Genomic DNA, 55,162 nt, shown 5'->3' with positions numbered 1-55,162 from the left:
CTCGGTCAGTGCCACCTCGGCCCGCAGCCAGTCCGCGTCCGGGTCGCAGGCCAGGCCGCCGAGCCGGGCCGCCATCGGATGGATCCGATTCCCGGTCAACCGCCGGGTCTGCTCGCGCAGCGCCTCGCGCGCCCGGCGGAGGCGATCCAGCAGGGCGGGGTCGTCGCGGACCGGCCAGCCGAGGAAGCCGAGGTGGCTCAGGGCGCGGGTGTGCTCGGCGAGCAGGGTGCGCAGCCAGGTCGCCCGGGGGGCGGGTTCCAACCGCAGCAGCTCCTCGAAGCAGAGCACCGCGGCCAGCTCCCCGAAGAAGGGGGCCTGCCAGTCGTGCCGGTCGGCGAGCATCAGGATCTGACGCGGATCGCGGACCTCGAACAGCTTCTCCACCCCGCGATGCATCGCCCCCGGTGCGATCCGGGCCCGGGTGATCACGCCGTCGGCGGTCTCCAGCCGCAGCTCCAGCAGCCCCGCGCGGGTGGGGTGGTCGACCCCCAGATCGAGCAGCACGGTGTGCGCATCCACCGGTACCCCGGCGGCCAGGGCTCCGATCAGGACGCGCTGCTGGGGATGGCTCACCCGCTCATTCTGGCAGGTGGTGGGCGACCAACCAGAAGTCGCCGAAGCGGGCCGGGTCGGCGAGCACCGCGTACTGGCTGCGCAGTGCCAACCCGGCCAACCCGGTCGATGGTTCGGTGGGCCGGGCCAGCTCGCGCAGCCGGGTCAGCTCCAGCCGGCGGGCCCCGGTCGCCTCGACCGCGGCGGCCAGCGAATCGACCGCCACCGCGGCGGTCCAGTTGGTGTCGGCGGTGTGCCCGGGTTCGGGGCGTACCGACCGCCCGTCCCGGAAACCGGTGAAGCTGCCGGTGTCGGGTCGGGTGCTGCGGGTGTGTCCGTAGTCGAGGCAGATCATCGTGCTGCCCGCGGGCAGTCGCTCGGCCCACCAGGCCCAGGCGCGATCGCGGGTCCGCCCGATCTCGCGGGCCGCACCGTGCGGCCACCAGCGCGCCAGCCAGTCCCGGTCGGCGGGGGCCAGCGTCGCGGGGTCGGTCAGCTCGTCCAGCACCGGGCAGGGCAGATCGTCCAGCCATTCGACCGCCAGGAGCAGGCCGGGACCGACCAGTTCGGCGAGCAGGTCCGCCAGGCCCGGGTCCCAGTCCTCGGCACCGGTGTCCCAGAACGACTGCCAACCGCGGACCCCGGGCAGTTCCAGCGGCCGGGTCTCGACGGCGTGCCGCGCGGCACCCGGAAGGCGCCGGCCGAGTGCGGACAGCAGCACACCGTCACCGGCGCCGACCTCGACGACCCACCGGGGCGGGTCCACGGTGCGGGTCAGCAGATCGGCCAGGGCATCGGGGCACAGGCTGCTGGGGGTGTCGAAGTGGGTTTTCGGTCGGTTTCGCAGCCAGAAATCGGATTGCCGCCATTCTGCGTACCAATTCCCGAACAATGTTCTCATTTCGTCGTGGTCAGGTTGCGACGATGACACCACCGCAATAGGCTTCTGTATACATCATCTTCCTCTTCCCTAATCAAAGAATCAGTGAGGGCCACAATGGCGCAGCGAGTCCAGGTCGTGTTCGAGGACGACGTCGACGGTTCGGTTGCCGATGAGACCATCCGTTTCGCGGTCGACGGCGTGGAGTACGAGATCGACCTTTCCGAGAAGAATGCCACCAAGCTGCGCAATGCGTTCGCGCCCTGGGTCGGCAACGCCCGCCGGGTCGCGGGTCGTCGGCGCACCGGTGCCAGGCCGCAGCGCGGGTCGGCCAGCGAGATCCGTGCCTGGGCTGCCGAGAACGGCTTCGACGTGTCCGCCCGCGGCCGGGTGCCGGCGGAGGTCCGCGAGGCCTACGAGCGCGCCCACAAGTGATCGGCCGGGCCCGGTGAACTGAGCCGGCAATGGCCGAACCCACATTGCCGGAGCCCTATTCGGACGCGGTCCGCGCACTCTATTCGGGAAATCTCGACGACTTCGTCGCGACGCGAACCGCCCTTGCCCGGACCGCGACCCAATCCGATGACCGGGCCGTGGCCGCGCAGATCAAGAAGCTGCGTAAACCCACCCGGGGCGGTTGGTTGCTGAATCTGCTGGCCGCCGACGATGGTGAACTCGTGCAGCAGGTGCGGCAGTTGGGTGCGGAATTGGCTGCGGCGCATCGCGATTCCGATGCGGCGGCACTGCGCCGGCTGACCGCGGAGCGGGGCCGGTTGCTGCGCACTGCCGGGGCCCGGTTGGCCGAGCTCGGCGCCGCGCATGGCTGGCAACCGACCCAGAGCGCCCTCGCCGAGGCGACCGAGACCCTGCAGGCGGCGCTCGCCGACCCGGAGCTGGGGGAGCGGATCGCCGCCGGTGCGATGGCGGCCACCGTCCGGGCGGCCGGTTTCGGGCCGGTCGACCTGTTCGCCCCGCTCGCCTGTGGGTTTTGGCGGTGCTTGGCGGCTTTTTGTTGTCGCTATGTGTCGTGACTGTCTACCAGCTGACCGCTGACAGCAGTCCGTTCGGGAAGAGTCATTCGGGGGTGACATGTCGGGCCACGGCCCAGTTTTTACCCGGTTATGTGGTCGTTGCCGCGCATGCGCACGGCGACGACTAGGCCGGAAGCGGCGGTGAGTGCAGCGACGGTCGAAATGGCATCGGGAATCCCGTACAGGTCTGCGAGGAGGCCCGACAGGAGTGCCCCTACGGCGAAGCCGCCGTCACGCCAGAGCCGGTAGATCCCGACGGAGCGGGCCCGCCAAGCGGGGTGGGCGACGTCGCCGATTGCGGCCAGGAGGGCGGGGTAGACCATGGCCGTTCCGAGCCCGAGGAGGACTGCGGCGATGAGCCAGGGCCCGAAACTGTGGGAGGCGGCGACTATGGCGAGTCCCGCGGCTTGGACGATCATGCCGGTCACGATGAACCATTTGCGTCCCCATCGGTCTGAAGCGGCACCGGTGAAGAGCTGCCCGGCGCCCCAGACCGCGGGGTAGGCGGCGGCCAGGATCCCTACCTGGTTCAGGTTTAGTCCGGAGCTGACGAAGAGGACCGGGAAGAGTCCCCAGGCGAGGCCGTCGTTGAGGTTGTTCACCAGTCCTGCCTGGCTGGCTGCGGAGAGTGAGCTGTCTTTGAAGCTGGTGAGGGTGAAAATCTGGCCCGTGGTGAGGCCGGCGTCGGCACTGTTGTGTGTACTGACGTGCTGGGAGGCTTCGGCCTTGGCATGGTGGTGGGTCTCGCGAACGGTCAAAACTGACAGGCCTAACCCGAGGGCGATGTAGGCGGCTCCGAGGAGGAACGGGCCGGGCCGGAGCCCGTATGCGGAGGCGATATACCCGGTCGCCAGGGCAGTGACGGCTACGCCGAGGTACCCTGCTGCTTCGTTCAGACCCATGGCGAGACCGCGCTGTTTCGGACCGGTCAGGTCCATCTTCATGATCACGGCCGTGGACCAGGTTAGACCTTGGCTAATGCCGAGGAATACGTTCGCCGCGACGATCCATCCCCACGACGGGCCGAAGATGAGCATGAGCGGAACAGGGATCGCTACCAGCCAGCCCGCGACGATGACGGGTTTGCGGCCGTACCGGTCTGAGAGGGTTCCGGCGAAGTAGTTGGTGGCGGCTTTGGACAGTCCGAAGGCGAGGATGTACGTCAGCGCGCTTGTGTACAGGTCCAAGTGGAAGACCTGCTCTGCCAGCAGCGGAAGCACGGTGCGCTCCTGGCCCAGCGTCCCGCCCACCAGGGCGTTCACTGTCACCAGCAGCATGAACTGCGCCAGGTTCTGTCGCAGGCCCAGAGCGAGACCGGCGGAGTCGAGGGTCCTTCCCGCCTTTGTTCTGGCCATTCCGGTGTGCTCGCTTTCTTGCCGGACATAAAGGTGCCCGGACGCGTGGGGGAACGCGTCCGGGCGGTCTTAGGGGTTTACGTTGCTGAGACGGCGTTCTGTCGGGTCTGCTGGAAGGCGTCCCAGGCGGCGTAGCTGCCGTCGAGTTCGACGACGTCGTACCCGGCCCGCCGCAGGGCGCTGGCCGCTACGGAGTTCCGCACGCCGGACTGGCAATAGGTCACGATGGTGCCCTCGGCGGGAAGCTTGTCCAGGTGCCACATGACACGGCCACCGCTGAGCTGGTACGAGCCGGGGATGTTCCCGGCGATGTGTTCGCTGCGGTTGCGAACGTCCACGACCATAGCGGCGTCAAAACCCTGCAGCTCTTCTGGCTGGATCAGCTTCGGCGTAGTCATGGGGAGCCCTTCGATGCTGGTGACGTAACCAGCGACGTTATCGATGCCGACCCGTACCAGGTGGTCCCACATGTCCATGGCCTGTTCCTGGTCTGCCGCGAGCAGTACCAGCGGGTTCTTGTCGGTCTCGGGGTTCACTACCCAGGCGCCGTAGCTGGCCACGGACTTCCCGGCCGGCACGTTCAGGGAACGGGCTACCGTGCCTTCATGGACCTCGCTGTTGGGGCGGGTATCGATGAACGTGGCTTTGTCCGCCGCCAGGTCCTTTGCGACGTCAGCGGTGTCCAGTTCCTCGAGGGGAGCGCGTTCTCCCATGACGGCGGGGCCTTCACGGTTCTCGCGCTTCATCCGGCCGAAGTAGGCGTGCGCGTCGGGCTGGCCGTCGAGGAGTTCGTCGATGAAGCCCTGCTCGTCGTTGGCGGCGAGGTAGGGGCCCCACCAGGAGTAGAGCCGCTCGTAACCCACGGTGGAGGACGGGATGGCACCGAGGGCCTTGCCGCAGGCGCTGCCGGCGCCGTGAGCCGGGTGGACCTGGACGTAGTCCGGCAGGGTCAGGAACTTGTCCCGCAGGCTGGCGAAGAGCTGCTTGGCGCCTTCGAAGCGGGTATCGATTCCGCCAGCTGCCTCGTCCAGAAGATCCGGGCGGCCGAGGTCGCCGGAGAAGACGAAGTCACCCGAGAGCAGGTAGCCGGGCTGGTCGCTGAACGCACCGTCGGTGACCAGGAAAGACAGGTGCTCGGGGGTGTGGCCCGGGGTGTGCACGGCTTGGATGGTGATGTTGCCGATGGTGATCTTGTCGCCGTCGTAGAGGCGTTCGCCGTCGAATTCGTACTGCCAGTCCGGTCCGCCCTCACCGGAGACGTAGATCTTCGCGCCGGTGGCGGCGGCCAGCTCGCGGGTGCCGGAGAGGTAGTCGGCGTGGATGTGGGTTTCGGTGACGGCGACGATCTTCATGCCGTTCTTCTCAGCCAGGTCCTGGTAGACGGCGATGTCGCGGCGGCCGTCAACGACAATGGCTGTGCCGTTGGCCTGGCAGCCGATCAGGTAGCTGGCCTGGGCGAGGTCTTCATCGTAAATGCGCTCGATAAGCATCTGGTGTTCTCCTTCATGGAGTGGGTGTCTTGGGGGATTGATTAAAGTGTAATACCCCGGGGGGGATGTCGCAATGAGGGATGTGCGCCGGGCAAACGGTACGCGTGCTAGGCCTGCTGGTGGTTTTCGGAAGGCTGGAGTTTGTTCATGTCCAGGTTTTTGACGGCCTGGATGACCTCCTCCAGGCCGGTGGCGTTGAGCGCTCCGGGCTGGGAGAAAACCAGCCTTTTGTCCTTGAAGGCCATGAGGGTGGGGATGGAGGTGATGTTCGCTGCGGCGGAAAGGGCCTGTTCGGCTTCGGTGTCCACCTTGGCGAAGGTGATGTCCGGGTGGCGCTCGGCGGCGGCACCGTAAGTGGGGGCGAACATGCGGCAGGGGCCGCACCAGGCTGCCCAGAAGTCGACGAAGACGATGTCGTTGTCCTCCAGGGTCTGGGCGAATGATTGGTCGGTGATGTCGATGGTTGCCATGATCTGTTGTGTCCTTTCGGGCGGGTGGGGTGGGTGCCCTGCAGTGGGTGCCTAGGTGGTGGGGAGTCCGGCGCGGGTCCAGGCAGCCATGCCGCCGGCCATGGTGTCCGCGGTGTAGCCGGCGCCGTTGAGGGCGTCGGCGACGGCGGCGCTGCGGTTGCCGCTGCGGCAGACCGCGATGACGGGCACGGCCGGGTCCAGTTCGCCCAGGCGGGCCTGCAGCTGGCCCATGGGGATGTGCAGGGCGCCGGGGATCATGCCTTCGGCGACTTCGAAGTCCTCGCGGACGTCGAGGATCCGGGCGGTGGAGCGGCGCTGTTCGGCTTCGGTGATGGTGATTTCAGCCATGGTGTTTCTCCTTCGAACTGGTGTCGGGCTGTTGCGGATGCGGAGCGGTTGTTCAGCGGACGGGTTCGCCGGCCTGGCGCCAGGCGGCCATGCCGCCGCGCACCGAGTAGGCGTCGTACCCCATGGCGGCGAGGAGCCGGGCTGCCGAGGCGGACCGGACGCCGGAGGCGCAGACGGTTATCACGGGACGGGTTTTTTGGATGCCGGCGGTGCTGGACTGCAGCCGGTCCAAGGGGACATGCTTGGCCTGAGGCGCCCGGCCGGTCCGCCATTCCTGGGCTGACCTGACGTCGATGAGCGTGGCCCCGGAGCCCAGGAGGTCCTTGGCCTGGGCTACGGAGATGGTCTTGTAGGGCTTGCTGAAGGCCTTCTTGAGGGCGTCGATCAGTCCCATGGTGTTCTCCTCTATGGATGGGTCAGGCGGTGATGGTGCCGGCGGTGACCCACGCCGCGACGGCGAAGATGAGTACCGCGAATGAGATGCGGATGTGTTTGTCCTTCAGGTGGCGGGCAAACCGTGCGGCGAGGACGGATCCCAGGATGGCCGGGATGGCGAATGCCAGGGTGGTGGCCCAGTCGATGGTGTATCCGGCAGCGTGGGCGCCGAACCCTGCGGCGGAATTGACCACGATGATCGCCAAAGAGGTTCCAACGGCCTGCTTCATGCGCAGGCCCAGGAAGATGGTCAGTGCGGGGGTGATGAGGAAGCCGCCGCCTACTCCGAGGAGCCCGGTGAGGAACCCGACGAGCAGGCCCACCCCCACGGCCTTCGGGGCGCAGGACCGGAATGCACGGTTCGGTCCGGTGCTGCAGGAACCTTCGGTTTCGCGGGGCTTGCTGAGCATCCGGATGCCCGCGGCCACCATGATCACGGCGAAAGCCAGCATCAGGATGTTCGGGTCCAGCAGTTTGCCCACGGCCGCGCCGGCCCAGGCTGCCGGAATCCCGGCAGCCCCGACCAGTGCGATTACGGGCCAGTTCAGGCCATCGCGGACCCTGGGCAGCAGGGCGGCAAGCGAGGATACGCCCACTACCAGCAGCGACGTGGGAATCGCTTGCGCCGGGGTCATGCCCACCCCGTACACCAGGGCCGGAACGGCGATGATGGACCCGCCGCCGCCCACAACACCCAGGACAATGCCGACGACGAGCCCCAGAACCAGGGCCGGAATCATGCCGCGGCGTCCTCAGCCGTCTGCAGGGGAAGCTGCAGGATGGCGCTTTCGCGGGTGGGCTCCTTGGCGGCCTTGTTCCACGGCATGGCCGAGAGGGCCTGGCCCATGGCGCAGGTGTTGGTCGCGGCCGAGAACGTCAGGCCGGTCCCGATGACCCCGGCAAGAGTGCGGATCTTCGGAGAGACGAACCTGCCCCCCGCCAGGCCCAGGACCACCAGGGAGCCGGCCACGAGGCGGACCTGCCGCTCAAGGTCCCAGCGGTCCTTACCCTTGACGACGTCCCCGCCGGCAGCGGCGAAACCAGGCGCCCCGCCCGTGAGGACGTAGGCGGTGTCGATTCCGGCCTTGGCCAGGCGCTGGCGGGCCTGCTCGGCGCGCACGCCGGACTGGCAGACCAGAACCACACGGGAACCCAGGCGGGCTGCGAGCTCGTCAGTGTGCTCGGACAAAAGCGGCAGCGGCACGTTGTAGGAGCCGCGGATGTGCATGGACTCGAACTCCGCGGCGGAGCGGACATCGATCACCACAAGATCCTGATGCTCTGTGAACCAGGACTGGAGAGTTTCAGGGGCGAGTGCGGTAACGGTCGGTGCCGTGGAAGGGGGAGTCATGGTTGGCCTCTCGGAAGGGGTCGGGTGGATACCCCACCGAGTATTACAGATACCCCCGGGGGTAGTCAAAACACCCTAGGGGGTATAAGATTGAGGGACGTTATCGATAGTTGGAGAAACCCGTGGAACTCAATCCCTCAGAACTGACCCCCGTCATCAACCGACTCAAGCGCGCCCAGGGACAGCTGTCCGCCGTCACCCGCATGCTTGAAGAAGGCCGCGACTGCAAGGACGTCGTCACCCAGCTCGCCGCCGTATCGAAGGCGCTGGACCGGGCAGGCTTCGCGATCATCGCCACGGGCCTTGAGCAGTGCATCGTCCAGCAGGATGCAACGATGGACAAGAAAGACCTGGAGAAGCTCTTCCTCTCCCTCGCCTGACCAGACCAGCTGCCGAGCAGTCCAAAGGAGAACCATGACGTACACACTCACCGCAGCCGTTGACCTTCCCTGGGCCGAGGCCCTGGACCGCACCCGGGACGCCCTGTCAGTCCAGGGGTTCGGGATCCTCACGGAAATCAACGTCCGCTCCACCTTCGAAGCCAAGCTCGGCACTGACGCGGCGGAGGCCGTGGGAGACTACGTCATTCTCGGCGCCTGCAACCCCGCCCTGGCCAGCCGCGCCCTCGCCGCCGAACCCGAAATCGGTGCTCTCCTGCCCTGCAACGTCGTGGTGCGCCGGAATAAAGACGCACAGGTGACCACGGTGGAAGCCATCGACCCGCAGACCATGGTCCAGCTCAGCGCCGCCCCGGCAGTCAAAGAAGTAGCCGACGACGCCGGTACACGCCTCCGGAAAGCCCTCGCCGAGCTGGACGACGCGGCGAAGTAGAGTGTCCGACGAAACGACGGTTCCAGAGACTGGGCAGGCAGCACCCGGCCTGCTCATCCACTCAGCCGGCCCGCTCGAGGAGGCTGCCTTGGCCGGCGTCCTGCGCAGCGCCGCCAACGCCCGTGCCGCGCTCGGCCAGGGAGCGGGCATTGAAGTGGTCGTCCAGGGCCCCGGCGTCACACTCCTTGCCCACGGCACTCCCGCCACCGAAGCCATCACCAACGCCGGTCAGCTGGACATAGGCATCCTTGCCTGCGGCAACAGCATGCGCTCAGCCGGCATGGAAGACAAAGACCTCGCGCCCGGCGTTGGCACGGTGCCGGCAGCCATCGCCCACCTGGCCCGGCGTCAATGGGACGGCTGGGCCTACGCCAGGCTGTAGAGCCGCCCCTGATGATGTGGACCCACCCTGGTGCAGGTGCTCCCATAGGTGTCTCGGAAATCAAAAGCTTTTCAAGACACTGTTCCGGACCTGAGGAGGGGTTGGCGGCCGGCTGAGAAAGCCGGGCACCTCCTTGTCTTGCAAACACGTCTCACAGTAAATCGTCTCAGTGGGGGCCCGTAAGGGACTTTTTGAGCCAGAATGGCCTAATGAGGCAATTGGGCTACACGCGGGTGAGTACTTCGAACCAGGATGCCCAGCTGCAGCTCGACGCACTCGTCTCCGCCGGCGTGCAAAAGCGCGACGTCTTCGCCGACGTAACCTCGGGAAGCAAGACGGCGATCGAACGGCCCGGGATGAAGAGGCTCCTCGAGTACGCCGAGGAGGGCGACACCGTCGTTGTGTGGCGGGTCGATCGGCTGGGCCGGTCACTGATCGACGTGTTGAACACCGTGAACCTGCTGCGCGAACGCGGCGTCCAGGTCCGATCCATCTCAGACGGTATCGACCCGGCGACCTCGACGGGCCGGTTGATGCTGAACATGCTTGCCACGTTGGCCGAGTATGAGCGCGAGCTGATCGTCGAGCGGGTTAATGCCGGCATCGCCGCTGCCAGGCAGAACGGAACGCGATTTGGCCGGCCACTGACGGATCCAATTGTCATTGCGGACAAGCTCGCGATCGCGCAGGACGCCCGGGCGAAGGGACGCACCGCGGAAGACGCCGCCCGTCTCGTTGGATGGAGCCGTGCGACTCTTTACCGCCACCAGCAAGCCCTCGCCGCCCGCGAGAGCACCAGAACGTAGGTAATCCTGAACGGCGATGAGCGCTGGAAAGTCCTTCGACTTCACGTCGAGGACCAGATCCCGCTTGCCGCCCTCGCCCGTGAAACCGGGATCAGCACCCGCACTCTTCAACGTTGGCTTCGGTTCTACCGGGCTGGTGGTGCGAGTGCTCTCGACTTGGGACCGCGCGCCGATGCCGGCACGCGGCGCATAGACCCCGGATTGGTTAGGTTTATCGAGGGACTTGCACTGACGAAGCCCCGCCCGAGCATGGCAACGCTGCACCGACTTGCGGCGGCCGAAGCGGGCGGACGAGGCGCCCAGGCGCCGAGTTACTCCGTTGTCCGCGGAATCGTCCAGGCACTGGACCCCGCCCTGGTGACTCTGGCTCTCGAAGGTCCCGCATCGTATAGGGACCGACATGAACTTGTCCTTCGCCGCCGCGCCGAGCGCCCAAACCAGATCTGGCAAGCGGACCACACCCAACTGGATATCCTCATCAACGGCGCCAACGGGAAACCTGATCGGCCCTGGCTGACGACAGTGATGGACGATTACTCCCGGGCGCTCTGTGGCTACACCGTCTTCACAGGTGCACCATCAGCGCTCAACACAGCCCTTGCCCTCCGGCAGGCCATTTGGCGCAAGAGTGATCCCAGCTGGGCAATGTGCGGACTGCCCGACATCCTGCACGTGGACCACGGCTCCGACTTCACGAGCCACCACCTTGAACACACTGCCATCGAGCTGCACATCCGCATCATCCACTCGACCATCGCCCGGCCGCAGGGCCGGGGAAAAATCGAGCGGTTCTTCGGGACCATTAACACCGAAGTTCTTCCCACCCTCCCCGGACATCTGGGGCCGGGGAGCAGAAAACCACAGCCCGCACTCGATCTCCCCGGACTCGATCGCGCCATCGGAGGCTTCGTCGCCGTCTACAACGACCGGCCCCACAGTGAGATCGGTACCTCACCACGGGATGCTTGGGTCGGCGACGGCTGGCTGCCCAGGATGCCGGAAAGTCTGGAAAACCTCGACGGACTCCTCCTGACAGTTCCGAAGAGCCGGACCGTGCAACGCGACGGCATCCACTTTCAAGGCCAGCGCTACCTCTCACCCACGCTGGCGCCCTTCGTAGGGCAAACCGTCACCATCCGCTACGACCCTCGGGACATCTCCGAAATCCGCGTCTACGACCACAACACCTTCGTTTGCGTCGCAGTCGATGAAGACCACCCCAACCTTCGTCTAAGTCTGCGGGACATCGAGGCTGCACGCAGAGCGCGCCGCAGAGAACTGCGCCGCACCATCAACGACCGCATTCCAACAATCACCAGCCGTGAAGAACCGCACATCACTGAACCAGTACGGCGGCGGCGCCGACTTCGCACCTACGAAGAGGACTAATGATGAACCCCACCTTCATCGTCACCAAGGAACACCGACGCTTCAACGAGTTCGCCAACGCAGTCCGAAAAGAACGAACAATAGGGATCTGCCACGGGGACGCCGGAGTGGGTAAAACACTCTCCGCGCGCCGCTACGCAAACTGGGATGACCTTGAGCCCTACATCACCGAGTGGGGACCACGCGGCGACCAGGACGAGAAGCACTACGCATTCGCTAACCGCTCCCGGGCCGTCTTCTACACCCCGGACGTTCTCTGCCGTCCCAAGACCCTCATGGAGGACATACACCGGTACCAGGTGAGAATCGGCTCGTGCATTGACGAACACCTGCACAAACTCGATGCCGCACCACGCTCAATGAACAGAGTCACCACACTCGTGGAGCTGCTCATCATCGATGAAGCCGAACGGCTCAACGCGACAGCCCTTGAACTCCTCCGTGATAACCACGACCGAACCCACCTGCCCATGATCCTCATCGGCATGCCCGGCATAGACCAACGATTCCGGCACTACCCCCCGCTATACAGCAGGCTCGGCTTCTCCCACCGATACCGCGCCCTTGGCAGAGACGAGCTCCTCTTTGTTCTGGACCGACATTGGAAACGGCTCGGCCGGACCCTCGACCCGGATGACTTCACCGATGCCCAGGCAATTGCCGCAGTAGAGCGCATCACCCGAGGCAACTTCCGTCTCCTCGAACGGCTATTCCCCCAGATCACCCGCGTCCTCAAGATCAACCAGCTCGAAACCATCACCGACGACGTCGTGGAAGCAGCAGCAAGCATCCTCGTTATCGGGAACTAGCGACATAGAGCGAAAACAGAACGCCGCCACCTAACGGACAAGTCCACACCGCTCGCCCCGGTGATCCCGCTGCGGCCGCACGCCGAGCGGGCCGCGAACCGGAAGACCGAGCAGCCGGCCACCGGGCCGGACACCGAGACGGTCCGCCGGCTGGAGCGGGAGCTGGGTGGTGCCGAGGTACGCCTCAGCGATGCCCGGCAGGCGGCCGAGCGGGCCGAACAGGCCCGGGATGAGGCGTACGCCGAAGCGGAGCAGGCCGAGAACCGGGCGCGCGAACTGGCCGCGGCGATCGACGCGCTGCGCACGCAGCTCAGCGCGGCCGAGGCCGAGGCCGCCGCGCTCGCACAGCAGCGGAAACGGCTCGCCGCCTCGGCCGCGGAGACGACCGAGGCGGCGAACCGTGCCGCCGACGAGATCACCGAGCGGCAGCGTGCGGTGGACGAGCTGCAGGCGCTGCTCGACGAGCTCTAGACCAGCACCGCCCAGAGCGCGATCGGGGCGAAGATCACCACCAGGGCGGCGTATCCCAGCAGCTGGCGGTAGAGCTTCTGCCGCAGCGCGGTGTCGGCGGAGGCGATGATCAGGGCGCCGTTGGTGGAGAACGGGCTGACATCGACCACGGTCGCCGATACCGACAGCGCGGAGATCATCCCCATGCTGCTCACCCCGCCGGTGGCCAGCAGCGGTGCGGCCAGCGGGACCAGGGCGGTGAGCAGTGCGGTCGAGGAGGCGAACGCGGAGGTGATGGCCATCACCGCGCACAGCAGCAGCGCGACCAGCGCCGGGCTGCCCACGCTCAGCGCCGCATTCGACAGCTGACCGATGATCCCCTCGGACTCCAGCAGCGCGATGTAGGTCATCATCCCGGCCACCAGCAGCACCGTCGACCAGCTGATGTCGGCGATGCAGGCGCGCTGGTTGGAGAGGTCGAAGCCACCCAGCAGGGCGCCGGCGGCCAGCGCGACGAAACCGATCGGGGCGTTCAGCGCCACCACCGAGACGACCATCACCGCCAGCACCAGCAGCGTGAACTTCTGGATCCGGTTGGCCCGCGGCGCGACCGCGGGGGCGTCGTCGGTGTGGGCGTTGCCGGAGTCGGCCGGGCCCTCCAGGGTGGCCACCGAACCGGCGCGGGACGACCCGCCCGTGGTGGCGGTCGCCGGGGTGCGGGTGGAGACCTGCTCGACCACCCGCCGGCGGCGTACCAGCAGATCGACCAGCACGACGATCATCGAGATCACCAGGTTCGCGACGAACGAGGCGGCGAACAGGAAGAGCGCGCTGAACTGCAGGCCCTGTTTGACGGCCAGGTTGCCGACCAGCACCCCCGACACCGACAGCGGTGAGAAGCCGCCGGCGTGTGCACCGTTGATGATCAGTACGCCCATCACCAGCGGGTTGATCCCGGCCCGGCGGGCCGCCGGCATCGCGGCCGGAGCCAGCAGGGCGACCGCGGCGGGGGAGAAGGTGCCGATCGAGGTGAGCCCGGCGGCGGTGAGGAAGAACGCCCAGGGCAGCAGCGCCGTCCGGTGCCCGAACCAGCTCAGCAGCCGGGCGACGATCACCTCGACCGTGCCGTTGCGTCTGGCCACCGCGAAGAAGTAGGTGACCCCGACGATGGTCAGCACGATGCTTGCCGGGAAGTGTTCCAGGATCTGTTTCTCGGACTGTTGCAGCACCAGGGTGCCGACGCCGAAGGCGCCGATGAAGCCGAGGATGCCGATGTTGATCTCGAAGATCGTCGCGATCACGAAGATCGCCACCAGCACCGCGAGCGCGATGATCACAGCAGACGTCATTGTCTTCTCCTAAAGCTCTGCTTCGAAATCTACGTGAGTCGGTCAGGCCGCGAGTACGCCGTCACGGAGCGGGATCTTCGCTTCGGCGAGCACCCGGGCGGCCCGGTCGAGGGTCACCTCGAGGTGCCCGTCCAGCCGGCTGAGCCGGCAGCTCAGCACCCCGGAGAGGGTGCCGATCCGCAGCGGGGCGTCGGTCTCCGGGTCGAGCCAGGTGTCGAGGATCGAGCCGGGGGTGCGGGCCAGGAAGGCGAGTGCGACCGCGGAGGTGAGGCCGATCGAGGGGTGCGGTGCGGTCATCGACAGCATCCGCACCGAGAGGTCGTAGTCACCCGGGCCGAGTTCCTCGCCGAGCAGCGTGCGGTAGGCCACCGGCGGCCCGGCCAGCCCGATCTTGGGCACCGAATCGCGGATCGGGTCCCCCTCGCGGGCCAGCCCCATCGCCAGCGCGGCCCGGCGGCGCAGCTGCCGCAGGGTCGGTACCGCGGCGGTGAGCTCGGCGACCCCGGCGGCGGCCGGCAGTCCGAGTGCCGCGGCGGGGACCAGGGCGACCGGGGCGCCCGCGTCGATCAGGCTGGCCGGGACGCCGGCCAGTTCGGTGCGCGCCGACCCGGTGGGCAGCAGCGCCCCGGTGGTGCCGCCCTGCGGGTCGACGAAGCTCAGCCGCACGTCGATGCCGGTGCCGCGCACGCCGGGCACGATCGCCCGCCCGGTGGTGAAGTCGGCGTCGGCCTGGCCGACCTCGGCGTGGAACATGGTGCCGGTGTTGACGTTGCGGATCGTCATCGTGCTAGCCCCACCGGTCGTGGTGACCAGTCCGTGGGCCAGCGCCCAGAGCGCGACGCCGCTGGCGCAGTTGCCGCAGTTGCTCTGCCACTCGACGGTGCCGGTACCGACGCCGACCTGGGCGAAGAGGTAGTCCAGCTGACCCTCGACGGTCGCGCTCGGCCCGACGATCGCCGCCTTGGAGGTCACCGGCGTACCACCGCCGACACCGTCCAGCTGGGCCGGGTCGCGGCCGCCGAACATCTCCACCAGCAGGCGTCCCAGCACGTCCCGGTCGGACGGCAGTTCCCGGGCGTCCAGCACCCAGCACTTGCTGGTGCCACCGCGCATCAGGGTCGCGTTCACGAACATCTCTGGTCTCCTCGGTTCTCCGGTCAGGCGGGGTACGCCGTGGCCTCATCAAGAACGGTAGGAAGATCCCGGGTTGAGCACAATTTAAGTTTGCTTCGATTGGCTTTAGGATGAGTGAAGGCGTGGCTTCGACTCGCTGCGCTCGCTCAGCCGACGTGGAAGGGGAGCATCGGATGGACGTGGTCTCGCTGTTGCTGTTGCTGGACATCGCCGAGACCGGTTCGATCACCGCGGGTGCGGAGCGGTCGGCGATCACCGTCTCGGCGGCCTCCCAGCGGGTCTCCCGGCTGGAGCGCCAGGCGGGGCAGCCATTGCTGGTCCGGTTGCCGCGTGGGGTGAAGCTGACCGAAGCCGGTGAGCTGCTGGTGGCCCGGGCCGCGGCGGTACGCCGGGAGCTGCGGGAGGCGGATGCCGAGCTGGCCGCGCTGCGCTCGCTGGAGACCGGCACGGTCCGGCTCGGTTCCTTCCCGACCGCCAGCGCCTCGCTGCTGTCCGATGCGCTGGTCACGCTGCGCCGGGAGCGCCCGGGGATCACCGTGCAGGTGCGCTCCGCGCTGCGTACCGAACTGCTCAGCATGCTGCGCTCGGGTGAGCTCGATCTGGCCCTGATGTGGAGCTACGAATGGACCGACGCGGCCGACTGGGTGGTGCCGGTGCGTCGGCTGATGACCGACAACACGGTGCTGCTGGTCCCGGACAGCTGGCACCGCAGCCGGTTCCGGCTGGCCGAACTGGCCGATCAGCACTGGATCGTCCGCGGTGATGACCACCCGTCGGTGGAGGCCCTGCTGCGCAGCTGCCAGCGGGCCGGGTTCACCCCCGAGATCGCCTATCGGGCGCACGACTACCAGGAGGTGGCGGCGATGGTGGCCGCCGGGATCGGGATCGCGATGACGCCCAGTCTGGCGGTGGAGCGGGTCGCCCATGACCTGCGTACCCTGCCGCTGCCGGCCGCCGATCAGGTCCCGGCCCGCAGCATCGAGCTGCTGGCGCCGAGCCGGCGGGAACTGGCACCGGCCGCGGCCCTGCTGGCCGAGCATCTGGCGCGCGCCGCCGATGCACGCCACCAGCGCTGACGGTGAGTCGGTTCAGCAGCGATAACTGGTGACGATCTTCGCCGCCGCTGGTGCCTCGGCCTGCGGGGCGGGCACCCGTTCGAAGGCGCTCGGTGTCCGGAATTGCTGCCAGCGTTCAAAAGGAGCGACGATCAGCCCGACCGGGCCGACGATGTTCTCCTCCGGCACGAAGGCATCCTCACCGGGCGGCCCGCCGGAGGCCGCCGGGTCCTGGAGATGGCAGCGGGAGTCGGCGGAGGCGTTGCGGTGGTCACCGAGCACGAACACCCGCCCGCGCGGCACGACCACCTCGAAGGGCTGCTCGGAGGGCAGCACCCGACCGTTGTTGTCGCTGTAGAGGTAGTCCTCCTCGAGCGGCTGGTCGTTGACACTCACCCGGCCCTGGGCGTCGCAGCACTTCACCTTGTCCCCGGGCGTACCGATCACCCGCTTGGTCAGGAAGTCGTCGCTGGAGTTGGGCAGTACGCCGATGAACTCCAGTCCGCGACCGAGCAGGTCGGTGCGCTGGGACCGCTGACCGGGCACCCATTCGCCGGGGTCGCGGAAGACGATCACATCACCGCGCTTGAAACCGGTGAGCTTCTGGGCGACCACCTTGTCGTTCACCTGCATGGTGTTCTCCATCGACCCCGAGGGGATGGTGAACGGTTCGAACACGAATGCCCGCAGCAGTGCCGAGACCAGCATCGCGCCGATCAGCACGATGGCGATCTCCTTGATCACCGTCAGCAGCCGGCGCGCCGGCGACCGGTATTGCTCCTCCGTCACCGATGTGACCGATCAGCCCTCGTGGTGATGGGTCGACTCGTTCAGCGCACCCTCCGGGCTGGCGGCGTAGGGCTTGCGGTAGGCGAGCGTGGCCAGCGCGACCGCGGCGACCAGGAACGCCACGCCGATGGCGATGTGCACGGTCCGCATGCCCATCTCGCCGAGGCCGAACTGCAGCACCGCGAGCACCGCGACGGTCAGCGCGTGCATCATCATCCCGGTGTTGCCACCGCGGCGGGACCAGAGCCCGGCCGCGACACCGGCGACCACCGCGGCGGCCATCGTCAGGTAGGCGATCCCGGAGTGGGCCGAGAGGATCCCGCGGGTGCCCATCACCATCGCCAGGCCCAGGCCGGCCTGGGCCAGCGCGCCGAGCGCGGTCACGGCCGCGGAGATCCGCAGCACGGTCAGGGAGGCGGGATTCGGTCGGTCGTCTGCAGCGCTCACGTGGGCCAGCGTACCGGCCCCGGCTGTGCGGCCCGCGGAGGCCGGATCGGCGCGGTTTCGCTGCGGGCGAACGGGGCGAAAAGACCGGAATACCGCGGCCCGCGCACCGGTTGTTGAGTCTGTTGGGCTCAACCCTCGGTCATCAGGTTCGTGAAACACCTTGGTGCGAAGCGGGTAATGACTAGAGTTGAGGAACAGGTGCGGGGCACAGCCTCCCCTGACACACAAGCCGAGGAGTACTAAATGTTCGAGCGGTTCACCGACCGGGCGCGACGGGTGGTCGTTCTGGCCCAGGACGAGGCCCGGATGCTCAACCACAACTACATCGGCACCGAGCACATCCTGCTGGGCCTGATCCACGAGGGCGAGGGTGTTGCCGCCAAGGCCCTGGAGTCGCTGGGGATCTCGCTGGAGGCCGTGCGCGAGAAGGTCGAGGAGATCATCGGCCACGGTCAGCAGTCGCCGACCGGCCACATCCCGTTCACCCCGCGGGCCAAGAAGGTGCTGGAGCTCTCGCTGCGCGAGGCGCTGCAGCTCAACCATTCCTACATCGGCACCGAGCACATCCTGCTCGGCCTGATCCGCGAGGGCGAGGGCGTCGCCGCGCAGGTGCTGGTCAAGCTCGGCGCCGACCTGAACCGGGTCCGCAACCAGGTGCTGCAGCTGCTGTCCGGCTTCCAGGGCAACAAGGGCGGCGGCGAGCCGGCGGGTGTCGGTGCCACCGCCGAGACCGGTCAGGGCGGCCCGGCCAGTTCCACCGTGCTGGACCAGTTCGGTCGCAACCTGACCCAGGCCGCGCGGGAGAACAAGCTCGACCCGGTGATCGGCCGGGAGCCGGAGATCGAGCGCGTGATGACCGTGCTGTCCCGGCGTACCAAGAACAACCCGGTGCTGATCGGCGAACCGGGCGTCGGCAAGACCGCCGTCGTCGAGGGGCTGTCCCAGGCCGTCGTCCGTGGCGATGTCCCCGAAACCCTGCGGGACAAGCAGATCTACACCCTGGACCTGGGTGCGCTGGTCGCCGGTTCGCGGTACCGCGGTGACTTCGAGGAGCGCCTGAAGAAGGTGCTCAAGGAGATCAAGACCCGCGGCGACATCATCTTGTTCATCGACGAGATCCACACCCTGGTGGGTGCGGGTGCCGCCGAGGGCGCGATCGATGCCGCCAGCATCCTGAAGCCGATGCTGGCCCGCGGCGAGCTGCAGACCATCGGCGCCACCACCCTCGATGAGTACCGCAAGCACATCGAGAAGGACGCCGCGCTGGAGCGCCGCTTCCAGCCGATCCAGGTCAGCGAGCCGTCGATCGCGCACACCATCGACATCCTGCGCGGGCTCCGCGACCGCTACGAGGCGCACCACCGGATCACCATCATCGACGACGCGCTGACCGCGGCGGCCCAGCTGGCCGACCGCTACATCCAGGACCGCTTCCTGCCGGACAAGGCGATCGACCTGATCGACGAGGCCGGTGCCCGGTTGCGGATCCGCCGGATGACCGCTCCGCCGGACCTGCGCGAGTTCGACGAGAAGATTGCCGCCGTCCGGCTGGAGAAGGAAGCCGCGATCGACGCCCAGGACTTCGAGCGGGCCGCCGGTCTGCGCGATGACGAGAAGAAGCTGCTCGGCCAGCGCGCGGAGAAGGAGGAGCAGTGGAAGAAGGGCGACGACTCCACCGTCGCCGAGGTCGATGAGGAGACCATTGCCGAGGTGCTCAGCTCGGCCACCGGCATCCCGGTGTTCAAGCTGACCGAGGAAGAGTCCAGCCGGCTGCTCAAGATGGAGGAGGAGATCGGCAAGCGCTACATCGGCCAGGACGACGCCGTGCGGGCGCTGTCCCGCTCGATCCGGCGCACCCGGGCCGGGCTGAAGGACCCGAAGCGGCCCAGCGGCTCGTTCATCTTCGCCGGCCCCTCCGGTGTCGGCAAGACCGAGCTGACCAAGGCGCTCACCGAGTTCCTGTTCGGCGACGAGGATGCGCTGATCACCCTCGACATGTCGGAGTACAGCGAGAAGCACACCGCCTCGCGGATGTTCGGCTCGCCCCCCGGCTACGTCGGTTACGAGGAGGGCGGCCAGCTGACCGAGAAGGTGCGGCGCAAGCCGTTCTCGGTGATCCTCTTCGACGAGATCGAGAAGGCGCACCCGGACATCTTCAACTCGCTGCTGCAGATCCTCGACGAGGGTCGACTGACCGACGCGCAGGGCCGCGTGGTGGACTTCAAGAACACCGTCATCGTGATGACCACCAACCTCGGCACCCGCGACATCAACAAGTCGGTGAACCTCGGCTTCTCCCAGGCCGGTGACACCGAGGGCAGCTACGAGAAGATGAAGGCCAAGGTCGCCGATGAGCTGAAGACCCACTTCCGTCCCGAGTTCTTGAACCGGGTCGACGAGATCGTGGTCTTCCACCAGCTCACCCAGGCCGACATCGAGCGCATCGTCGACCTGATGGTGGCCCAGATCGAGGAGCGGCTGACCGATCGGGACATGGGCATCGAGCTCACCCAGGAGGCCAAGCAGCTGGTCGCCAAGCGGGGTTACGATCCGGTGCTCGGCGCCCGTCCGCTGCGGCGTGCGCTGCAGCGCGACATCGAGGACGTGCTCGCCGAGAAGATCCTCTTCGGCGAGGTGAACTCGGGCGAGATCGTGCTGGTGGACGTCAACTCCGGTGACGACTCGGAGGAGAACCCGTTCACCTTCACCGGCTCGAAGAAGGGCTCCGCACCGAACAAGGTGCCGGCCGAGTTCGCCACCGGTGACGGTGGCGGCGAGGGCGAGTCCTCGGCCAGCTGATCGGTGACCGATCCGGTACGCCGAGCGCCCCCGTCTCCTGCGTGGAGACGGGGGCGTTCTGCGTTGCCCGCCCGGCTAGGGTGATTCGGTGAGTGTGACCGCCCCGCAGACCTTCCAGTCGCCCGCCCGGCGGCTGCTCGGTCGGCTGCTCGCGCTGGTCGCGATCGGCCTTGGCGTGGTCGCCCTGGTGCTGTCGGCGCAGAACCTCTACTTCCACTCCACCACCCAGGCCGTGGCCGGTGAGGTGGTCGCGGTGCAGCCGGTGATCGGCGCCGACGGGCGCCCGCAGCCGGGGAACTGGCAGATCACCGTCGAGTTCGCCGACAGCAACGGCCAGTACCGCCGCTTCGACCAGACCTGGAGCGGCACCGAGGCACCCCAGAAGGGTGATCAGGAGCGGGTCTGGTTCTCCACCGCCCGCCCGGCCGATGCCCGGGTCGCCGACTGGATGCAGCTGTGGTGGCAGGCGGTGCTGTTCGCCGCCGGTGCGCTGATCGCCGGCATCGCAGCCGAGGAGCTGGGCCGGCGCCGGCCGCGCCGCGGCAGGGGGCTCGGGTGATGAACCCGGTCGCCTCCGGATCGCGGCCCGCGATCCCGCCCTGGTTGCTGGTGCTCGGCTCGATCGCCTCGGTCCAGGTCGGAGCCGCGATCGCCAAGGGCCTCTTCGGCACGGTCAGCCCGAGCACCATGGTGTGGTTGCGGCTGGCCACCTCGACGCTGGTGCTGCTGATCATCGCCCGGCCGCGGCTGCGGGGGCGTACCGGTCGGGAATGGCTGGTGGTGATCGGCTTCGGCACCGTGCTCGGGTTGATGAACTGGGCGATCTACCAGAGTTTCGCGCGGATCCCGCTCGGGCTGGCGGTGACCATCGAGTTCCTGGGGCCGCTGTCGGTGGCGCTGTTCGGATCGCGGCGGGTCAAGGATCTGATCTGGGTCGGGTTGGCCGCGGTCGGGGTGGTGCTGCTCGGCCTCGGCCCGGCCGAACTGGACTGGATCGGGGTCGGCCTGGCGGCACTCGCCGGCGCCGCCTGGGCCGGTTACATCCTGCTCGCCGCGCGGACCGGGCAGAGCTGGCAGGGGGTGAGCGGGCTGGCGGTGGCCAGCACGGTCGCGGTCACCCTGGCCACCATCCCGATGCTGATCGACGGCGGCGTCGCCGATCTCGGCAATGCCCATGTGTGGCTGCTCGGCGCCGCTGTCGGGCTGCTCAGTTCGGTGGTGCCGTACAGCCTCGAGCTGCACGCGCTGCGCACCATGCCGGCGCGTACCTTCGGGATCCTGATGAGCCTGGAACCGGCCGCCGCCGCACTGGCAGCGCTGGTGCTGCTCTCGGAAAGGCTTGGCTGGTTGGAATGGCTGGCGATCGGGTGTGTGGTGATCGCCTCGGTCGGCGCCACCCGATCCCGCGGTCCACGCACCGTGGACTGATCGGGGTCGGTCGGATCGCCGGGCCTAGATTGGCCGCCGTGAGCGAGCTGACGATCCGGGACGCGGTTGCCGCCGATGCCGAGGCGGTCGCCGAGATCTATGCGCCCTACACGCTGGAGACCGCGATCACCTTCGAGGACCAGCCCTGCCCGCCGGTGGAGATGGCGCAGCGGATCGCCGCCGCCCAGCAGCGGCACGCCTTCCTGGTCGCCGAACGGGACGGTGCGATCCTCGGCTACGCCTACGCCGGGGTCTACCGCGGTCGGTACGCCTGGCAGTGGTGCACCGAGGTGAGCGTCTATCTGCGCCAGGGGGTACGCCGCACCGGCGCGGGCCGCGCGCTGTACCAGGCATTGCTGGAGCGGCTGACCGAACGCGGTTACGTCGTGGCGATCGCCTCGATCACCCTGCCCAACGACGCCAGCCTCGGCCTGCACCGCGCCTTCGGTTTCACCGACATCGGCGTCACCGAGATGGCCGGCTGGAAGTTCGGCCGCTGGCACGACGTGCTCTTCTGCCAGCTGCGGCTCGTCGAGGGGTACGCCGAACCCGCAGCCCTGCGCTGAGTCAGGGCAGGGTGTACGCCCGGCCACGGCGGACCACCAGACCGTCGGCGAGCAGCGATTCGAGCGCCCGGGTGCGTTGCACCGGGTCGTCCCAGACCAGATCGAGGCGGGCCGCGGGGACCGGGTCCTCGGCATCGCGGAGCACCTCGAGCAGCCGGCCGCGGACCTGCCGATCGGTGCCGGCATAGGTCTGCCCGCGCCGCGGCGGGCCGTCGTGGGTGGGGCGACCCGCGGCGTACCAGGCACAGCGGTCCCGGATCGGGCAGTCGCCGCATTTCGGCCGGGCCGCGGTGCAGATCAGCGCACCGAGTTCCATCACCGCCGCCGACCAGCGCGCCGCATCCTCGGCCGGCCAGAGCTCGGCCGCGAGCCGCCGCTCGGCCGCGGTCGGGGTGTTCGCCGGGAACTCGACACCGCTGATCGCCCGTGCCAGCACGCGGCGCACATTGGTGTCCAGCACCACCTCGCCGCCGCCGAAGGCGAATGCCGAGACCGCCGCGGCGGTGTAGGAACCGACCCCGGGCAGGGCGAGCAGCTCGTCGTGATCGCTCGGTACCTCGCCGTCGTGGCGTTCGACTATCGCGACGGCCGCGGCATGCAGCCGCAGCGCCCGCCGCGGATAACCGAGCCGGCCCCACATCCGGACCGCCTCACCGGGCGGATCGGCGGCCAGCGCGGCGGGGGTGGGCCAGCGCGCCAGCCAGGCCCGCCACGGTTCGAGCACCCGGGAGACCGGGGTCTGCTGAAGCATGAACTCACTGACCAGCACCGGCCAGCCCGCCGCGCCGCGCCAGGGCAGATCCCGAGCGGCCTCGGCGAACCACGCCACCACTGCCTGCACCAGTTCCGCGCGCTCCTCGTCCACATCGGCGAGGATATGTCGCCAAAATGTAATTCTTGGGCGTGGCTTGCCGCGCACTGGCGGGCTGGTTACCTACTCTGCGTCCATGGGCGGACTCTTTCACCCCATCGGCCCCGAGGCCGAGGAGACCTACTGGCTGCGACGCGGCGCCGTGCTCATCGTCCTGGTTGCGGTCCTGGTGGGGGCGGGCTTCATGATCAGCAGCATCAGCCAGGCGATCTCCGGGCCGGCCCAGCCGGCCGCGGCACCGCCCGCCGATCCGGCGGCCCCGGCCCCGGCCCCGGCCGACGAGACCCCCGCGCCGACCCCGGCCCCGGAGCCCGCGGCGACCACACCGGCCGCGGCACCGAGCACCCCGGCGGCGACCCAGCCCGCGGCGACCCAGCCGCCAGCCAGCCAACCGGCGCCCAGCGCACCGGCGACCAGCGCGCCGCGGCCCGCGCCCAGCCAGGCCCCCGCCTCCTTCGAGGTGGGTTCGCCCCAGCAGCCCGCGGGTCAGCAGCCCGCGGGTCAGCAGCCCGCGGGTCAGCCCCAGGCCTGCGACCGGTCCAAGCTGCGGGTCGGGCTCGACGGACCGCGTCAGGTGAGCGCCGGCGTACCGGTCAACTTCCGCGTCACCGTCGGCAACGACTCCGGCCAGCGGTGTCGGCTGGTGGTCGACGACAAGACCTTCGAGCTGAAGATCTACTCCGGCACCGACCGGATCTGGACCACCCTGGACTGCCTGTCCGGGATGCCCGCCAAGAATCTGACGCTCGATCCCGGACAGGAGTTCGGCTGGGAGCAGGAGTGGCGCGCCAACCGCTCCGTCGGTGACTGCAAAGCCGGTGCCGAGACGCTGCGCTCCGGCACCTACGTGGCCACCGCCCAGCTCAAGGACGCCCAGCCGGTCCAGGTGATCATGCAGTTGCGGGGCTGAGCTTCCCCGCAACCAGTTCCGCGATCGCGGTCTGCTCGTTGCCGAACGGGTGGTACGCCGAGGCGCGCGCCGGATCGTTCACCTGGCCGTTGATCCACGGATCGGCCGAGCACACGTCATGGCCCTTGCTCGCCTTCCAGATATCGGCGAAGGTGGCCTTGTTCGACTGTGCGGCATGCTTCAGGGCGGCATCCAGTCGCTGGTTGATCAGCCGGGCGTACGCATAGTCACCATCGGCCAGCGGCAACCGGTCCACACAGGTGCCCGAGGTCGGAATGATCTGCGGATAGCCGACGACCACGATCTTCGCCTGCGGGGCGCGCTGGCGGATCTGCGCGACCACCTGGTCGACCCGGGCCCGGGTCCGGGTGGTGGCGTTCATCAGCCGGTCCCCGCCGGCATCGGCGCGCATCTGGTCGCGGCACGGCGAACCGGTCGGATCGGTGCTGCGCAGGGTCGTGCAGTAGCCGACCAGGGTGCCGAACACGTTCTCGTCATTGCCGCCGATGCTGACGGTGACCAGATCGGTGTCCGGGGTCAGCGCATCGAACTGCGGCGGCACCGGGCCGAGCGGGGTCTGCTGCGGGCTGGTCATGTCGGTGGTGTCGGCACCGCTGCAGGAGACGTCGACGAGGGTCTTCACCCCGAGGGTGCGCGCGAGCTGGTTCGGATAGTTGTTGGTGGAGCGGAAGCAGCCACCGGCCGGGTCGGTGACCGGGACCAGCGGGGCCGCGGTGTAGGAATCACCCAGCGCCACATAGCGGTCGTAGCTGACCGGTTCCTTCGGTTTCGGTGCGGCGTACGCCCCGGGGGCCGCGGCGGTGCTGACCGCCCCGAGCGCCAGTGCCGCACTCGCGGCCGCGGACAGCAGAACACGGATTCGTCGCTTCATTGTGACTCCGATTTCTGGCCGAGAACCTCCCGACCACCGTGGTGATGCTAAGGAGGGTCCACCGACGCTGGCAATGAGTCACGCAAAACGGTTTCAGCCCACGTCCTCGCTGGCGTACGCCGATTCCGCGAGCCGGGTCAGGCTGTCGCGGATCATCCGCGCCCGGCTCTCACCGACGCCCTCGACCTGCTGCAGTTCCAGGCTGCTGGCACCGAAGAGCTGCTGCAGATTGCCGAACTGGTCGATCAGCCGGGTCACCACGACCTCGGGCAACCGATTGATGCTGGCCAGCTGGCGATAGCCGCGGGCCGAGACCCGGCTGTCCAGATGGTCGGAGAACCCGATCGAGCGCGCCACCGCGGTCGCATCCACCAGGTCGGCGTCGGTGAGCTCGGGCAGCGCGTCGAATCCGAAACCCTGGCTGTCCTCGGGCCGGTAGTCGCGGGCCAGCAGCTCCGGCAGGTCCTCCAGTCCGACGTTCACCTCGAGCAGCTGCAGTTCCAGCAGTCGGCCGTCGGTGCCGAGCTCGTTGACGTAACCGGCCGTCTCGGCCTCGAGCCGGCGTACCATCTCCAGCCGCTGCGCCACCACGACCAGATCGCGCACCGTCACCTGGTCCTGCACCTCGAGCCCGGACAGCCGGTGCAGCACCTGCAGCAGCCGCACCTTGTAACGCTCCAGCGTCTGCAGGGCCAGATGTGCCCGGCCCAGGATCGCCGCCGATGGCTCGACCAGGGTCCGGGTCCCCTCCAGGAACAGCTGGATGGTGTGCATCGACGCCGACACCGTGACCACCGGCAGCCCGGTCTGCTGCGACACCCGATCGGCGGTGCGGTGCCTGGTCCCGGTCTCCACGGTCTCGATGCCCGGGTCCGGCATCAGATGCACGCCCGCCGCGACGATCAGCTCACCGTCGCTGGAGAGCACGATCGCCCCGTCCATCTTGGCCAGCTCACGCAGCGCGGTCGCGGTGAAGGGCACCTCGATCCGGAACCCGCCGGTGGACAGCTCCTCGACCTGCCGGTTGTTGCCGAGCACCACCAGCGCCCCGGTCCGGCCGCGCAGGATCCGTTCCAGGCCCTCGCGCAGCGGGGTGCCGGGCGCGAGCAGCGCGCGGTACTTGCTGATCCGGGCGGGGACGTCGGGCACTGCGGCTCCTCGGGTGGGCGGTGTCGGTCGGTCCCCGCCATCCTAGGTGTGGATAGGGTTGGGCGATGGATCGCTTCCAGTACCTGCTGCTGATGGCGGGCTGCCTGCTGATCACCCTGCCGCTGGAGTTCGTGCTCCGCGCCCGCGTCTATCGCCGGCCGCTGCGGTTGCTGCTGGCGATGCTGCCGGTGCTGGTGGTCTTCATCGCCTGGGACGTGCTGGGCATCCTGCGGAACCACTGGAGCTACAACCCGCGGTTCGTCACCGGGATCCAGCTCGGGGTGATGCCGCTGGAGGAACTGGTCTTCTTCATCGTGGTGCCGATCTGCGGGCTGCTCAGCTATGAGGCGGTCGGTTACGTGCTGACGCGGTTGCGCCGCGGTTCGGCCGATCGGGAGGGCGCGGCCAGCGATGCCTGAATACACCGTGCTCACCGGGATCGCGATCGTCGCGGTGATCCTGGTCGAGCTGCTCTGGCTGCGGACCGGCATCTTCCGCCGGGCGCAGTACTGGCTGGCGATGGCGATCGTGATCTTCTTCCAGTGCCTGGTCGACGGTTGGCTGACCAAGCTGGACGCGCCGATCGTCCTGTACGCCCCGGAGCAGAACCTGGGCATCCGGTTCCCGTGGGACATCCCGATCGAGGACTTCGGGTTCGGCTGGGCGATGGTGACGCTGGCGATCCTGTGCTGGGAGAAGCAGCGGGGGCCGAAAGCGGCACCGAAGGCCGCGTCGAAGGGGGCCCGGTGAACAAGGATCTCTCCGCCGGTTTCGACCGGGCCGCGGCCCGCTACGACCTGATGGTCGCGCTCAACCCCGGCTATCACGAGCATCTGACCTCGGCGGCGACCGCCCTGGTCGAACGGGTCGGCGCCGGCGCCGAGATCTGTGATCTGGGCTGCGGGTCCGGCGCCTCCACCCGGGCGCTGCTGCGGGCCGGTGCCGGGTCGGTGCTCGGCATCGACGCCTCGCCCGGCATGCTGGCGCGGGCCCGCCGGCAGGACTGGCCCGCCGGCGTACGGTTCACCACCGGTCGCGCCGAACACCTCGACCGGCTGCTCGACGAGCAGGACGCGCAGCCCGACGGGGTGTACGCCTGCTATCTGTTCCGCAATCTCGCCCCGGACGACCGGGACCGGGTGCTGCGCACCGTGCACGACCGGTTGCCGCCGGGCGGCTGGCTGGTGGTGCAGGACTACTCGGTGCAGGAACCGTGGCCGCGGCGGGTCTGGTCGCTGGTCTGCTGGGCGGTGGTGATCCCGCTGGCCCGGTTGCTGCTCGGTGACACCTCGCTCTACCGCTATCTGTGGCGCAGCGGGTTCGAGTTCGATCCGCCGGCGGTGTTCTGCGACCGGTTGGCCGCGGCCGGGTTCAGCGACATCGCGCATCGGACCGCCGGTGGTTGGCAGCGCGGCATCCTGCACACCTTCGTCGCGCGGCGCGCGCAGGATTCACACGCGCGGCGCGCGCAGGATTCACACGCGCGGCGCGCGCAGGATTCACACCCGCGGAAGCCACTGTGAAGTCGTGGCGGCCGGGGCGGGATCGCCGGGCGGTCCGGCATCCGGGGCCGAGCGGGTTGCCGCGGCCGGCCGAGGTGCGTCGGGTGGTCGTCGTCGGCGGCGGGATCGCCGGCCTGGCCGCGGCGGTGGCGCTCGCCGAGCGCGGCGTCGCGGTCGAGTTGGTCGAGCGTCGGGCCCAGTTCGGTGGCCGGGTCCGCTCCTGGCCGGTCGGCGACGGCCGGACGATGAGCCGCGGCTTCCATGCCTTCTTCCGGCAGTACTACACGCTGCGCGCGCTGCTGCGCCGCGCCGATCCGGAACTGTCGGCGCTGCGCCCGGTCACCGACTATCCGCTGCGGGCGGTCTTCGACGACGGCACCGAGCTGAGCGACTCCTTCGCCGCCATCCCGCGTACCCCGCCGTGGAGCATCCTCGGTTTCGTCGCGACCAGCCCGAGCTTCCCGATACGAGCTCTGGCCGGGGTGGATGTGCCGGCCGCGCTGCGCTTGGTGAGCACCGACTTCCCGCGCACCTTCACCGAGTTCGACGGCTGCTCGGCCGCGGATTTCCTTGACCGGCTGGGATTCCCGGACACCGCCCGGCATCTGGCCCTGGAGGTCTTCGCCCGCTCCTTCTTCGCCGATCCGCGCGAGTTCTCCGCCGGTGAGCTGGTGGCGATGTTCCACAGCTACTTCACCGGGTCCGCGGAGGGACTGCTCTTCGACGTGCCGGTCGACGACTACGACACGGTGCTCTGGGCGCCGCTCGCCGACCATCTGGTACGCCTCGGCGCGCGGCTGCATCCCGGGGTGTCGGTGACCGGTATCGAGCTGGGGGCCGGGGACTCGGTGGTGCACACCGACACCGGGTCGCTGCCCTGCGATGCGGTGGTGCTGGCCACCGATCCGGCCACCACCCGCGAGCTGGTCGCGGGGCTGCGGCGTACCCCCGCCGGTTCCGAACCGGACGCGGCCTGGCAGGACTGGCGGCAGCGGATCGCCGGGCTGCGCAGCGCGCCGCCGTTCGCGGTGCACCGGCTCTGGCTGGCCGATCGGGTGAGCGGTGAGCGCCCTGCTTTCCTTGGTACCAGCGGTTTCGGGCCGCTGGACAACATCTCGGTGCTGGAACGGTTCGAGGACACCGCCCGCAGCTGGGCCGAGCGCACCGGTGGCTCGGTGGTCGAGCTGCACGCCTATGCCGTCGACCGGACCTACGCCGAGGGCGGGCTGCGGGCCGACCTGCGGGAGCAGTTGGACCGCGTCTATCCGGAACTGCGCGGGGTGGCGACGGTCGCCGAGGAGTGGCTGGTCGCCGACGACTGCGGCCTGGTCGGCACCGAGCCGTGGGCGGAGCGTCCCGGGGTGGTGACCCCGGATCCGCGGCTGGTGCTGGCCGGGGACACGCTGCGCTGCGACTGGCCGGTGGCGCTGATGGAGCGGGCGGCGGTCACCGGATTCCAGGCGGCCAACCGGTTGCTGGCCGGCTGGCAGGTCGCCGGGCACGACCTGTGGACGGTACCGCTGCGCGGTCTGCTGCCGGCGTCTCGGCGGCCCGGGTCTCAGCCGTCGGTGCGCAGCGCGTAGCGGCGTTCGGCGTAGGCCAGGTCGTCGATCCACAACTGGCCGGCGGTGTGCCGCACCAGCGGCCGGATCAGCCGCTGCAACCGCCGGGCCACCCGGAATCCGGGGCGTTCGGAGGTGGCGATGGTGGCCTCGATGACCGCGCTCCGGGCGGCGCCGTCGGGACCGGTACCGAGCGGGGTCGCGTGGGTCTCGACGACCGAACCGGTGCCCTCACCGTCGATGATCTCCATCGTGATCGTGCGGGCGTCGGGGCAGGTGAACTCGGCGCGGACCGGGACCCCGATCCGCCGGTCCAGCCGGAAGGTGACATCGAGCACGAGCCGGTCGGCATCGCTGGCCGCCTCGTCGACCGTCAGATGCGAGAACGCATAGGGGTGGAACCAGGCGCCGTGCCAGGGGTCGAGCCGGTTGGCGATCACATCCCGCGGTTCGCAGCGTCCGTCTCTGCGGAACACCGTCGCGAAGCTGTGTTCCGGGTCGGGGCGCGGGCCGAGCCGCGGCAGCTCGGCCGGGGTCTCACCCTTGGTCGGCAACCGCAGCCAGATCAGCACACCGTCGTCGTGGGCGGGCAGGCAGCGCCAGGCATCGCCGCCCTCGTCCGGCAGCGCCATCCCGTGCCAGCGGCAGCGCAGCTCGTCACCGGTGACGATCCCGTCGCCGAGCCAGGCGCCCAGATGCGGGCAGGCGCCCGGTCCGGCGCGCAGCTCACCCGCCTCGGTGCGCCACCAGACCACCTCCCGGCCGGCGACCCGGCCGCCGCCGGCGCGGCCGGGCGGCAGGGTGCGGCTCTCGCCGACCACATACCAGCCGCCCGGATCGCGGTCCAGGGCCCGGGCCAGGCTGCGTTCGATCCGCGCCGGCCGGGCCTGCCGCCAGGTGCTCGGCATCCGGTCCGGGGCCGGTTGTGGCCGGTTCGCCAGCGGGATCCGCGGCGCGCGGGTGCCGAGGGTGCCCGCGCTGACCGTGCCGGCGGTGGCCAGCTTGCGCCAGGTCGGCACCCGGCGTCGGGTGCTGAACACGTCGAAGTCGGCGGCCTCGATCCGATCCAGGATCTGTGCATAGAGCCGGTGCGCGGTGCCGACGCAGCGCGCCGATGCCGGCGGCAGCATCTCGATCCCGGGGCGGGCCTGCTCATAGAGCTCGCGGTTGCGGGCGATCTGCTCGGCCAGGAATTCCCGCCAGGCCGGATCGACCCGGCGCCGCCACGGGTCGGCCCCGTGCCGGGCGAGGTCGTCGGCCGGCAGATAGACCCGGCCGCGGTCCAGGTCCTCCCCGACGTCGCGGATGAAGTTGGTCAGCTGGAAGGCCAGCCCGAGCTGGCGGGCCGGATGTCTCGCCTCGGCGGTGTAGGGCTCCAGCACCGGCAGCATCATCTCGCCGATGACGGCGGCCGACCCCTCCATGTAGCCGTCCCGCAGCTCCGGCCAGCTGGCCCAGCTGGTCCGGGTCAGGTCGAGGGTCATCGCGGCGAAGAACCGCTCGAAGCACTCCGGGTCGATCCGGCGGCGGCGGACGGTGTCGGCGACCGCGGCCAGCACCGGCACGCCGGCGGCATCCCCGTCGCAGGCGGTGCGGAAGGCGTCGGCGAATCCGGCCAGCCGCTGCGCCGGATCGCCGTCGAGGGCGAGTGGCAGGCGTACCGTCTCCGGCTCGTCGACGATGTCGTCGGCCAGCCGGCACAGCGCATAGACCGCGTGCACATCGCGGCGCTGCGCGGGCGGCAGCAGCGCGGCACCCCAGTAGTAGGTGGTGCCGTGCCGGCGGGTCAGCTCGGCGCAGCAGCGGTAGCCCTCGGCGAGCAGGGCGGCGCGGTCACTCATCGCAGATAACCCTCCACCCGTTCGGCGGCCAGCCGGCCGGAGATCAGCACCATCGGTACGCCGACCCCGGGCACCGTGCCGGAGCCGGCGAACACCAGTCCCGGCAGCCTACGGGTGGTGTTACCGGGTCGGAAGGGGCCGGTCTGGGCGAAGTTGTGGGACAGCGCGAAGGGGGTGCCGGCGGCCATCCCGCTGGCCGCCCAGTCGGTCGGGGTGACGAGTTCCTCGGTGACGATGTCGGTCGGATATCCGTTGCTGGACAGGAAATCCAGCAGTCGTTGCCGCATCGCGGGCCGTTCGCGGGCCCAGTCGATGCGGCCGGTGACCAGGTTCGGCACCGGTTCCAGGACATAGAGACTGCTGGCACCCTCGGGTGCCGCGGCCGGGTCGTCGATCGAGGGGATGCAGACCAACCGGGAGGCGGAGCGCATCAACCGGCCCCGCTCCAGCAGGTCGTCGAAGGCGGGGCCCCAGGCGTCGCCGAAGTGGATGTTGTGATGGCTCGCCCCGGCCGGCGGGCCGCCGCGCACCCCGAGGTGCCAGACCACCGCCGAGGGGCTGAACGCGGGCCGGCGAAGGGCTGCCGGCATCGGCAGATCCTTGAGCAGGGTGGCGTAGGCCTGTGGCAGATCGATGGTGCAGACCACCGCATCGGCGGCGATCCGGGTGCCGTCGGCGAGCCGCACACCGGCGACCGCACCATCGCTGCGGCGCAGCACCTCATCCACCGATTGGCCGTAACAGATCTCGGCACCGGCGGACTGGGCCGCGGCGGCCATCGCGGCCGGCACCGCGTGCATCCCCGAACCATGCGGGCCCCCGGACCCGATCGAGGCGTCTGGGAAATAGACCCCGGAGACCGAGTCCATGTAGGTGATCACCGCATAGATGGCCAGCGCCTGGGTGGGGGAGAGCCCGGCGTACATCGCCTGGAAGGAGAACAGCCGATGCAGCCGGTCGTCGGCGAAGCGACGCTCGACGGCCGGTCCGAGCCGGCCGAAACCGCCGGCGGCGAGCAACCCGGCCATCGCCCGCGGCCGGGTGAACAGATCAACCGGCGAGTCGAAGTTGCGGTCGATGAAGTGCGGGAGTTCCAGCTGGTACAGGGTTTCCAGCCAGTCGACGAACTCGGTGTACGCCGCCGCGTCGCGTTCGGAGCAGACCCGGGCGATCTCGGCCCGCATCGCCTCGGTGCCGGCCATCACCCGCAGCTCCGAACCGTCGGCGTACCGCGCCCGGTAGGCCGGATCCAACCGACGCAGGGGCAGCACCTGCTCCCGGCGTACCCCGATCGCCGCCAGCGCGTCGTCGATCAGCTGCGGCATGGTGAGCACCGTCGGGCCGGTGTCGAAGGCGAACCCGTCGCGTACCAGCCGACCGCAACGCCCGCCGGGGATCTCCTCCCGCTCGACCAGCACCACCCGGTGCCCGGCGCCGAGCAGGTGGCAGGTGGCGGCCAACCCGGCCAGTCCCGCGCCGATCACCACGACCTGGCTCATCGGGCCCGCCAACCGATCCGGCGCGCCATCGCGGTCAGCCCGGCCACCCCGTCGGCGGTCAGCGCCGGGCAGCTGAGGGCCCCCTCGGCGAGCCGCACCTCATCGGCGATCAACTCCTCCACCCAGCCCCCGACACCGGCCTCGGCCAGCGCCTCGCGGAGCAGCTCGACCTCGGTGTCGGTGAGGTCCGGCGATCCGACCCGGCGCAGCACCCGTTCGGCGTCGGCGGAGAGCAGGCCGTCGGCGAGTGCACCCTCGGCCAGGGTCAGGATGATCGTCGCCTTGCCGGCCCGCAGGTCGTCACCGGCCGGTTTGCCGGTCACCCGCGGGTCGCCCCAGATGCCGAGCAGGTCGTCGCGCAGCGCGAAGGCGATGCCCAGGTGCCGGCCATAGTCGGCCAGTGCGGCGAGCACCTGGTCGTCGGCGCCGGCGGCGAGCGCACCGAGGCGCAGCGGGCGGGTGATGGTGTACGCCCCGGACTTGATCCGGGAGACCCGTTCGGCGTGCGCCAGATCGCGGCGCCGGGCGGCGGCACCGGTCAGGTCGGCACGCTGGCCGGCGATCAGCTCGGTGCCGAGCCGCCACCATTCCTGACGCATCGAGGCCGGCAGTTCGGCCGCCAACCGGTCGGCCTGGTGGTGGGCCAGATCGCCGAGCAGGATCGCGATGTTGGTGCCGAAGTCCTCGGCCGATCCGCTGCCGTCGGCTTCCCGGTGCGCGGCCGCTGCCCGGATGTGGGCGGTCGGGCGGCCGCGGCGGGCGTCGGAGCGGTCCATCACGTCGTCGTGGATCAGGGCGAAGACGTGCAGCACCTCCAGGGCACCCGCGGCCCGGATCATCGCCTCATGACCGGGTCCGGTGCTGCCGCCGCCGGCGGCCCGGTGCCCCCAGTGCACCATCGTCGGCCGGATCCGTTTGCCGCCGTCGTCGACCAGCGCGGTCAGCCAGCCCGGCAGATCCTCGCCCAGCACGTCGACCGTCCGCTCCGGTGCGGAGAGCCGCCATTCCTCGGCGAGTTCGACGAGTTCGGCGCGGAGCAGGGTGTCCACGGCGGCCAGCGTCGTCGCCGCATCGCTGGGGGCGGCCGTGGTCGGGCTCGCCGCGACGGCGTACGCCCGGGTCAGTTGCGGCAGCTGGCGGACCGCCCACGGGCTGATCAGCTCGGGCGTCTCGGCCAGGGCGAGTGCCCGCTCGGGTGTCAGCCAGGCGTATTCGACGACCTCGTCGGGGTCGGGCATCAGCTCGGGCTCGGCGAGCCGACCGGTCCACACCGGGCAGATCTCGTTCTCCACCACGCCGCTGGCGTCGGTGGCGCGGTAGCGGAAGTCGGGCAGGGCGAGCCGCAGGCTGTCCGGGTCGACCTCGGCGCCGAGCTCCTCGCGGACCCGGCGCACGATCGCGGTGCGGTCGTCCTCACCGGGTCGCGGGTGCCCGCAGCAGGAGTTGGTCCAGACCCCGGGCCAGGTCGCCTTGGTCAGGGCGCGACGGGTGAACAGCACCTGTCCGCGGTCGTCGAACAGGTGCACCGAGAAGGCCCGGTGCAGCGGGGTGTCGGGGCCGTGCACGCTGAGCCGGGGTGCGGTTCCGATGGCCGCACCGGTGTCGTCGAGCAGCTCGACCAGGTCGGTGGTGACGGTGGTCATCGCGGCACCCCGCTTTGTCCCACCCGGTATCCGGTGTTCAATGAGGTGGCTGACCGGGAGGGGTTGACGGTGCACGGAACGACGGATGAGCCGCAGCGGGAGGCGGTCGTGCGGGCCGCCGGGCTGGTACGGCAACTGTCCATCGCAACCAATCGGTACGTCGAGCGGGTCCGTCGTGACCTGGAGATGACCCGCAGCGACCTGACGGCGATGGAGATGATCGCCACCCGCAGCCGGGCGGGTGATCCGATCTCGCCCTCGGAGCTGGCGACCCAGTTGCAGCTGTCGGCGTCGGCGGTGACCTCGCTGGTGGACCGGTTGGAGCAGATGGGCCACGTCCGCCGCGGCCGCCGCTCCGATGATCGGCGCCGGCAGACGTTGACCATCACCGACAATGCGGCGGCGGTCTCGGGTGCGGCGTTCTCGCCGCTCAGCCGGGCGGTGCGATCGGCGATGGAGCGGCTCAGTGATGAGGAGCTGGTCGTCGTCGGACGCGCGCTGCAGGAGGTGGTCGCCGAGATCGAGCGGCTGCCGTGCGCTGTCGTCCCGGCTGAGAACCGGACCGGCACCGATACCGAACCCATTGCCGCTCCTGCCGATTGAACCTTCGATGATCGAACGATTCGATCATACAAAACGTTTTGTGCGCGGGTGACCTACCTCACCATTGACCACCCGGTTCCCGCCTGATGTCCACCACTTTCTGATCGAGCGCCTGGAAAAGCGCCTCACGCAGGGTGCCGACCTCGACGACCCGCATCCCCTTCACCCCGCGCGGATGCGGTCGGGAGCCGCGCTCCGCCGGCACCACCGCGGTGTCGAAGCCGAGCCGGGAGGCCTCCGCGATCCGCCGGTCCAGACCCGGCACGCGGCGCAGCTCACCGGCCAGCCCGACCTCGCCGATCGCGACCACCCGGCGATCCCCGCCGGTGCCGGTGGCGGTCTGGTTGCGGGCGGCGGAGGCGATCGCGATCGCCGCGGCCAGGTCGATCCCGGGATCGAGCACCCGCGCCCCGCCGACGGTGGAGGCGTACACGTCGTGGGAGAGCACCCGCACCTGGGCCCGTCGGTCGAGGACCGCGTTGAGCATGGTGATCCGGGAGTATTCCAGGCCGTGGGTGGTCAGCCGCGGTTTCTCGCTGCGCACCACCAGCGCCTGCACCTCCGCCAGCAGCGGGCGGCGGCCCTCCATGATCACCGAGACGCAGGTGCCCGGGACCGGTTCGGCGTGGGAGGAGGTGAACAGCCCCGATGGGTCGGGCACCTCCTGGATGCCGTCACCGGCCATCTCGAAGCAGCCCACCTCATCGGCGGGGCCGAAGCGGTTCTTCGCCGCGCGTACCATCCGGAAACCGGAGTGCCGGTCGCCCTCGAAGTTGAGCACCACATCGACCAGATGCTCCATCGTCCGCGGGCCGGCGATCGATCCCTCCTTGGTGACGTGGCCGACGATCACCACCGCCATCCCGAGACGCTTGGCGACCCGGACCAGGGCGCCGGTGGTCTCGCGGACCTGGCTGACCCCACCGGGGGAGCCGTCGGCCTCGGTGGTGCTCACCGTCTGCACCGAATCGAGCACCATCAGCGAGGGTTCGACCTGCTCGATGTGACCGAGGATGGTGCCCAGATCGCTCTCGGCGGCGAAGTAGAGGTCGTCGGCGACCGCTTTCGTCCGGTCGGCCCGCAACCGGACCTGGGCGGCCGATTCCTCACCGGAGACATAGAGGGTACGCCGGCCCGCGCGGGCCCAGCGGGCGGCCACCTCGAGCAGCAGCGTCGACTTCCCGACGCCCGGTTCGCCGGCCAGCAGCACCACCGCGCCGGGCACCAGGCCGCCGCCGAGGACGCGGTCCAGCTCGGCGACACCGGTCAGATTGCGATCGGCGGCCCGGGCCGACACCTCCGCGATCGGCACCGCCCTGGTGGTCGGGGCGGCGGAGCGGACCTCGGCCACCTTGGGTGCACCCTGCTCGACCACCGAGCCCCAGGTCTGGCACTCCCCGCAGCGCCCCACCCAGCGCAGCGATGTCCAGCCGCACTCGGTGCACTGATATGCCGGTTTCGTCGAAGCCTTTGCCACGACCGTGACTCTAGACGCCGGCCCCGACACTCATCGGCGCCGCGGCCATGCGGGATGCTACTCGATGAACGTCAGCGGGGGAGGGTCTTCGCGACCTCGAGGACGCGGGCGTTGGCCTCGGGTTCGCCGACGCTCACGCGTACCCCGTCGAAGGCGTCCCCGGCGGCGTACGCGCGGGTCATCAGACCGTGCGCGGCGAAATGCTCACCCCAGGCGGTGGTCCGTTCCCCGGCGGGCAGCCAGACGAAATTGCCCTGGCTTTCGGGCACCTCGATTCCCAACCCACGCAGGGAATCCGCCAGCTCGTCGCGGGCGGCGATGAGCGTCTTGACCTGCGCCATCAGCTCGTCCTTCGCCCGCACCGAGGCGACCACGGCGGCCTGCGCCGGGACCGACACCCCGAACGGCAGCGCGACCGCCCGCATCGCGGTGGCCAGCTCTGCGTGCGCCACGGCGTACCCGACCCGGAAACCAGCCAGCCCGAAGGCCTTCGAATAGGTGCGCAGCACGATCACGTTCGGCCGCTGCGCCCAGGCCTCCAGCCCGCGCGCGGCCTCGGGGTCGGTGACGAACTCGACATAGGCCTCGTCGACGATCACCAGCACGTCCTCGGGCACCCGATCGCAGAAGTCGATCAGGTCGGTGTGCCGGATCGTCGGCCCGGTCGGATTGTTCGGCGTGCACAGCATCACCGCCCGGGTCCGCGGCCCGATCGCGGCGAGCATTGCCGGCAGGTCGTGGGTGCAGTCCGGGCGCAGCGGCACCGGCACCGGTTTCGCACCGGTGAGCTGGACCCCGATCGGGTACGCCTCGAAGCTGCGCCAGGCGTAGACCACCTCATCACCGGGATCGCAGACCGTCGTCAGGGCGTGGAAGAGCACCGCGACCGATCCGGTGCCGAACGCCAGATGCTCGGGGCCGACATCACCGCCGAGCAGCTCGGCGGTCGCCTCGGCGACCGCCCGGTTGCCGGCATCGGGATAGCGGTTCATGCCCCGGCTCGCCTCGTCCACCGCGGCCAGCACGCTCGGCAGCGGGGGATAGGGATTCTCGTTGCTGGAGAGCTTGTACGCCCGCCCGTCGGGTCCAGCGGTGGCCGGCTTGCCCGCCCGGTACGCCGGCAGCGCCCGGATGCAGGCGCGGATCCGGACCCCGCCGGAGTCCGACATCAGACGCGGACCTTGCCGTTGTCGGTGCGGAAGTGCGCCGCCACGATGCCGGGCTGGCCGTTCTGGGCGACCCACTCGATGTCGAAGTCGAGCAGCTGCTCGCTCGGGCCGCCGAGCCACTCGTCGACCCGGTTCTTGTCCCCGGCGATCTCCAGGCGGATCAGCTGGATGCTGCCGGCCAGCGCCTTCGGGCGGACCGATTCATCGGAGATCCACTTGAGGAAGAACGGCAACTGCGGATCGGCCTGCAGCCCCTTGATGCCGAGCTGCTTCCACTCCAGCAACCGGCCGTCGGGGAAGTGCCGCGAGCCGTCAACGGCCTCCCGGCCCAGCCGTGCCTCGAAGGGGGCCATGTCATCGACCGAGATCACCCAACCGAGCCAGCCACCGCCGGCCTCGGAGCGGGCCCGGACCACCTGGCCGAACGGTGCCTTCTCCGCGACCGGGTGCTCGAGGACCTCGACGATCTCGATGTAGCGCTCATCGGTCAGCGGAATCAGCCGATTCCGGGTGCCGAAGCGTGGATGGAATCCGCCGTCCCGGGACTGGGCACCGAGCAGCTGACCCAACCGGTCGGAGGTGGCCTGCAGCCCCTCGGGTCCAGCAGCAAAGACGAGATGGTCGACGTGCATGCAGCCATTGTGGCCCCCGAGTGGCCGAGGCGACGAATGGGGTGGGTGCGATGTGGGTAACCCCCCTGTGCTACTCACGTCAGCTGCCGGCCGCGGTGCCGCGGCTGGCCGGATGGATGGTGCGCGGATCACCGGCCTCGAAATCCTCGCAGAACTCGACCAGCAGCCGGTACGCCTCGGCGCCCATCAGTGCTGTCAGCTCCGCGGCATTGTTGCGATAGACCGGCTCGGAGCCGATGTGCGCCTCGGTGTTCGAGGTGCAGTACCAGTCCAGGTCGTGCCCGCCGGCACCCCAGCCCTCCCGTACGTACTCGCCGATGGTCACCTCGGTGTAGCTGCTGCCGTCGTTGCGTTCCACCGTCCGGTACTGCCGGCGCAGCGGCAGCTGCCAGCAGACATCGGGCTTGGTCTCCAGGAAGTCGCGGCCCTCGCGTACCGCCAGCGAATGCAACGCACACCCCTCACCGCCCGGGAATCCAGGACGGTTCAAGAAGATGCAGGCCCCGTCGACGACCCGGGTCTTGCGCGCCGGCTCCTCGTCCTCGCCGTCGGTCTCCTCCTCGACCCAGCCGCCGTCCTTGGCCGCCGACTTGTACTGCCAGGTGGACTTCTTCAGCCGCTTGACCGCCTTGGCGACCCGTTTCTCGTCATCGGCATCGGAGAAGTGCGCACCCAGGGTGCAGCAGCCGTCGTCGGGGCGGTCGGCGTAGATGCCGGGGCAGCCGTTGCCGAACAGGCACTGCCAGCGGGAGGTCAACCAGGTCAGGTCGCAGCGGAAGATCTGATCGTCATCCGCCGGATCGGCGAACTCGACGTAGGACCGCGGGAATCCGATGAGGATCTCAGGCACGGAGCGACCCTACCGGCGTACGCAACTCCGCCGGATCGGTGCCCGGGCCCGGTCCGGACACTGCTCGGGGATTGGCACCGGACGCGGTGGAGGACAAAGATGGGCGGGTGCGACTTGGGGTACTGGACATCGGATCCAACACCGTTCATCTGCTGGTGGTCGACGCCCGCGTGGGTGGTGCGCCGATCCCGGCGGCCTCGCACAAGCGGGAGCTGCGGTTGGCCGAACATCTGGAGGCCGACGGCCGGATGAGCCGCAAGGGCATCGATGCGCTGGTCGACATGGTGGCCTCGTCCAAGGAGTTCGCCGAGGACACCGGATGTGCGGAGATGCTGCCGTTCGTCACCTCGGCGCTGCGCGAGGCGAGCAACTGCGACGAGGTGATCGCCGAGGTGGAACGCAAGACCGGTGTCGCGCTGCGGGTGCTCTCCGGTCAGGACGAGGCGCGCGCGACCTTCCTGGCGGTACGCCGCTGGTACGGCTGGTCGGCCGGCACGCTGAGCGTCTTCGACATCGGCGGTGGCTCGCTGGAGATCGCCGCCGGGCCCGATGAGGACCCGGAGGTGGCGCTGTCGGTGCCGGTCGGTGCCGGTCGGATGGCGCGGCGGTTCGGCGGCAAGGACGTGACCGCGCTGCGCCGCCACGTGCGCGCCGAGATCGGCTCGGTGATCGGTGAGGTGCTGCGCCGCGGCCCCTTCGACCGCTCGGTGGCCACCTCCAAGACCTTCCGCACCCTCGGCCGGATCACCGGGACCGCACCGGCCGCCGACGGCCCCTATGTGCCGCGGGTGCTGCGCCGTGAGGCACTGTCCGAGGCCGTCGAGCGGATCGCGAAGATGAAACCCGCCGAGCGCACCCAACTGCCCGGCGTCTCGGCCGGCCGCGCCCCGCAGCTGCTGGCCGGGGCGGTGGTCGCCGAATCGGTGATGGAACTCGCCGGCATGGAGGCCCTGCAGATCTGTCCCTGGGCGCTCCGTGAGGGCATCATCCTCAACCACCTCGACCATCTGGACTACTTCAACGGCAACGGTGTGGGCGTCGAGGCGACGCACTGAACCCACCCGCTGACGGGTGATGGGTACGCTGATTCCGATGAGCAGCAGCAGTTCGGGCCCACGGGTGGCCCTCAGCACCTCCTCGGTCTATCCCGAGTCGACGGCGGCCGCCTTCGAGTGGGCCGGGCGGATCGGCTACGACGGGGTCGAGCTGATGGTCGGGCTGGATCCGGTGTCGATGGATGTCGATGCCGTCGAGCGGCTGCGTGACCATCACCAGTTGCCGGTGGTCTCGGTGCACGCACCCACCCTGCTGTTGCTACCCCGGGTGTGGGGGTCCGATCCCTGGGAGAAGCTCGAACGTTCCGCCCGGGCCGCCCTGCAGCTGGGTGCCGAGACCGTGGTCGTGCATCCGCCGTTCCGCTGGCAGGGCCGCTACGCCGCGGGTTTCGTCGAGGGCGTGCGCCGGCTCACCACGACCACCGGAATCCGTTTCTGTGTGGAGAACATGTATCCGTGGCGGACCCCGACGGGGGAGATGAAGGCCTATCGGCCGGGGTGGGATCCCAGCGAGCTGGACTACGACCATCTGACCCTCGACCTGTCCCATGCGGCGACCGCCAAGCAGGACGCGCTGCAGCTCGCCAAGGCCTGGGCGGGTCGGCTCGAGCACGTGCACCTCACCGATGGCCGTGGCTCGTTCAAGGACGAGCACCTGGTACCCGGGCGCGGTGACCAGCCGGCGGCCGAACTGCTGCAGTACCTGTCCGCCGAGCCGAGCTTCACCGGTGATGTGGTGCTGGAGGTGAACACCCGCGGCAGCGGCAGTCGGCAGCAGCGGGAGACCGATCTCGTCGAGTCGCTGGCCTTCGCCCGCACCCATCTCGCCGCGGTCACCGACCCGTCCTGAACCGGCAACGACTGAGGAGGCGGACGTGCTCAGGTCCCTGGTCCGGATGGCCGCGCGCAACGGGCGGTTGGCCACGGCGCTGGACAACACCCCCGCCGGCCGGGTGCTGGCGAGCCGCCATCTCGGCCCCGCCGATGAGGTCCGGGTGATCGAGGTGGCCCGCGGGCTGGCCGACACCGAGCGGCTGGTCGCCCTGGAACCGTTGCGGCACCCGGCCGGCACGGTGCTGCGCGCCCAGGCCTCCGAGGCGGCGTACCTGCGGCTGCTGGACCGGCTCACCGCGGCCGGGATCGAGGGTGCCGAGGTCTCGGTGCGGTTGGCCGCGCTGGTCGCCGACGCCGATCCCGGACCGGTCGCGCGCTCCCATCTGGTCACCGTCTGCCGGGCCGCCGAGCAGCAGGGGCATCGGATCAGCCTGGATCCCGAGGGGGCCCGCGGGGCCGGTGCCGGGTTGGCCCTGGCCCAGGACCTGCACGCCGAGTTCCGCGGCACCCTGGGTGTGCAGCTGCCCGCCCATCTGCACCGCGCCGAGACCGACGCCCAGCTGCTCGCCGAGAAGGGCATGCGGGTCCGGCTGGTGCGGTTGTCGGTACGCCCGGTGGCCGATGCCGCGCACGTCGAACCGGCCGCGGTCGACCGCTCGTTCGTCCGCTGCCTGCGGATCCTGATGGAGGGCGCCGGTACGCCGGTGATCGCCACCCATGATCCGCGGCTGCTCGCCATCGGCGCCGACCTGGTCCGCCGCCAGCACCGGGAGGCCACCGCCCAGGAGTTCCTGCTGGATCACCGGATGCACCCGGTGGACCGGCGCCGGCTGATCGCGGCCGGTCTGCTGGTGCGGACCAATCTGCCCTACGGTGAGGACTGGTCCTGCTATCTCGCCCGCCGGCTCACCGAGGATCCCGGTGGGCTCAGCGAACTGCCGCGCGGTCTGGTGCACCGCACCGACTGAGAACCCCCGATCCCCACCAGGGAAGGAAAAATGCAGCGAGCACCCCGCGGTGACAAGCCGAACAGCCCCTTCCGCATCGCCGCCCTGGCGATGGGGGTGGTGGCGCTGCTCGTCGTCGCCTGGTTCATCGTGATCGCGGTCATCGAAACGTTCACCCCGTGAGCGCCCGATGAGCACCGCGGTGGCGGCACCGGTCGGCCGCAGTGGCCGGCCGCTGGTCGAGATGGTGATCGTGCTGGCTCTCTCGCTCGGCCAGTCCGGGGTCTATTCGGTGCTGCGTATCGTGGAACGGCTGACCCGCGATCAGCCGCTGAACCAGCAGACCGCGTCGATGAACAGTTCGGCGACCCCGGATCGGCCCTGGCTCGACCTGACGTACCAGCTCGCCAACCTCGCCTTTCCGTTGGTACCGGTGGTGCTCGCGCTCTATCTGCTCACCCAGCTGCCGGGTCGGCGGGCCTGGCCGGGGGATCGGATCGGGCTGCCGGCGAACCGGCGGCTGGGGTTCGACCTGACCCGCCCGGGTTCGGATCTGGTACGCGGTTTCGCGATCGCCGCGGCGATCGGCATCCCCGGACTCGGGTTCTATCTGCTGGCCCGGCAACTCGGCATCAACGCCACCGTCGAGCCGGCCAACCTGGCCGAGAACTGGTGGACCGTACCGGTCTATGTGCTGTCCGCGGCGATGAACGGGGTGCTCGAGGAGGTGCTGATGCTGGGTTATCTGTTCCTCCGGTTCAGCCAGTGGCGACCCACCCCGCCGGCCGGGCTGGTGGCCTGGCTGCCGATCCTGATCGGCTCGGCGCTGATCCGCGGCAGCTACCACCTCTACCAGGGCTTCGGCCAGTTCATCGGCAACGTGTTCATGGGGTTGGTGTTCGGGCTGCTTTTCCTGCGCGGGAAGCGAACCATGCCACTGGTGATCGCGCACACGCTGATCAACATCGCCGCCTTCGTCGGGTACGCCCTGGTCGCCGGCCGGGTCAGCTGGCTGTGACCCGGACCTGGTGTCCCCGGCCCACGGAATTGGCACTGTCGCGGGTCGCGTAATTGGCACTGTCGCGGGTCGCGTAATTGGCACTGTCGCGGGTCGCGGGGCGGGTCTAGGGTGACGACATGAAGCCATTGGTGATTCGTAGTGCGATCGTCGCTTCGCTCGGCGGTCTGATCTTCGGCTTCGACACCGCGGTCATCTCGGGTGCCGAGGGCTCGATCCAGGAGGTCTTCGGCCTCAGCGACGGGATGCTCGGCTTCACCGTCACCACCGCCCTGATCGGCACCATCCTGGGTGCCCTGATCGCTGGGCAGCCCGCCGACCGGTACGGCCGCAAGAAGGTCCTCTACGTGATCGGCGTGCTCTATCTGATCGGTGCGCTCGGTTCGGCGTTCGCGCCGAATGTGGTGGCCCTGCAGATCTTCCGCTTCATCGGCGGCATCGGTGTCGGCGCGTCCTCGGTGTGCGCCCCGATCTACACCGCCGAGGTGTCCCCGCCGAAGAACCGCGGCAAGCTGGTCGGCCTGGTCCAGTTCAACATCGTTCTCGGCATCCTGGTGGCCTACGCCTCCAACGCGATCATCCGCGCGCTGATCGACGGTGAGCACGCCTGGCGCTGGATGCTCGGGGTGATGGCGATCCCGTCGGTGGTCTTCCTGCTGCTGCTGTTCACCGTCCCGGAGACCCCGCGCTGGTTGATGGCGCACGGCAGACAGGACGAGGCCCGGGAGGTCTCGGAGCGGCTCACGATGACCCGGGCCGAATCCGACGACCAGCTCGCCGAGATCTCGAGATCCCTGCAGGACGCCGCCCACGCGCCCAGCGTCCCCTTCTTCACCAAGGGGCACATGCGGGTGATCATGCTCGCGGTCGCGATCGCCTTCTTCAACCAGATGTCGGGCATCAACGCGATCCTCTACTACGCCCCCCGGGTGATGGAGGCCGCCGGTGCCAGCACCAACGCCGCCTTCCTGATGAGCGTCGGGGTCGGTGCGATGAACCTGGTCGCGACGATGGCCGCGCTGACCGTGATCGACCGGATCGGGCGACGCAGCCTGATGATCGTCGGTTCGATCGGATACCTGCTGTCGTTGGGATTCCTGTCCGGGGTGATGTTCTTCTATGAGCGGATCGGCTTCAACTCCACCTCCAGTGTGCTGGTGCTGCTCGGGTTGATGGTCTTCATCGCCGCCCACGCCTTCGGTCAGGGGTCGGTGATCTGGGTGTTCATCTCCGAGATCTTCCCGAACCGGATCCGCGGGCGGGGCCAGTCACTGGGATCCCTTACCCACTGGGTGTTCGCGGCGATCACCTCGTTCGCGTTCCCGCCGATCATCGGTGCCCTGGGTGGCGGGGTGGCCTTCCTGATCTTCTTCGTGGCGATGATCGGGCAGCTGATCTGGGTGCTGAAGGTGATGCCCGAGACCAAGGGCGTGCCGCTGGAGGAGATGGAGGCCAGGCTCGGTGTGACCGATGATGTGAGCACACCGACCCGGGAAGGACAGCGATGACGAGGATCCGACTGCTGAGCGTGGGCGAGGCACTGATCGATGTGGTGGACCAGCACGGCCGCACATCCGAGCACGTGGGCGGCAGCCTGCTCAACGTGGGGTGCGGGCTCGGCCGGCTCGGTCACGACTCGACCATCCAGACATGGATCGCCCGTGACGAACGGGGGGAGCGGATCCGGGACTGGGTGAGCGCGGCCGGTGCGAGCCTGGCCGAGGGATCGGAGGAGGCCGAGCGCACCCCGGTGGCGTACGCCACCCTCGACCTGCACGGCCACGCCGACTACACCTTCGACCTGGAATGGCGGCTGCCGAAGCCGCCGGCCGATGACTACCAGCACCTGCACACCGGCAGCTTCGCCTGCACCCTGGAACCCGGCGGCAGCCAGGTGGTCGCCGCGGTGCTCAAGCTGCGCGAACAGGGCACGGTCTCCTACGACCCGAACATCCGCCCGGCGCTGATGGAGAGCGCGGAGGCGGTGCAGCCCCGGATCGAGGAACTGATCGGACTGGCCGATGTGGTCAAGGCCTCCGATGAGGACATCGAGTGGCTCTATGGCGATGTGCCGCTGGAGGAGGTGATCGCCGGCTGGCGGGAGCGCGGCCCCTCGCTGGTGGTGATCACTCGCGGGCCCTGGGGTGCGCTCGCCGCACTGGCCAGCGAACCCGAGGTGCTGAAACTCGATCAGCTGCCGGTCACCGTCGCCGACACCGTCGGCGCCGGGGATTCGTTCATGGCCGGGCTGATCAGCGGCCTGGTCGACGCCGGCTTCATCGGCTCCCGCGCGGCCGCCGACCGGCTCGCCGTGGCCGGCTGGGCGGACGTGCAACCCGCCCTGCAACGCGCCATCGTCACCGCGGCGATCACCGTCAGCCGCGCGGGGGCGTACGGTCCGGACCGCGACGAGGTGCAGGCCGCCCAGGCCACGGCACCGGCCGCCGAGTAGGGCGTACGTCCGGGCGGGTCGTCAGGGTTCGAGCGGCACCTCACCGACCGGGATGTCGGCCCAGGAGGCCGGGTCCTCGATCGGCTCCAGATGGGTGGTCACGGTCAGATCGGGGATGGTGGCACGCAGCTCGTTCTCGATCTCCTCGGCGAAATCGTGGCCGCGCTGCACGGTCCAGACCCCGGGTACGAGCACGTGCACACTGGCGAATCGCTGATGCCCGGCGACCCGGGTCTGCAGGCCGTGGAAGGCGACCTCGTCGCTGCTGCGGCGGCGCAGCACCTCGATCAGCGCCTCGCTCTCCGCCTTCGGCAGGGCGGCATCGAGCAGCCCGGACATCGACTCGGTGATCAGCCGGGTGCCGGTGATGATGATGTTCACCCCGACCGCGAAGGCGACGATCGGGTCGAGCCGGTCCCACCCGGTGAGCCAGACCAGGCCGACGCCGATCAGCACCCCGGCCGAGGTGACCACATCGGTCATCAGGTGCTTGCCGTCGGCGGTCAGGGTGATCGAACGGTGTTTCCGCCCGGCCCGGATCAGGATCATCCCGACCACACCGTTGATGACCGAGGCGACGACCGAGACGAGCAGGCCGATGCCGACATTCTCCAGCGGCCGCGGGTTGATGAAGCGCTCCACCGCGGTCACGCAGATCACCCCGGCGGCGACGAAGATCATCGTGCCCTCGACGGCCGCGGACAGGTATTCGGCCTTGGTCCGGCCGAACGGATAGCGCGGATTCGCCGGCCGGGCGGCGACCTTGAGCGCCACCAGGGCGACCACCGCGGCGACCAGGTTCACCACCGACTCGGCGGCGTCCGACAGCAGGCCGACCGATCCGGTGAGCGCCCAGGCCCCGGCCTTCAGCGTGATCGTGACGATGGCCGTCGCGATCGCCAGCCAGGCGAATCTGCTCAGGTCCCGGGACTCACTCATGCGGCCGATTATGCAGCGCCCGCCGGTGCGGCGGTGGTGTCCCCGATCCGCAGATCGACCGGCAGCATCCGATCCGGAGGTGATTCGCCGTTCAGCACCGCGCGCAGCATCTCCCCGGTGGCCCTGCCCTTGGCGACCGCGTGCTGGTCGATCGTGGTCAACCGGTGCGGAAACCACGGCAGTGCGACCCCGTCGAATCCGGTCACCGACAGGTCCTCGGGCACCCGCAGCCCGCGGTCGGTGGCCGCCTGGATCGCACCGACGGCCAGCAGATCGCTCTGGGCGACGATCGCGGTCGGTGGCTGGTCGGCATCCAGCAGCAGGCCCGCGGCCAGCCGACCCTGCTCGACATCGGACTCGGAGGTCTGCGCGGCCGGGACGTCCCAGCCCGCGACATCGGCGAAACCGAGTGCGCGCTCCCGGGTGTCGGGATAGGCCGATTCGGCCGCGCCGGTGAGGGTGGTCAGCTCGGTCGGGCTGTGCCGGGTGAGCGGCATCATCAGGTGGGCCAACCGGTCGGGGCGGTGGCCGAGCTCGAGCAGCAGCCGGGTGATCCGGGCGGATGCACCGCGCTCGTCGATGCGCACGTGCCGCACGCTCTCCCCGAGCGGAGCCCCGGTGCCGATGATCGGTACCCCCCGGGCCTCGAGACCGGCCACCAGCGGGTTCGTCTCCTCACCGCAGAACAGGAAGACCGCCGCGTCCATCGGCTGCGCCGCCGCGCGGAGCGGGCCATCACCGGGATCGTGGATCAGCAGCAGGCCGGCCTGCATCTCGTACAGCACCTGGCTCAGTCCCTCGAGCATGGCGGCGGCGCAGGGATCTCGGAAGGCGTACGCCAGGCGTGACTCCGCGAAGGCGCCGACGATCCCGCTGCGCCCCTGGCGCAGCGAGGCGGCCAGCGGATCGGGGCCGAGGTAGCCCAGTTCTGCCGCGGCCTCGCGGACTCGGCGGACGGTCGCCGGTGCCACCGAGCCGCGTTCGCTGAATGCCAGGGAGGCGGTGGAGGCGGCGACCCCGGCGCGTTCGGCGACGTCGCGCAGCGTCGGACGCGGGTGCGCAGTGGGTTGACGACCGGTGGGCATGCCTGACAGCATAACGAATCGATTCGATCGAATCGATTCGACACAACCGACCACACCGACCCGAAAGCCGCACCGTGACCGCCACGCCGACCTCATCCGAACCGCGCACCGACGTCGACCTGCACCGCGCCTCCGGTGCGGTCTATCTGGCCTTCGTCGCCAACGGCGGCCTGTTCGCCGCCTGGGCATCCCGCATTCCCGACGCCATCCGGCAGCTCGAGGTCAGCACCGCACAGTTCTCACTGCTGCTGTTGTGCCTGTCCATCGGTGCGGTCGCCGCCCTGCCGTTGTCGGGACTGATCGTGCAGCGGATCGGGTTGTCCCGCGCCATCCTGACCGGCGCGAGCGTGGCCAGCGTCGGGGTCAGCGTGGCCGCCCTCGGCGTCACGGTCTGGTCCCTGCCGACGGTGGTGGCCGTCGGGCTGGCGTTCACCGGGCTCGGGATGGGCCTGTGGGACGCCTCGATGAACATGGCCGGAGCCGATGTCGAGCACCGCCTCGGCCGCTCGATCATGCCTCGCTACCACGCCGCGTTCAGCGGCGGCACGGTCGCCTCGGCGCTGATCGGTGCGGCAGCCTCCGCGGCGCGGATCCCGTTGGCGGTGCACATCCCCGCGCTGGTCGTGGTGCTGCTGGTCGCGGTCGTGATCGGCACCCGGCCGCTGCGTGGCCTGCGGCACCACGTGGAACCACGGCCCGATGACACCACCCCAGTGGTGACCCGCTCGGCCTGGACCGAACGCCGCACCCTGCTCATCGGCATCGTGGTGATGGTGGCCGCGTTCACCGAGGGCACCGCCAACGACTGGATCGCCGAGGCGTTCGTCTCCGGCCACGGCGTACCCAGCTGGGCGGGCATCCTCGCCTTCGCGGTCTTCCTGACCTGCATGACCGCCGGCCGGCTGGTCGGCACGCACGTGCTCGACCGCTACGGCCGGGTACCGGTGCTGCGCATCACCATGATCGCCGCCGTGCTCGGCTGTCTGCTGGTGGTCTTCGGCCCGACCCCGGTGGCCTATCTCGGTGTGGCCGTCTGGGGCATGGGGGTCGCCCTGGGGTTCCCGGTCGGGATGAGTGCCGCCGCCGACGATCCCGACCGCGCGCCGGCCCGGGTGGCGACCGTGTCCACCATCGGCTACACCGCCTTCCTCGCCGGGCCGCCGCTGCTGGGTTTCCTCGGCGAGCACTTCGGCGTGCTGCGGGCCCTGCTGGTGGTCGGGGCCGCGGTGATCGTGGCGCTCGCCTGTCTGCCGGCGGTACGCGAGCCCGCCCGCCGAGATCTTTCGTCCTCCCCGCGCCACCCGTCGTAGGCTTGCCCGAGCAACCCGGGGCAGCAGGCGTACCCGGTCCACAGTCTTGGAGTGAAACCCCATGCGCGTAGGTGTGTTCGGTGCCACCGGCCAGGTCGGCGGCGTGATGCGCGATCTGCTGGTCGAACGTGACTTCCCGGTCGATGAGATCCGGTTCTTCGCCTCGGCCCGGTCCGCCGGCAAGACCCTGGACTTCAACGGCCAGCCGGTGACCGTGGAGGACATGGCCACCGCTGACTTCTCCGGCCTGGACATCGCACTGTTCTCCGCCGGCAAGGGAGCTTCCAAGGAGTACGCCCCGAAGGTCGCCGCGGCGGGTGCGATCGTGATCGACAACTCCTCCGGTTGGCGGCTGGATCCCGAGGTGCCGCTGGTGGTCGCCGAGGTCAATCCCGAAGACTGCATCGAGCCGCCGAAGGGCATCATCGCGAACCCGAACTGCACCACGATGGCGATCATGCCGGTGCTCAAGCCGCTCACCGATGCGGCCGGTCTGCAGCGGCTGCAGGTCGCCACCTATCAGGCGGTCTCCGGCTCCGGCGGTTCCGCGGTGCAGGCCTTCGCCGACCAGGTCGCCGCCACCGACGAGCTGACCGAGCTGACCTTCGACGGCCGGATCGGCGAGGTCGCCGACCCCGCCCCCTACGTCAAGCCGATCGCGTTCAACGCGCTGCCGCTGGCCGGTGCGCTGGTCGACGACGGCTCCGGTGAGACCGATGAGGAGCAGAAGCTGCGCAACGAGTCGCGCAAGATCCTGCACCTGCCGGAGCTGCTGGTCGCCGGCACCTGCGTCCGGGTACCGGTGTTCACCGGGCACTCGCTCGCCGTGCACGCCGAGTTCGAGCGCCCGATCAGCCCCGAGCAGGCCACCGAACTGCTCGCCGATGCCCCCGGTGTCGAGCTGATGGATGTGCCCACCCCGCGCGATGCCGCCGGCGCCGACCCCTCCTATGTCGGCCGGATCCGCGCCGATCAGTCCGCCCCCGAGGGGCGCGGTCTGGTGCTCTTCGCCTCCAACGACAACCTGCGCAAAGGTGCGGCGTTGAACGCGGTACAGATCGCCGAGGTGGTGCTCTCCCAGCGGGTTCCCACCGCATGACGAGGGTCGCGCTGCTCGGCGGCGGGGTGATGGGGGAGACCGTGCTCGGCGGGTTGCTGCGCGGCGGGTACGCCCCCAGCGATGTCGTGGTGGCCGAGAAGCGGGCCGAACGCGCCGCCGAGCTCACCGAACGGCACGGTGTGGACACCGCCACCGGCCCCGACGCGGTCCGCAGCGCCGAGGTGGTGCTGCTGGTGGTCAAGCCGCAGGATGTGGCGAGCGTGCTCGCCGAGGTGGCCGACGACCTGGCCGACGAGGTGCTGGTGGTCTCGCTGGCCGCCGGGGTCACCTCGGCCGCCATCGAGGAGGCGCTGCCCGAGGGCACCGCGGTGGTCCGGGTGATGCCGAACACCCCGGCCCGGGTCGGCCAGGGGATGGCCGTCGCCTCCCCGGGTGCGCATGCCACCGACGCACAACTCGAACTGGTGAAGGAAATGCTGGGCGGCACCGGCAAGGTGCTGGTGGTGCCGGAGAAGCAGCAGGACGCGGTCACCGCGGTCTCCGGCTCCGGGCCGGCGTACCTCTTCCTGGTCGCCGAGGCGATGACCGATGCCGCGGTCACCCTGGGCCTGCCGCGTGATGTCGCCCGGGAGCTGGTCACCCAGACCCTGTTCGGCAGTGCCACGCTGTTGCAGGAATCCGGGGAGCATCCGACGTTGCTGCGCGAGCAGGTCACCTCACCCGGTGGCACCACCGCGGCCGCGCTGGCCGCGCTGGAGGCCGGCGGGTTGCGGACCGCCTTCGCCGATGCGCTGACCGCCGCTCGGGACCGTTCGGTCGAACTCGGCGGTTGAGCCGCCGCATTCTCACCTTCTCAACGCTGCAACAGATAGCCGCGACGCACCACGGTGCGCACCAGGTTGTCCGGCAGGGCGCCGCGGAGCCGGCTGATCGCCACATCGAGGGCGTGGTCGCTGGCGCCGGTGGGCAGCAGGCCGGCCAGTTCCTCGCGCGGCACCACCCGGCCGGGGCTGTCCGCCAGTCGGGTCAGCAGTCGCAGCGATACCGGTGACAGCGGCACCGTCTGCGTACCGATCCGGGCCGCGTGGCCGCGGATCTCCAGCTCGCCGAGGGCGGTCGACACGCTGCGGCGGCGGTGTGCGGTGAGGTGCTCGGTGACGGCGCGGACCAGCGCGCCGAGGCGATAGCGCTCGGGCACCACCGGTTCGATGGCGGCCGCGATCAGGCCCTGTGCGGTGACCGGGCCGATGGCGGCAGCGGTCGTCTCCCCCTCGCGGAGCGCGGCGAAGAACTCGGCGCCCCGGGGATGCGCGCGGGCGTGGTCCAGCAGGGCGTCCACCGCCGGCGCGGAGGTGAAGGTGAGCACATCCAGCTCCCCGTCGCAGACCCCGGTCACCAACCGGTCCGCGTGCGCGGCATCACCGGGCAACCAGCGGTAGGGCTCGACGCTCAGCACGGTGGCACCGGCGCCGCGCAGCCGGTCCAGCTGGCTGTGGTCGGCGTAGCCGTGCAGCTGGATCGCGACGGTGCTGCCGGCGAGCGGGGTGCCGTCGACACCGTCGGTGATCAGCCGATCGACCAGGTCACCGGTCAGGTCGCCGAAATGCGCCTCGGCATCGTCCAGGCCGGCCGCGCGGACCGCGCCACGGGCCTTCGGTCCGCGGATCAGCAGTTCGGCATTCCAGAGTGCGGCGAGCAGGTCGTCCAGCAGCCCGGCGGCGTCGGCGGCCTCGGTCCATCGGCGCAGTCCGTAGGCGGTGGTCACGATCACCGCATCGGGCCGGGCGGTGATGATCGCCCGGGTCTCGGCGAGCAGGACCTCGTCGCGTTCGGCCGGGGCGGTGCGCAGCAGCGGCAGATGGCAGACCCGGGCGCCGCGACGCTCGAAGGCGGTCAGCAGATCGGCCGAGCGCCGGTCCGAGGTCACCGCGATCGTGAAACCGGTCAGTTCCGCGTTCACGAGGCCACCCTATGACCAGCCGCAAGACGGCTGGCGTCGCCGAGGCGTACCACCTCACCGATCACCACCACGGCAGGAGATCGGACGGCGTGCAGCGCACCGGCGAGCAGGCCGGCCAGGTCGCTGGTGGTGACCTGCTGATCGGGTGCGGTGCCCCGTTCGACGGCGGCGACCGGGGTGGTCGCGGCCATGCCGGCGCGGAGCAGGCCGGCGCCGAGCTGGGGCAGCGTACCGATCCCCATGAGCACCACCAGGGTGCTGCCGAGCCGGACCAGCGCGTCGAGTTGTTCGTCGGTCGGTGGGACGTGGCCGGAGAGCACCGTGTAACCGTGTGCGATGCCGCGGTGGGTGACCGGGATCCCGGCCGCGGCCGGGACGGCGACGGCCGAGCTGATGCCGGGGATCACCCGGACCGGTACGCCGGCGGCCTCGGCGGCCTGCAGTTCCTCGTGACCGCGGCCGAGGACGAACGGGTCGCCGCCCTTCAACCGGACCACCCGCTGCCCGCGGCGGGCCCGGGCGATCATCTGCTGCTCGATCTGCTGCTGGGGCACGGCATGGTGGCCGGGGCGTTTGCCGACATCGACGACCTCGGCACCGGGTGCCCAGTCGGCCACCGCCTGCTGCGGGGCGAGCTTGTCGAGGAAGACCACGTCGGCGGTGGCCAGCGCGCGGCAGGCGGCGACGGTGAGCAGCTCCGGGTCACCGGGCCCGCCGCCGACCAGGGTGATCGTGCCGGTCATCTCGCACGCACCGGGATGGTTTCGCCGAGCGCGACCGGGCGGCGCTGGCCGCGTTCGATCACATACTGCGCCGACTCGTCGGGGGTCAGCGGCGCGTTGACGAAGGAGCGGAATCGCCGCAGTCGTTCGGGATCGGCGAGAGTGTCGGCCCACTCGTCGCTGTAGTTCTCGACGTGCCGGGCCATCGACTCCTCGAACTCCTCGGCCAGCCCCAGGGAGTCCTCGACGACCACCTGACGCAGATGGTCGATGCCGCCGTCCAGGTCCTCCAGCCAGCGGGCGGTGCGCTGCAACCGGTCGGCGGTGCGGACGTAGTAGACGAGGAAACGGTCGATCAACCGGATCAGGGTCTCGCCGTCGACATCGGTGGCGAGCTGCCGGGCGTGGGCCGGCTGGGCACCGCCATTGCCGCCCACGAAGAGATTCCAGCCCTTCTCGGTGGCGATCACGCCGACGTCCTTGGACTGCGCCTCGGCGCATTCCCGGGCGCAGCCGGAGACCGCCATCTTCAGCTTGTGCGGGGATCGCAGGCCGCGGTAGCGCAGTTCGAGCTCGATCGCCATCGCCACCGAATCGCCGACACCGTAACGGCACCAGGTCGACCCGACGCAGGATTTCACGGTACGCAAGGACTTCCCGTAGGCATGCCCGGATTCGAAGCCGGCATCGACGAGCCGTTTCCAGATCGGCGGCAGCTGATCCAACCGGGCGCCGAACAGGTCGATCCGCTGCGCGCCGGTGATCTTGGTGTAGAGGCCGAACTCCTGCGCGACCTCGGCGATCACCGCCAGCTTCTCCGGGGTGATCTCGCCGGCGGGGATCCGGGGCACGACCGAGTAGGAGCCGTCACGCTGCAGATTCGCCAGCGCGCGGTCGTTGGTGTCCTGCAGCGAGCCGCGACCGGAGTCGAGCACGTATTCGTTGTGCAGTGAGGAAAGCACCGAGGCGACGGTCGGCTTGCAGATGTCGCAGCCGTGCCCGCTGCCGAGCCGGGCGAGCACCTCGTCGAAGGACCGCAGCTCCAGCAGGCGTACCTGCTCGAAGAGGGCGGCGCGGGAGAGCGGCAGGTGTTCGCAGAGTGCGTCGGAGACCTCGACACCGGCGGCGGTGAGCTCGGCGTCCAGGGTCTTCTTCAGCAGCGGGACGCAGGAGCCGCAGGTGGTGCCGGCGCGGGTGCACTGCTTCAGCTCGGCCAGGTCGCAGCAGCCGCCGCGGACGGTCTCGCGCACGGTACCGGCGCTGACGTTGTTGCAGGAGCACAGAGTGGCATCGTCGGGAAGTCCTGCGTCGGTGGGGAGTTCGCCGCCGACGCCGAGGTATGCGCCGGGGGCGGCGGGGAGTCTGCGGCCGAGCAGCGGGCGCAGCCCGGCGTACGCGCTGGCCTCGCCGACCAGGACGCCGCCGAGCAGGGTGGTGGCGGTATCGTCGAGGACGAGCTTCTGGTAGAGGCCGCGAGCCGGGTCGGCGTAGACGACCTCGAGGGCGCCGGGGGTGTGGCCGAAGGCATCGCCGAAGCTGGCCACATCGACCCCGGAGAGCTTGAGCTTGGTCGCGGTGTCGAAGCCGCCGAACTCGCTGGGGATGCCGCAGAGCCGGTCGGCGACCACGCCGGCCATCGCGTTCGCCGGGGCGACCAGGCCGACGCAGCGGTCGTCGAAGCAGGCGACCTCACCGATCGCCCAGATCCCGGGGGCGGAGGTGGCGCAGTCCGCGCCGATCACCGCGCCGCCGCGGGGTCCGATGGCCAGGCCGGCGTCGCGGGCGAGTTCGTCGCGGGGGCGTACCCCGATGGCGACGACGACCAGGTCTGCGGGGATCGGGTCGTCGTCGACCAGGGCGAGGGCTGCGACGTTGCCGTCGGCGTCGAGGGCGACGTGCGAGGTGCGGACACCGGTACGCAGGGTGAGCCCGCGCGCGGCGACCAGCCGGCCGAGCGCCTCGCCACCACCGGCGTCGAGCTGGGCGGCCATCAGCCAGTCGGCCAGGTCGACCACGACGGGATCGCAACCCAGTTCGGCCATTCCGGCGGCGGCCTCCAGGCCGAGCAGGCCACCGCCGACGATCACCGCACGCGGTCGGCGGCCGAGGGTGGTGGTGAGCCGGGCGGTCTCCGCGCGGAGGGTGTCGATGTCGGCCAGGGTGCGGTAGACGTGGGTGGCCTCCGCGCCCGGGATCGGCAGTCGGGCAGCGGAGGATCCGGTGGCCAGGACGAGTTCGTCGTAGCCGATGGTGGACAGCGGGCCGGTGTCACTGGTGCTGATGGTGCGGGTTCCCGGGTCGATCGCGGTCGCGCGGATGCCGGTGACCAGGTCGATGTCGGTCCGCTCCCACAAGCTCGCGTCACCGAGGGTGAGGTCGACGGTGCCGGTGAGCGCGGAACTCAGCGCCACTCGGTCATAGGGGATCGCGGGCTCCTCGGCCAACACCGTGACCCGCGCCGTGCTGCGACCCGCATCGGCATGGTCGGCCATCGCGCGGGCGAAGGCGTACGCCGCCGGGCCACCACCGACCACCACAACATGTCTGGACATCCTGGCTCCCTAGCTGGTCCGGATACGGGATCTGCTTGCACAGCAGGCTAGGAACCGTCTTTCACGCCGGCGTTTCGCGATCGTTTCGGTCATGTGACGAAGTCCCACGTTCATCGAGTAGGTCGCGCAGCGACCGTGTCTTTCACGTTCCTCGAGTAGGTCGCGCAGCGACCGTGTCGAGAGGAACCGCGAGGCGAGTTGCTCATCTCGACACGCTCGGCATTGCTCCGCTTCGCTGCGCATGCCGCGCTACTCGATGAGCGTGCAGAAACCTAATCCTGGTGGGGAATCAGGGCAGGCTGAGTATCCGGCGGAACCGGCTTCTTCGCCGTCTGCTTCGCCCTCTTCTGTTGCGCTGCGTTGGCCTGGTCGCGGGCAGCCTGGCGCAGGTCGCGAAGCCGTTGGTTCTTGCGGGCGCGGCGGAGCCGCTCGCGTTCGCGGGCTTCGTCGGCTGCTTGTTCGGCTTCGGCCTGTTCCTTCTC

Annotated in this window: 58 protein-coding genes and 2 pseudogenes (1 of these 60 cut by a window edge); 30 read left to right on the top strand and 30 right to left on the bottom strand. The window is 69.8% G+C overall.

All coding sequences use genetic code 11. From position 1 onward, the window contains the following. On the bottom strand, positions 1–573 hold the 5' portion of the coding sequence (locus tag C8D81_RS20665; RefSeq protein WP_094405027.1) for an NADH-quinone oxidoreductase subunit D-related protein. 567 nt of this gene lie to the left of the window's left edge; 573 of the gene's 1,140 nt are visible here — the first part of the coding sequence; its start codon is at positions 571–573; its stop codon lies beyond the left edge, outside the window. A gap of 4 nt (positions 574–577) precedes the next feature. Beyond that, a complete protein-coding gene (locus tag C8D81_RS20660) occupies positions 578–1,453 on the bottom strand; it encodes a hypothetical protein (RefSeq protein WP_133626708.1) in 876 nt (291 codons plus the stop codon). 96 nt (positions 1,454–1,549) lie between these two features. Here C8D81_RS20660 and C8D81_RS20655 point away from each other — a divergent pair, with 96 nt between their 5' ends. Further along, a complete protein-coding gene (locus C8D81_RS20655; protein ID WP_094357807.1) occupies positions 1,550–1,867 on the top strand; it encodes a histone-like nucleoid-structuring protein Lsr2 in 318 nt (105 codons plus the stop codon). A 29-nt stretch (positions 1,868–1,896) separates the two neighbouring features. Beyond that, complete coding sequence (locus tag C8D81_RS20650; protein ID WP_094405029.1) at positions 1,897–2,463, top strand: hypothetical protein; 567 nt, start codon at positions 1,897–1,899, stop codon at positions 2,461–2,463. 80 nt (positions 2,464–2,543) lie between these two features. On the opposite strand, the gene C8D81_RS20645 is transcribed toward C8D81_RS20650, so the two are convergent. From C8D81_RS20645 to C8D81_RS20615, 7 genes are all read right to left on the bottom strand, one after another. Next, complete coding sequence (locus C8D81_RS20645; protein ID WP_094405030.1) at positions 2,544–3,818, bottom strand: MFS transporter; 1,275 nt, start codon at positions 3,816–3,818, stop codon at positions 2,544–2,546. Positions 3,819–3,895: 77 nt separating this feature from the next. Then, on the bottom strand, positions 3,896–5,308 hold the full coding sequence (locus C8D81_RS20640; RefSeq protein WP_094405031.1) for an MBL fold metallo-hydrolase: 1,413 nt from the start codon (positions 5,306–5,308) through the stop codon (positions 3,896–3,898). Between the two features lie 107 nt (positions 5,309–5,415). Continuing rightward, the gene (gene trxA / locus C8D81_RS20635) at positions 5,416–5,778 is read right to left on the bottom strand and encodes a thioredoxin (protein ID WP_094405032.1); all 363 of its coding nucleotides are present in this window, start codon (positions 5,776–5,778) and stop codon (positions 5,416–5,418) included. A 51-nt stretch (positions 5,779–5,829) separates the two neighbouring features. Then, positions 5,830–6,126, bottom strand: a complete 297-nt coding sequence (locus C8D81_RS20630; protein ID WP_094405033.1) for a rhodanese-like domain-containing protein — start codon at positions 6,124–6,126, stop codon at positions 5,830–5,832. Between the two features lie 52 nt (positions 6,127–6,178). Next, positions 6,179–6,520 carry a rhodanese-like domain-containing protein gene (locus tag C8D81_RS20625; RefSeq protein WP_094405034.1) on the bottom strand — a complete coding sequence of 114 codons (342 nt, stop codon included), beginning with the start codon at positions 6,518–6,520 and terminating at the stop codon, positions 6,179–6,181. A gap of 22 nt (positions 6,521–6,542) precedes the next feature. Beyond that, positions 6,543–7,301, bottom strand: a complete 759-nt coding sequence (locus tag C8D81_RS20620) for a sulfite exporter TauE/SafE family protein (protein WP_094405035.1) — start codon at positions 7,299–7,301, stop codon at positions 6,543–6,545. Further along, positions 7,298–7,912, bottom strand: a complete 615-nt coding sequence (locus C8D81_RS20615; RefSeq protein ID WP_133626707.1) for a rhodanese-like domain-containing protein — start codon at positions 7,910–7,912, stop codon at positions 7,298–7,300. The genes C8D81_RS20620 and C8D81_RS20615 overlap by 4 nt, the downstream gene beginning before the upstream one ends. A gap of 122 nt (positions 7,913–8,034) precedes the next feature. Between C8D81_RS20615 and C8D81_RS20610 the strand changes: the two genes are divergently transcribed. The 7 genes from C8D81_RS20610 to C8D81_RS20580 all read left to right on the top strand — a co-directional run bounded on the left by C8D81_RS20610 (position 8,035) and on the right by C8D81_RS20580 (position 12,600). Next, complete coding sequence (locus C8D81_RS20610; protein ID WP_028707555.1) at positions 8,035–8,292, top strand: metal-sensitive transcriptional regulator; 258 nt, start codon at positions 8,035–8,037, stop codon at positions 8,290–8,292. A 34-nt stretch (positions 8,293–8,326) separates the two neighbouring features. Next, the gene (locus C8D81_RS20605; RefSeq protein ID WP_028707556.1) at positions 8,327–8,743 is read left to right on the top strand and encodes a DUF302 domain-containing protein; all 417 of its coding nucleotides are present in this window, start codon (positions 8,327–8,329) and stop codon (positions 8,741–8,743) included. An 88-nt stretch (positions 8,744–8,831) separates the two neighbouring features. Beyond that, on the top strand, positions 8,832–9,125 hold the full coding sequence (locus C8D81_RS20600; RefSeq protein ID WP_133626706.1) for a DsrE family protein: 294 nt from the start codon (positions 8,832–8,834) through the stop codon (positions 9,123–9,125). A gap of 209 nt (positions 9,126–9,334) precedes the next feature. Then, complete coding sequence (locus C8D81_RS20595) at positions 9,335–9,931, top strand: recombinase family protein (protein ID WP_094405038.1); 597 nt, start codon at positions 9,335–9,337, stop codon at positions 9,929–9,931. A gap of 3 nt (positions 9,932–9,934) precedes the next feature. Then, entirely contained in the window at positions 9,935–11,320 is a 1,386-nt protein-coding gene (locus C8D81_RS20590; RefSeq protein ID WP_324614837.1) for a Mu transposase C-terminal domain-containing protein, read from the top strand. A 2-nt stretch (positions 11,321–11,322) separates the two neighbouring features. Continuing rightward, positions 11,323–12,129 carry an AAA family ATPase gene (locus tag C8D81_RS20585; RefSeq protein ID WP_094405050.1) on the top strand — a complete coding sequence of 269 codons (807 nt, stop codon included), beginning with the start codon at positions 11,323–11,325 and terminating at the stop codon, positions 12,127–12,129. 60 nt (positions 12,130–12,189) lie between these two features. Continuing rightward, positions 12,190–12,600 carry a hypothetical protein gene (locus C8D81_RS20580; RefSeq protein WP_094405040.1) on the top strand — a complete coding sequence of 137 codons (411 nt, stop codon included), beginning with the start codon at positions 12,190–12,192 and terminating at the stop codon, positions 12,598–12,600. Here C8D81_RS20580 and C8D81_RS20575 read toward each other — a convergent pair. Together C8D81_RS20575 and C8D81_RS20570 are read right to left on the bottom strand one after the other, a co-directional pair. After that, the gene (locus C8D81_RS20575) at positions 12,597–13,928 is read right to left on the bottom strand and encodes an SLC13 family permease (RefSeq protein WP_094405041.1); all 1,332 of its coding nucleotides are present in this window, start codon (positions 13,926–13,928) and stop codon (positions 12,597–12,599) included. The genes C8D81_RS20580 and C8D81_RS20575 overlap by 4 nt on opposite strands. Before the next feature lie 42 nt (positions 13,929–13,970). Beyond that, on the bottom strand, positions 13,971–15,062 hold the full coding sequence (locus C8D81_RS20570; protein ID WP_094405042.1) for a PrpF domain-containing protein: 1,092 nt from the start codon (positions 15,060–15,062) through the stop codon (positions 13,971–13,973). 173 nt (positions 15,063–15,235) lie between these two features. Here C8D81_RS20570 and C8D81_RS20565 point away from each other — a divergent pair, with 173 nt between their 5' ends. Next, a complete protein-coding gene (locus C8D81_RS20565; protein ID WP_094405043.1) occupies positions 15,236–16,138 on the top strand; it encodes a LysR family transcriptional regulator in 903 nt (300 codons plus the stop codon). Between the two features lie 12 nt (positions 16,139–16,150). Here C8D81_RS20565 and lepB read toward each other — a convergent pair whose 3' ends face one another. Together lepB and C8D81_RS20555 are read right to left on the bottom strand one after the other, a co-directional pair. Further along, positions 16,151–16,906, bottom strand: a complete 756-nt coding sequence (gene lepB / locus C8D81_RS20560; protein ID WP_229117727.1) for a signal peptidase I — start codon at positions 16,904–16,906, stop codon at positions 16,151–16,153. 12 nt (positions 16,907–16,918) lie between these two features. Next, complete coding sequence (locus C8D81_RS20555) at positions 16,919–17,353, bottom strand: hypothetical protein (RefSeq protein WP_094357797.1); 435 nt, start codon at positions 17,351–17,353, stop codon at positions 16,919–16,921. Positions 17,354–17,596: 243 nt separating this feature from the next. Between C8D81_RS20555 and C8D81_RS20550 the strand changes: the two genes are divergently transcribed. The 4 genes from C8D81_RS20550 (at position 17,597) to C8D81_RS20535 (ending at position 22,146) form a co-directional block, all read left to right on the top strand. Next, a complete protein-coding gene (locus C8D81_RS20550; RefSeq protein ID WP_094405044.1) occupies positions 17,597–20,152 on the top strand; it encodes an ATP-dependent Clp protease ATP-binding subunit in 2,556 nt (851 codons plus the stop codon). Positions 20,153–20,240: 88 nt separating this feature from the next. Beyond that, positions 20,241–20,711 carry a DUF3592 domain-containing protein gene (locus C8D81_RS20545; protein ID WP_094405045.1) on the top strand — a complete coding sequence of 157 codons (471 nt, stop codon included), beginning with the start codon at positions 20,241–20,243 and terminating at the stop codon, positions 20,709–20,711. Next, complete coding sequence (locus C8D81_RS20540) at positions 20,711–21,580, top strand: EamA family transporter (RefSeq protein WP_094399385.1); 870 nt, start codon at positions 20,711–20,713, stop codon at positions 21,578–21,580. The genes C8D81_RS20545 and C8D81_RS20540 overlap by 1 nt, the downstream gene beginning before the upstream one ends. Positions 21,581–21,618: 38 nt before the next feature. Beyond that, positions 21,619–22,146, top strand: a complete 528-nt coding sequence (locus C8D81_RS20535; RefSeq protein ID WP_229117728.1) for a GNAT family N-acetyltransferase — start codon at positions 21,619–21,621, stop codon at positions 22,144–22,146. 1 nt (position 22,147) lies between these two features. Here C8D81_RS20535 and C8D81_RS20530 read toward each other — a convergent pair whose 3' ends face one another. Then, positions 22,148–23,011: an HhH-GPD family protein gene (locus tag C8D81_RS20530; protein WP_229117729.1), complete on the bottom strand. Its 864-nt coding sequence runs from the start codon at positions 23,009–23,011 to the stop codon at positions 22,148–22,150. An 82-nt stretch (positions 23,012–23,093) separates the two neighbouring features. Here C8D81_RS20530 and C8D81_RS20525 point away from each other — a divergent pair, with 82 nt between their 5' ends. Next, complete coding sequence (locus C8D81_RS20525) at positions 23,094–23,927, top strand: hypothetical protein (RefSeq protein WP_133626705.1); 834 nt, start codon at positions 23,094–23,096, stop codon at positions 23,925–23,927. Here the strand turns inward: C8D81_RS20525 and C8D81_RS20520 are convergent. Continuing rightward, positions 23,908–24,819 (bottom strand): SGNH/GDSL hydrolase family protein, encoded by a 912-nt coding sequence (locus C8D81_RS20520; RefSeq protein WP_094360158.1) that lies wholly within the window; start codon positions 24,817–24,819, stop codon positions 23,908–23,910. The genes C8D81_RS20525 and C8D81_RS20520 overlap by 20 nt on opposite strands. 93 nt (positions 24,820–24,912) lie before the next feature. Further along, positions 24,913–25,968: a DNA integrity scanning diadenylate cyclase DisA gene (gene disA / locus C8D81_RS20515; RefSeq protein ID WP_094399379.1), complete on the bottom strand. Its 1,056-nt coding sequence runs from the start codon at positions 25,966–25,968 to the stop codon at positions 24,913–24,915. A 65-nt stretch (positions 25,969–26,033) separates the two neighbouring features. On the opposite strand from disA, the gene C8D81_RS20510 reads away from it, so the two are divergent. From C8D81_RS20510 to C8D81_RS20495, 4 genes are read left to right on the top strand one after another with little or no spacing between them, the layout of a single operon-like run. Then, entirely contained in the window at positions 26,034–26,387 is a 354-nt protein-coding gene (locus tag C8D81_RS20510; protein WP_094360154.1) for a lycopene cyclase domain-containing protein, read from the top strand. Further along, on the top strand, positions 26,380–26,718 hold the full coding sequence (locus C8D81_RS20505) for a lycopene cyclase domain-containing protein (RefSeq protein ID WP_094405052.1): 339 nt from the start codon (positions 26,380–26,382) through the stop codon (positions 26,716–26,718). The genes C8D81_RS20510 and C8D81_RS20505 overlap by 8 nt, the downstream gene beginning before the upstream one ends. Continuing rightward, on the top strand, positions 26,715–27,491 hold the full coding sequence (locus C8D81_RS20500; RefSeq protein WP_208109432.1) for a methyltransferase domain-containing protein: 777 nt from the start codon (positions 26,715–26,717) through the stop codon (positions 27,489–27,491). Before C8D81_RS20505 ends, C8D81_RS20500 begins: the two co-directional genes overlap by 4 nt. Beyond that, complete coding sequence (locus C8D81_RS20495) at positions 27,488–29,053, top strand: FAD-dependent oxidoreductase (protein ID WP_094405053.1); 1,566 nt, start codon at positions 27,488–27,490, stop codon at positions 29,051–29,053. Before C8D81_RS20500 ends, C8D81_RS20495 begins: the two co-directional genes overlap by 4 nt. Here the strand turns inward: C8D81_RS20495 and C8D81_RS20490 are convergent. The 4 genes and pseudogenes from C8D81_RS20490 to idi all read right to left on the bottom strand — a co-directional run. Next, positions 29,029–30,873, bottom strand: coding sequence for a DUF5914 domain-containing protein (locus C8D81_RS20490; RefSeq protein WP_094405054.1), 1,845 nt, complete (start codon positions 30,871–30,873; stop codon positions 29,029–29,031). The genes C8D81_RS20495 and C8D81_RS20490 overlap by 25 nt on opposite strands. After that, positions 30,870–32,372 carry a phytoene desaturase family protein gene (gene crtI, locus C8D81_RS20485; RefSeq protein WP_094358948.1) on the bottom strand — a complete coding sequence of 501 codons (1,503 nt, stop codon included), beginning with the start codon at positions 32,370–32,372 and terminating at the stop codon, positions 30,870–30,872. The genes C8D81_RS20490 and crtI overlap by 4 nt, the downstream gene beginning before the upstream one ends. Further along, positions 32,369–33,304 (bottom strand): annotated as a pseudogene (locus C8D81_RS21730) (polyprenyl synthetase family protein); the annotation flags it as partial. The pseudogene C8D81_RS21730 and the gene crtI, both read right to left, overlap by 4 nt. Before the next feature lie 192 nt (positions 33,305–33,496). Further along, positions 33,497–34,015 (bottom strand): annotated as a pseudogene (idi, locus tag C8D81_RS21725) (isopentenyl-diphosphate Delta-isomerase); the annotation flags it as partial. Positions 34,016–34,084: 69 nt separating this feature from the next. On the opposite strand from idi, the gene C8D81_RS20475 reads away from it, so the two are divergent. After that, positions 34,085–34,618, top strand: a complete 534-nt coding sequence (locus C8D81_RS20475) for a MarR family winged helix-turn-helix transcriptional regulator (protein WP_133626704.1) — start codon at positions 34,085–34,087, stop codon at positions 34,616–34,618. Between the two features lie 58 nt (positions 34,619–34,676). Here C8D81_RS20475 and radA read toward each other — a convergent pair whose 3' ends face one another. From radA to C8D81_RS20455, 4 genes are all read right to left on the bottom strand, one after another. Beyond that, positions 34,677–36,095 carry a DNA repair protein RadA gene (gene radA, locus C8D81_RS20470; RefSeq protein WP_094399367.1) on the bottom strand — a complete coding sequence of 473 codons (1,419 nt, stop codon included), beginning with the start codon at positions 36,093–36,095 and terminating at the stop codon, positions 34,677–34,679. A gap of 71 nt (positions 36,096–36,166) precedes the next feature. Continuing rightward, complete coding sequence (hisC, locus tag C8D81_RS20465; protein WP_094358938.1) at positions 36,167–37,264, bottom strand: histidinol-phosphate transaminase; 1,098 nt, start codon at positions 37,262–37,264, stop codon at positions 36,167–36,169. Then, positions 37,264–37,896: a VOC family protein gene (locus tag C8D81_RS20460; protein ID WP_094358936.1), complete on the bottom strand. Its 633-nt coding sequence runs from the start codon at positions 37,894–37,896 to the stop codon at positions 37,264–37,266. The genes hisC and C8D81_RS20460 overlap by 1 nt, the downstream gene beginning before the upstream one ends. Positions 37,897–37,975: 79 nt before the next feature. After that, positions 37,976–38,746, bottom strand: a complete 771-nt coding sequence (locus tag C8D81_RS20455) for a hypothetical protein (RefSeq protein ID WP_094358934.1) — start codon at positions 38,744–38,746, stop codon at positions 37,976–37,978. 107 nt (positions 38,747–38,853) lie between these two features. Here C8D81_RS20455 and C8D81_RS20450 point away from each other — a divergent pair, with 107 nt between their 5' ends. From C8D81_RS20450 to C8D81_RS20425, 7 genes are all read left to right on the top strand, one after another. Continuing rightward, positions 38,854–39,801, top strand: a complete 948-nt coding sequence (locus C8D81_RS20450) for a Ppx/GppA phosphatase family protein (protein WP_094358932.1) — start codon at positions 38,854–38,856, stop codon at positions 39,799–39,801. 37 nt (positions 39,802–39,838) lie between these two features. Beyond that, the gene (locus tag C8D81_RS20445; protein ID WP_094399552.1) at positions 39,839–40,651 is read left to right on the top strand and encodes a sugar phosphate isomerase/epimerase family protein; all 813 of its coding nucleotides are present in this window, start codon (positions 39,839–39,841) and stop codon (positions 40,649–40,651) included. A 25-nt stretch (positions 40,652–40,676) separates the two neighbouring features. Then, on the top strand, positions 40,677–41,603 hold the full coding sequence (locus C8D81_RS20440) for a proline dehydrogenase family protein (protein WP_094405058.1): 927 nt from the start codon (positions 40,677–40,679) through the stop codon (positions 41,601–41,603). Positions 41,604–41,633: 30 nt separating this feature from the next. Beyond that, positions 41,634–41,765 (top strand): hypothetical protein, encoded by a 132-nt coding sequence (locus C8D81_RS21825; RefSeq protein ID WP_267489550.1) that lies wholly within the window; start codon positions 41,634–41,636, stop codon positions 41,763–41,765. A gap of 7 nt (positions 41,766–41,772) precedes the next feature. Next, on the top strand, positions 41,773–42,600 hold the full coding sequence (locus tag C8D81_RS20435) for a CPBP family intramembrane glutamic endopeptidase (RefSeq protein ID WP_133626703.1): 828 nt from the start codon (positions 41,773–41,775) through the stop codon (positions 42,598–42,600). Positions 42,601–42,719: 119 nt separating this feature from the next. Continuing rightward, a complete protein-coding gene (locus C8D81_RS20430; protein ID WP_094358926.1) occupies positions 42,720–44,108 on the top strand; it encodes a sugar porter family MFS transporter in 1,389 nt (462 codons plus the stop codon). Then, a complete protein-coding gene (locus tag C8D81_RS20425) occupies positions 44,105–45,052 on the top strand; it encodes a PfkB family carbohydrate kinase (RefSeq protein WP_094405060.1) in 948 nt (315 codons plus the stop codon). The genes C8D81_RS20430 and C8D81_RS20425 overlap by 4 nt, the downstream gene beginning before the upstream one ends. 21 nt (positions 45,053–45,073) lie before the next feature. On the opposite strand, the gene C8D81_RS20420 is transcribed toward C8D81_RS20425, so the two are convergent. Both C8D81_RS20420 and C8D81_RS20415 read right to left on the bottom strand, forming a co-directional pair. Further along, complete coding sequence (locus C8D81_RS20420) at positions 45,074–45,991, bottom strand: cation diffusion facilitator family transporter (RefSeq protein ID WP_094405061.1); 918 nt, start codon at positions 45,989–45,991, stop codon at positions 45,074–45,076. Positions 45,992–45,999: 8 nt separating this feature from the next. Further along, on the bottom strand, positions 46,000–47,076 hold the full coding sequence (locus C8D81_RS20415; RefSeq protein ID WP_094405062.1) for a LacI family DNA-binding transcriptional regulator: 1,077 nt from the start codon (positions 47,074–47,076) through the stop codon (positions 46,000–46,002). 74 nt (positions 47,077–47,150) lie between these two features. Between C8D81_RS20415 and C8D81_RS20410 the strand changes: the two genes are divergently transcribed. The 3 genes from C8D81_RS20410 (at position 47,151) to proC (ending at position 50,279) form a co-directional block, all read left to right on the top strand. After that, positions 47,151–48,386: an MFS transporter gene (locus tag C8D81_RS20410; RefSeq protein WP_208109431.1), complete on the top strand. Its 1,236-nt coding sequence runs from the start codon at positions 47,151–47,153 to the stop codon at positions 48,384–48,386. 61 nt (positions 48,387–48,447) lie between these two features. Further along, positions 48,448–49,485, top strand: coding sequence for an aspartate-semialdehyde dehydrogenase (locus C8D81_RS20405; protein ID WP_094430488.1), 1,038 nt, complete (start codon positions 48,448–48,450; stop codon positions 49,483–49,485). Beyond that, a complete protein-coding gene (gene proC, locus C8D81_RS20400) occupies positions 49,482–50,279 on the top strand; it encodes a pyrroline-5-carboxylate reductase (protein WP_094430486.1) in 798 nt (265 codons plus the stop codon). Before C8D81_RS20405 ends, proC begins: the two co-directional genes overlap by 4 nt. A 20-nt stretch (positions 50,280–50,299) precedes the next feature. On the opposite strand, the gene C8D81_RS20395 is transcribed toward proC, so the two are convergent. The 4 genes from C8D81_RS20395 to C8D81_RS21100 form a co-directional block, all read right to left on the bottom strand. Next, the gene (locus C8D81_RS20395; protein WP_094430484.1) at positions 50,300–51,406 is read right to left on the bottom strand and encodes a uroporphyrinogen-III synthase; all 1,107 of its coding nucleotides are present in this window, start codon (positions 51,404–51,406) and stop codon (positions 50,300–50,302) included. Then, positions 51,403–52,149, bottom strand: coding sequence for a uroporphyrinogen-III C-methyltransferase (gene cobA, locus C8D81_RS20390; protein ID WP_094399341.1), 747 nt, complete (start codon positions 52,147–52,149; stop codon positions 51,403–51,405). Before cobA ends, C8D81_RS20395 begins: the two co-directional genes overlap by 4 nt. Beyond that, complete coding sequence (gene nirB, locus C8D81_RS20385; protein WP_094430482.1) at positions 52,146–54,680, bottom strand: nitrite reductase large subunit NirB; 2,535 nt, start codon at positions 54,678–54,680, stop codon at positions 52,146–52,148. The genes cobA and nirB overlap by 4 nt, the downstream gene beginning before the upstream one ends. A 272-nt stretch (positions 54,681–54,952) precedes the next feature. After that, on the bottom strand, positions 54,953–55,162 hold a 210-nt coding region (locus tag C8D81_RS21100), incomplete at its 5' end, for a hypothetical protein (protein ID WP_208109430.1).

Origin of the sequence: Enemella evansiae (assembly GCF_004362375.1) — a bacterium.
Classification (GTDB): Bacteria; Actinomycetota; Actinomycetes; order Propionibacteriales; family Propionibacteriaceae; genus Enemella; species Enemella evansiae.
Note: the sequence above shows the minus strand (reverse complement) of the source record. Positions and strands in the feature narration are given on the sequence as shown.

Excerpts from the sequence above, each read along its gene's own strand:
- C8D81_RS20620 (WP_094405035.1), bottom strand. The coding sequence starts at position 7,301 with ATGATTCCGGCCCTGGTTCTGGGGCTCGTCGTCGGCATTGTCCTGGGT.
- C8D81_RS21825 (WP_267489550.1), top strand. The coding sequence starts at position 41,634 with ATGCAGCGAGCACCCCGCGGTGACAAGCCGAACAGCCCCTTCCGCATC.
- C8D81_RS20645 (WP_094405030.1), bottom strand. The coding sequence starts at position 3,818 with ATGGCCAGAACAAAGGCGGGAAGGACCCTCGACTCCGCCGGTCTCGCT.
- C8D81_RS20425 (WP_094405060.1), top strand. The coding sequence starts at position 44,105 with ATGACGAGGATCCGACTGCTGAGCGTGGGCGAGGCACTGATCGATGTG.
- C8D81_RS20415 (WP_094405062.1), bottom strand. The coding sequence starts at position 47,076 with ATGCCCACCGGTCGTCAACCCACTGCGCACCCGCGTCCGACGCTGCGC.
- C8D81_RS20625 (WP_094405034.1), bottom strand. The coding sequence starts at position 6,520 with ATGGGACTGATCGACGCCCTCAAGAAGGCCTTCAGCAAGCCCTACAAG.
- C8D81_RS20460 (WP_094358936.1), bottom strand. The coding sequence starts at position 37,896 with ATGCACGTCGACCATCTCGTCTTTGCTGCTGGACCCGAGGGGCTGCAG.
- C8D81_RS20655 (WP_094357807.1), top strand. The coding sequence starts at position 1,550 with ATGGCGCAGCGAGTCCAGGTCGTGTTCGAGGACGACGTCGACGGTTCG.
- C8D81_RS20640 (WP_094405031.1), bottom strand. The coding sequence starts at position 5,308 with ATGCTTATCGAGCGCATTTACGATGAAGACCTCGCCCAGGCCAGCTAC.
- C8D81_RS20605 (WP_028707556.1), top strand. The coding sequence starts at position 8,327 with ATGACGTACACACTCACCGCAGCCGTTGACCTTCCCTGGGCCGAGGCC.
- C8D81_RS20660 (WP_133626708.1), bottom strand. The coding sequence starts at position 1,453 with ATGAGAACATTGTTCGGGAATTGGTACGCAGAATGGCGGCAATCCGAT.
- nirB (WP_094430482.1), bottom strand. The coding sequence starts at position 54,680 with ATGTCCAGACATGTTGTGGTGGTCGGTGGTGGCCCGGCGGCGTACGCC.
- C8D81_RS20435 (WP_133626703.1), top strand. The coding sequence starts at position 41,773 with ATGAGCACCGCGGTGGCGGCACCGGTCGGCCGCAGTGGCCGGCCGCTG.
- C8D81_RS20525 (WP_133626705.1), top strand. The coding sequence starts at position 23,094 with ATGGGCGGACTCTTTCACCCCATCGGCCCCGAGGCCGAGGAGACCTAC.
- C8D81_RS20490 (WP_094405054.1), bottom strand. The coding sequence starts at position 30,873 with ATGAGTGACCGCGCCGCCCTGCTCGCCGAGGGCTACCGCTGCTGCGCC.
- C8D81_RS20505 (WP_094405052.1), top strand. The coding sequence starts at position 26,380 with ATGCCTGAATACACCGTGCTCACCGGGATCGCGATCGTCGCGGTGATC.
- C8D81_RS20650 (WP_094405029.1), top strand. The coding sequence starts at position 1,897 with ATGGCCGAACCCACATTGCCGGAGCCCTATTCGGACGCGGTCCGCGCA.
- C8D81_RS20510 (WP_094360154.1), top strand. The coding sequence starts at position 26,034 with ATGGATCGCTTCCAGTACCTGCTGCTGATGGCGGGCTGCCTGCTGATC.
- C8D81_RS20565 (WP_094405043.1), top strand. The coding sequence starts at position 15,236 with ATGGACGTGGTCTCGCTGTTGCTGTTGCTGGACATCGCCGAGACCGGT.
- C8D81_RS20420 (WP_094405061.1), bottom strand. The coding sequence starts at position 45,991 with ATGAGTGAGTCCCGGGACCTGAGCAGATTCGCCTGGCTGGCGATCGCG.
- C8D81_RS20585 (WP_094405050.1), top strand. The coding sequence starts at position 11,323 with ATGAACCCCACCTTCATCGTCACCAAGGAACACCGACGCTTCAACGAG.
- hisC (WP_094358938.1), bottom strand. The coding sequence starts at position 37,264 with ATGTCGGACTCCGGCGGGGTCCGGATCCGCGCCTGCATCCGGGCGCTG.
- cobA (WP_094399341.1), bottom strand. The coding sequence starts at position 52,149 with ATGACCGGCACGATCACCCTGGTCGGCGGCGGGCCCGGTGACCCGGAG.
- C8D81_RS20575 (WP_094405041.1), bottom strand. The coding sequence starts at position 13,928 with ATGACGTCTGCTGTGATCATCGCGCTCGCGGTGCTGGTGGCGATCTTC.
- C8D81_RS20405 (WP_094430488.1), top strand. The coding sequence starts at position 48,448 with ATGCGCGTAGGTGTGTTCGGTGCCACCGGCCAGGTCGGCGGCGTGATG.
- C8D81_RS20630 (WP_094405033.1), bottom strand. The coding sequence starts at position 6,126 with ATGGCTGAAATCACCATCACCGAAGCCGAACAGCGCCGCTCCACCGCC.
- C8D81_RS20445 (WP_094399552.1), top strand. The coding sequence starts at position 39,839 with ATGAGCAGCAGCAGTTCGGGCCCACGGGTGGCCCTCAGCACCTCCTCG.
- C8D81_RS20595 (WP_094405038.1), top strand. The coding sequence starts at position 9,335 with ATGAGGCAATTGGGCTACACGCGGGTGAGTACTTCGAACCAGGATGCC.
- proC (WP_094430486.1), top strand. The coding sequence starts at position 49,482 with ATGACGAGGGTCGCGCTGCTCGGCGGCGGGGTGATGGGGGAGACCGTG.
- C8D81_RS20550 (WP_094405044.1), top strand. The coding sequence starts at position 17,597 with ATGTTCGAGCGGTTCACCGACCGGGCGCGACGGGTGGTCGTTCTGGCC.
- C8D81_RS20540 (WP_094399385.1), top strand. The coding sequence starts at position 20,711 with ATGAACCCGGTCGCCTCCGGATCGCGGCCCGCGATCCCGCCCTGGTTG.
- C8D81_RS20570 (WP_094405042.1), bottom strand. The coding sequence starts at position 15,062 with ATGTTCGTGAACGCGACCCTGATGCGCGGTGGCACCAGCAAGTGCTGG.
- C8D81_RS20520 (WP_094360158.1), bottom strand. The coding sequence starts at position 24,819 with ATGAAGCGACGAATCCGTGTTCTGCTGTCCGCGGCCGCGAGTGCGGCA.
- C8D81_RS20430 (WP_094358926.1), top strand. The coding sequence starts at position 42,720 with ATGAAGCCATTGGTGATTCGTAGTGCGATCGTCGCTTCGCTCGGCGGT.
- trxA (WP_094405032.1), bottom strand. The coding sequence starts at position 5,778 with ATGGCAACCATCGACATCACCGACCAATCATTCGCCCAGACCCTGGAG.
- crtI (WP_094358948.1), bottom strand. The coding sequence starts at position 32,372 with ATGAGCCAGGTCGTGGTGATCGGCGCGGGACTGGCCGGGTTGGCCGCC.
- C8D81_RS20615 (WP_133626707.1), bottom strand. The coding sequence starts at position 7,912 with ATGACTCCCCCTTCCACGGCACCGACCGTTACCGCACTCGCCCCTGAA.